This window comes from Lacipirellula parvula, from assembly GCF_009177095.1.
Taxonomy (GTDB): Bacteria; Planctomycetota; Planctomycetia; order Pirellulales; family Lacipirellulaceae; genus Lacipirellula; species Lacipirellula parvula.
Map to the genome: position 1 here is coordinate 1,613,965 of NZ_AP021861.1, position 57,671 is coordinate 1,671,635.

The 57,671-nt window shown below is 63.2% G+C and carries 43 protein-coding genes (2 of these 43 only partly in view); 19 read left to right on the forward strand and 24 right to left on the reverse strand.

The window, feature by feature from the left end; translation table 11 throughout:
- The 5 genes from pilM to PLANPX_RS06165 form a co-directional block, all read left to right on the forward strand.
- Positions 1–190, forward strand: partial view of a pilus assembly protein PilM gene (gene pilM, locus PLANPX_RS06145; protein ID WP_152097885.1) — the 3' portion only. 2,087 nt of this gene lie to the left of the window's left edge; only the last 190 of its 2,277 coding nucleotides appear in the window; the start codon falls outside the window, past its left edge; it ends in the stop codon at positions 188–190.
- A gap of 123 nt (positions 191–313) precedes the next feature.
- Complete coding sequence (locus PLANPX_RS06150; RefSeq protein ID WP_152097886.1) at positions 314–1,774, forward strand: hypothetical protein; 1,461 nt, start codon at positions 314–316, stop codon at positions 1,772–1,774.
- Between the two features lie 138 nt (positions 1,775–1,912).
- The gene (locus PLANPX_RS27650; RefSeq protein ID WP_194175117.1) at positions 1,913–4,000 is read left to right on the forward strand and encodes a hypothetical protein; all 2,088 of its coding nucleotides are present in this window, start codon (positions 1,913–1,915) and stop codon (positions 3,998–4,000) included.
- A 333-nt stretch (positions 4,001–4,333) separates the two neighbouring features.
- Entirely contained in the window at positions 4,334–7,960 is a 3,627-nt protein-coding gene (locus PLANPX_RS06160; RefSeq protein WP_172991899.1) for a general secretion pathway protein GspD, read from the forward strand.
- 187 nt (positions 7,961–8,147) lie between these two features.
- Positions 8,148–8,549: a DUF423 domain-containing protein gene (locus PLANPX_RS06165; protein WP_152097888.1), complete on the forward strand. Its 402-nt coding sequence runs from the start codon at positions 8,148–8,150 to the stop codon at positions 8,547–8,549.
- 141 nt (positions 8,550–8,690) lie between these two features.
- On the opposite strand, the gene PLANPX_RS06170 is transcribed toward PLANPX_RS06165, so the two are convergent.
- Positions 8,691–9,269 (reverse strand): RNA polymerase sigma factor, encoded by a 579-nt coding sequence (locus PLANPX_RS06170; RefSeq protein WP_152097889.1) that lies wholly within the window; start codon positions 9,267–9,269, stop codon positions 8,691–8,693.
- A gap of 1,076 nt (positions 9,270–10,345) precedes the next feature.
- Here PLANPX_RS06170 and PLANPX_RS06175 point away from each other — a divergent pair.
- Positions 10,346–11,254, forward strand: a complete 909-nt coding sequence (locus PLANPX_RS06175) for a glycerophosphodiester phosphodiesterase (RefSeq protein WP_152097890.1) — start codon at positions 10,346–10,348, stop codon at positions 11,252–11,254.
- Between the two features lie 72 nt (positions 11,255–11,326).
- On the opposite strand, the gene acs is transcribed toward PLANPX_RS06175, so the two are convergent.
- The 8 genes from acs to glmS form a co-directional block, all read right to left on the reverse strand.
- Positions 11,327–13,285, reverse strand: coding sequence for an acetate--CoA ligase (gene acs / locus PLANPX_RS06180; RefSeq protein WP_152101795.1), 1,959 nt, complete (start codon positions 13,283–13,285; stop codon positions 11,327–11,329).
- Positions 13,286–13,412: 127 nt separating this feature from the next.
- Positions 13,413–13,673 carry a Txe/YoeB family addiction module toxin gene (locus PLANPX_RS06185; RefSeq protein WP_152097891.1) on the reverse strand — a complete coding sequence of 87 codons (261 nt, stop codon included), beginning with the start codon at positions 13,671–13,673 and terminating at the stop codon, positions 13,413–13,415.
- Positions 13,670–13,936: a type II toxin-antitoxin system Phd/YefM family antitoxin gene (locus PLANPX_RS06190; RefSeq protein WP_152097892.1), complete on the reverse strand. Its 267-nt coding sequence runs from the start codon at positions 13,934–13,936 to the stop codon at positions 13,670–13,672. The genes PLANPX_RS06185 and PLANPX_RS06190 overlap by 4 nt, the downstream gene beginning before the upstream one ends.
- Positions 13,937–13,984: 48 nt before the next feature.
- Positions 13,985–15,160: a pyridoxal-phosphate-dependent aminotransferase family protein gene (locus tag PLANPX_RS06195; protein ID WP_152097893.1), complete on the reverse strand. Its 1,176-nt coding sequence runs from the start codon at positions 15,158–15,160 to the stop codon at positions 13,985–13,987.
- Between the two features lie 24 nt (positions 15,161–15,184).
- On the reverse strand, positions 15,185–16,174 hold the full coding sequence (locus tag PLANPX_RS06200) for a DUF6807 family protein (RefSeq protein ID WP_152097894.1): 990 nt from the start codon (positions 16,172–16,174) through the stop codon (positions 15,185–15,187).
- Between the two features lie 280 nt (positions 16,175–16,454).
- Positions 16,455–17,663 (reverse strand): 6-phosphofructokinase, encoded by a 1,209-nt coding sequence (locus PLANPX_RS06205; protein ID WP_172991901.1) that lies wholly within the window; start codon positions 17,661–17,663, stop codon positions 16,455–16,457.
- 236 nt (positions 17,664–17,899) lie between these two features.
- Entirely contained in the window at positions 17,900–18,610 is a 711-nt protein-coding gene (locus PLANPX_RS06210; protein ID WP_152097896.1) for a polyprenol monophosphomannose synthase, read from the reverse strand.
- A complete protein-coding gene (gene glmS, locus PLANPX_RS06215) occupies positions 18,607–20,472 on the reverse strand; it encodes a glutamine--fructose-6-phosphate transaminase (isomerizing) (protein WP_152097897.1) in 1,866 nt (621 codons plus the stop codon). Before glmS ends, PLANPX_RS06210 begins: the two co-directional genes overlap by 4 nt.
- A 217-nt stretch (positions 20,473–20,689) precedes the next feature.
- Between glmS and kdsB the strand changes: the two genes are divergently transcribed.
- The gene (gene kdsB, locus PLANPX_RS06220) at positions 20,690–21,457 is read left to right on the forward strand and encodes a 3-deoxy-manno-octulosonate cytidylyltransferase (protein ID WP_172991902.1); all 768 of its coding nucleotides are present in this window, start codon (positions 20,690–20,692) and stop codon (positions 21,455–21,457) included.
- A 77-nt stretch (positions 21,458–21,534) separates the two neighbouring features.
- Here the strand turns inward: kdsB and PLANPX_RS06225 are convergent, their stop codons facing one another.
- Positions 21,535–23,601 carry an alpha-galactosidase gene (locus PLANPX_RS06225; RefSeq protein WP_152097898.1) on the reverse strand — a complete coding sequence of 689 codons (2,067 nt, stop codon included), beginning with the start codon at positions 23,599–23,601 and terminating at the stop codon, positions 21,535–21,537.
- A gap of 306 nt (positions 23,602–23,907) precedes the next feature.
- On the opposite strand from PLANPX_RS06225, the gene PLANPX_RS06230 reads away from it, so the two are divergent.
- A complete protein-coding gene (locus PLANPX_RS06230; RefSeq protein ID WP_152097899.1) occupies positions 23,908–24,936 on the forward strand; it encodes an SDR family oxidoreductase in 1,029 nt (342 codons plus the stop codon).
- Between the two features lie 111 nt (positions 24,937–25,047).
- Here the strand turns inward: PLANPX_RS06230 and PLANPX_RS06235 are convergent, their stop codons facing one another.
- Positions 25,048–25,548, reverse strand: coding sequence for an NUDIX hydrolase (locus tag PLANPX_RS06235; protein ID WP_232536309.1), 501 nt, complete (start codon positions 25,546–25,548; stop codon positions 25,048–25,050).
- A 234-nt stretch (positions 25,549–25,782) separates the two neighbouring features.
- Between PLANPX_RS06235 and PLANPX_RS06240 the strand changes: the two genes are divergently transcribed.
- From PLANPX_RS06240 to PLANPX_RS06250, 3 genes are all read left to right on the forward strand, one after another.
- Complete coding sequence (locus tag PLANPX_RS06240; protein ID WP_152097901.1) at positions 25,783–26,871, forward strand: metalloprotease; 1,089 nt, start codon at positions 25,783–25,785, stop codon at positions 26,869–26,871.
- Positions 26,872–27,116: 245 nt separating this feature from the next.
- A complete protein-coding gene (locus PLANPX_RS06245) occupies positions 27,117–28,820 on the forward strand; it encodes an HD-GYP domain-containing protein (RefSeq protein ID WP_172991903.1) in 1,704 nt (567 codons plus the stop codon).
- Between the two features lie 61 nt (positions 28,821–28,881).
- The gene (locus tag PLANPX_RS06250) at positions 28,882–29,370 is read left to right on the forward strand and encodes a hypothetical protein (protein WP_152097903.1); all 489 of its coding nucleotides are present in this window, start codon (positions 28,882–28,884) and stop codon (positions 29,368–29,370) included.
- 150 nt (positions 29,371–29,520) lie between these two features.
- Here PLANPX_RS06250 and PLANPX_RS06255 read toward each other — a convergent pair whose 3' ends face one another.
- Positions 29,521–32,571: a VWA domain-containing protein gene (locus tag PLANPX_RS06255; RefSeq protein WP_172991904.1), complete on the reverse strand. Its 3,051-nt coding sequence runs from the start codon at positions 32,569–32,571 to the stop codon at positions 29,521–29,523.
- A gap of 530 nt (positions 32,572–33,101) precedes the next feature.
- Between PLANPX_RS06255 and PLANPX_RS06260 the strand changes: the two genes are divergently transcribed.
- Entirely contained in the window at positions 33,102–33,869 is a 768-nt protein-coding gene (locus PLANPX_RS06260; protein WP_152097905.1) for a class I SAM-dependent methyltransferase, read from the forward strand.
- A 481-nt stretch (positions 33,870–34,350) separates the two neighbouring features.
- Here PLANPX_RS06260 and PLANPX_RS06265 read toward each other — a convergent pair whose 3' ends face one another.
- The 3 genes from PLANPX_RS06265 to PLANPX_RS06275 all read right to left on the reverse strand — a co-directional run bounded on the left by PLANPX_RS06265 (position 34,351) and on the right by PLANPX_RS06275 (position 37,700).
- The gene (locus PLANPX_RS06265) at positions 34,351–35,493 is read right to left on the reverse strand and encodes a YbaY family lipoprotein (protein WP_152097906.1); all 1,143 of its coding nucleotides are present in this window, start codon (positions 35,491–35,493) and stop codon (positions 34,351–34,353) included.
- Between the two features lie 191 nt (positions 35,494–35,684).
- Complete coding sequence (locus PLANPX_RS06270) at positions 35,685–36,719, reverse strand: PstS family phosphate ABC transporter substrate-binding protein (protein ID WP_152097907.1); 1,035 nt, start codon at positions 36,717–36,719, stop codon at positions 35,685–35,687.
- A gap of 384 nt (positions 36,720–37,103) precedes the next feature.
- Entirely contained in the window at positions 37,104–37,700 is a 597-nt protein-coding gene (locus PLANPX_RS06275) for a hypothetical protein (protein WP_194175118.1), read from the reverse strand.
- A 475-nt stretch (positions 37,701–38,175) separates the two neighbouring features.
- Here PLANPX_RS06275 and PLANPX_RS06280 point away from each other — a divergent pair, with 475 nt between their 5' ends.
- The 3 genes from PLANPX_RS06280 to PLANPX_RS06290 all read left to right on the forward strand — a co-directional run bounded on the left by PLANPX_RS06280 (position 38,176) and on the right by PLANPX_RS06290 (position 42,663).
- Complete coding sequence (locus PLANPX_RS06280) at positions 38,176–40,059, forward strand: UbiD family decarboxylase (RefSeq protein WP_152097908.1); 1,884 nt, start codon at positions 38,176–38,178, stop codon at positions 40,057–40,059.
- A gap of 220 nt (positions 40,060–40,279) precedes the next feature.
- Complete coding sequence (locus PLANPX_RS06285) at positions 40,280–41,668, forward strand: MBL fold metallo-hydrolase RNA specificity domain-containing protein (protein ID WP_152097909.1); 1,389 nt, start codon at positions 40,280–40,282, stop codon at positions 41,666–41,668.
- Positions 41,669–41,796: 128 nt separating this feature from the next.
- The gene (locus PLANPX_RS06290; RefSeq protein ID WP_152097910.1) at positions 41,797–42,663 is read left to right on the forward strand and encodes a TIGR00730 family Rossman fold protein; all 867 of its coding nucleotides are present in this window, start codon (positions 41,797–41,799) and stop codon (positions 42,661–42,663) included.
- Between the two features lie 84 nt (positions 42,664–42,747).
- Here PLANPX_RS06290 and PLANPX_RS06295 read toward each other — a convergent pair whose 3' ends face one another.
- From PLANPX_RS06295 to PLANPX_RS06315, 5 genes are all read right to left on the reverse strand, one after another.
- Positions 42,748–43,785 (reverse strand): DUF1559 domain-containing protein, encoded by a 1,038-nt coding sequence (locus tag PLANPX_RS06295; RefSeq protein ID WP_152097911.1) that lies wholly within the window; start codon positions 43,783–43,785, stop codon positions 42,748–42,750.
- Positions 43,786–44,008: 223 nt separating this feature from the next.
- Entirely contained in the window at positions 44,009–44,299 is a 291-nt protein-coding gene (locus tag PLANPX_RS06300; RefSeq protein WP_152097912.1) for a type II toxin-antitoxin system RelE/ParE family toxin, read from the reverse strand.
- Positions 44,292–44,528: an addiction module protein gene (locus tag PLANPX_RS06305; RefSeq protein WP_152097913.1), complete on the reverse strand. Its 237-nt coding sequence runs from the start codon at positions 44,526–44,528 to the stop codon at positions 44,292–44,294. The genes PLANPX_RS06300 and PLANPX_RS06305 overlap by 8 nt, the downstream gene beginning before the upstream one ends.
- A gap of 188 nt (positions 44,529–44,716) precedes the next feature.
- Positions 44,717–46,102 (reverse strand): phosphoglycerate kinase, encoded by a 1,386-nt coding sequence (gene pgk, locus PLANPX_RS06310; protein ID WP_152097914.1) that lies wholly within the window; start codon positions 46,100–46,102, stop codon positions 44,717–44,719.
- A gap of 109 nt (positions 46,103–46,211) precedes the next feature.
- The gene (locus tag PLANPX_RS06315) at positions 46,212–48,725 is read right to left on the reverse strand and encodes a redoxin domain-containing protein (protein WP_152097915.1); all 2,514 of its coding nucleotides are present in this window, start codon (positions 48,723–48,725) and stop codon (positions 46,212–46,214) included.
- 314 nt (positions 48,726–49,039) lie between these two features.
- Here PLANPX_RS06315 and PLANPX_RS06320 point away from each other — a divergent pair, with 314 nt between their 5' ends.
- Both PLANPX_RS06320 and PLANPX_RS06325 read left to right on the forward strand, forming a co-directional pair.
- Positions 49,040–50,266 (forward strand): lactate racemase domain-containing protein, encoded by a 1,227-nt coding sequence (locus PLANPX_RS06320; protein WP_152097916.1) that lies wholly within the window; start codon positions 49,040–49,042, stop codon positions 50,264–50,266.
- 196 nt (positions 50,267–50,462) lie between these two features.
- Positions 50,463–51,434, forward strand: coding sequence for a YgfZ/GcvT domain-containing protein (locus tag PLANPX_RS06325; protein ID WP_152097917.1), 972 nt, complete (start codon positions 50,463–50,465; stop codon positions 51,432–51,434).
- Positions 51,435–52,007: 573 nt separating this feature from the next.
- Here PLANPX_RS06325 and PLANPX_RS06330 read toward each other — a convergent pair.
- Entirely contained in the window at positions 52,008–52,442 is a 435-nt protein-coding gene (locus PLANPX_RS06330) for a hypothetical protein (RefSeq protein ID WP_152097918.1), read from the reverse strand.
- A 110-nt stretch (positions 52,443–52,552) separates the two neighbouring features.
- Positions 52,553–52,987: a rhodanese-like domain-containing protein gene (locus PLANPX_RS06335; RefSeq protein ID WP_152097919.1), complete on the reverse strand. Its 435-nt coding sequence runs from the start codon at positions 52,985–52,987 to the stop codon at positions 52,553–52,555.
- Between the two features lie 184 nt (positions 52,988–53,171).
- Here PLANPX_RS06335 and PLANPX_RS06340 point away from each other — a divergent pair, with 184 nt between their 5' ends.
- On the forward strand, positions 53,172–54,887 hold the full coding sequence (locus PLANPX_RS06340) for a DUF1598 domain-containing protein (RefSeq protein WP_152097920.1): 1,716 nt from the start codon (positions 53,172–53,174) through the stop codon (positions 54,885–54,887).
- A gap of 231 nt (positions 54,888–55,118) precedes the next feature.
- Here the strand turns inward: PLANPX_RS06340 and PLANPX_RS06345 are convergent, their stop codons facing one another.
- Positions 55,119–55,868: a DedA family protein gene (locus PLANPX_RS06345; protein ID WP_152097921.1), complete on the reverse strand. Its 750-nt coding sequence runs from the start codon at positions 55,866–55,868 to the stop codon at positions 55,119–55,121.
- A 255-nt stretch (positions 55,869–56,123) separates the two neighbouring features.
- Positions 56,124–57,290 (reverse strand): FAD:protein FMN transferase, encoded by a 1,167-nt coding sequence (locus PLANPX_RS06350; protein ID WP_152097922.1) that lies wholly within the window; start codon positions 57,288–57,290, stop codon positions 56,124–56,126.
- A 161-nt stretch (positions 57,291–57,451) separates the two neighbouring features.
- On the opposite strand from PLANPX_RS06350, the gene PLANPX_RS06355 reads away from it, so the two are divergent.
- Positions 57,452–57,671, forward strand: partial view of a phosphoglucosamine mutase gene (locus PLANPX_RS06355; protein WP_152097923.1) — the start only. Its footprint extends 1,142 nt past the window's final position; only the first 220 of its 1,362 coding nucleotides appear in the window; the start codon lies at positions 57,452–57,454; the stop codon falls past the right edge of the window.

The window sequence follows — 57,671 nt, forward strand, 5'->3', positions numbered from 1 at the left end:
GTTTGAAGTCGATCGATACGACTTCGTCGTTCAGTTTTGCTGGCAGCCCCGTACGCGGGCGCTGCGGCGTGAAGCAACCGCTGCACGCCTCGCCGCTGAAGCCGAGGCGGCCGCCGCCGCCGCTCAGGCCGCCGCTGAAGGCGAGGCCGGCGTCGAGGGGGCTCCAGTCGAGGAAGCTCCTGCTCAATAACACATCAACGCGTCGTGTTTAGTTCCGCAGCTCTGCCGAATTTCGAAAACATTTATAGCCAGTTTCTCGCTACTTTCGAGCGACCGGTCAGCGATAACGAGCCAACGATAACGAGACTGTTCCATGGATAAAGTTCGTGCCTTCATGAAAGTCGCGTGGACCCAGCGATTCTGGATCCTCAGCGTCGTCGGCGTCCTCGCCGCCGTCATCTGCTGGAGTATGGCCTCGGGCAATCTGCAGCGGCAATTCACGGCGAACAAGACGCAGATCGACGGCAAGTTCGGCGAGATGACCGCCATCACCGGCAAGCAAATTCATGGCAACGAAGTCGTGAATGCCAAAGAACGAGAAGAAGCGAAGAAGATTGCCAATAGCGTGAAGGAACTCTGGCAGAGTCTCTTCGACGCTCAGCGCGAAGAAGTTCTCAAATGGCCGGACGTGCTGGGCGACGATTTCGTCGACTACGTCAAAAACGCCAAATTCGATTCCCAGATCAAACCCGACTTCCGCGATCGCTACCAGAATTACATCAAGAACCGCTTCGAAGGTCTGGTGAAGATCGTCGATGCGAAGAAGATGGCGGTCGACGGAACCGCCGGCTTCGGCGCCGCACCGGGCCGTGAGGGAGCCTTTCCCGGCGGGGCGGCTCCCGGCGCGGAAGTGGAGCTTGACGCCCAGGGCATGCCCATCGAGGAGAACTATCTCGTGCAATGGGGCGACCAAGGAACGCTGCGTCAGCAACTCGAATTTGTCGACGTTCCCACCGCTCGGCAAATCTGGGTGACGCAAGAAGATCTGTGGGTCTACGAAACGCTCTTGCGCGCCATTGCCAATACGAATAAGGAACGTGGCGCGACTCGGCCCGACAATACGGCGATTAGCGTCATTCAGTCGCTGCAAGTCGGCGCTCCGGCAGCGCTGGCGATGGCTCAGGAATCGACGATTCTGCTGCCGGTCGAGGCGATGGCCACCGGCGGAGAGATGATGTCTCCCGAAGGCACGCCGATGGGCCGCGAAGGCGAAATGGGGGCGGGAGGCGCGGAAAGCCTCGACGCGATGCTGCTGGCCAACCGCTACATCGACGCCGAAGGCAAGCCAATTCCCGACGCTTCGAGCGGCGCCGGCGTCGAGTTTCGCCGCCTGCCGATTCGCATGATGCTCTCGATGGACGAACGTTACCTCCCGAAGATTCTCGTCGAGTGCGCGAACGCTCCACTTCCCGTCGAAGTCCAACGACTCCGGATCAATGCGGAAAAATCGGGCACGGACAAGGACAACCAAGCGTTCACGGTCGGCGCCGCGGCAAGCGCCGGCGGCATGGGCGGCGGAATGCCGATGGGACGCGGTATGGAGGGAGGCATGGGGCGTTCGATGGGAATGCCAATGGGACGCGGCATGGAAGGGGGCATGGGAGGGGTGACCCTCACCCCGGTTGAAATCCCCAACATGGTCACTGTCGACATTCAGGGCGTCGTTTACATTTACAATCCGCCTGACGCCGCCGTTCTCACCGTCCCTGGAGACGACGCCGCAGCCTCTGGCAGCGAAACGCTCGCCGCCGGCGACGCTGGAGTCGTGCGTTGAGGAAGTGGCGAGTTGCGGGTTCCGAGTTGCGAGAGTCAAGCAACTTGGAAGCACGCAATTCGCTACGTCGCCGCGTTTAACTCGCAACTCGAATCTCGTAACTCGCAACTTTACCGGCTTCCGAGCAGGACCTGAGCCATGAAAGCAAAACTCAAAGGCGCCAACGGATTCGTGCGATTCTTGCTCAACCATGGCGAGAAGATCGGCATCGCCGCCATTCTCGTCGTTGCGGGAATGCTGGTGTACAGTTCCTTCGGCCGGCCGACCGTCGATGCAACGAAGCAGCCCGATCGACTCAACCAGGCGGCGAGCAGTGCGAATTCGCATGTGCAGCAAATGAGTTGGGAAGCCTTCCCGAAGGAAGATCGGACCGACTTTGCGAGCTTCGAATCTCAGCCGGGGGACAAGTATCTCACGCCCGTCGATCCTCAGCAGTATCCGCCAAAGCCACCGTGGGATGATGACGTCATCCCGCCGGTAAAGCTCCGCCAGGATCCAGTCCTGGTCGCCGCGACCGAGCTTGAGGTGCGCCCCGGTTCTGGTCTGTGGATGGCCGCTGATCCCGAGGTGATTCTCGAGAAAATGCGCGCCGCCGCGAAAGAAGCGGCGGACATGGAACGCGAGGCCGCGGAAGAAGCGGAACGCGCTGCTGCGGAGGGCGAAGGAGGCCGTGGTCGTGGTCGCGGACGTGAAGGGCGCGGCGGCATGGGCGAAGGCCGCGGCGGTATGGGCATGGGCGATATGAGCGGCATGAAGACGAAGGACGGCGCCCTCGTCGTTCCTCCGGCCGGCGGCGCCCAGATGCAAGGCTTCGAAGACATTCGCGAGATGTCTTGGGTGACGGTGCTCGCCAAAATACCAATCAAGCAGCAGTTTCAGATGTATGAGGACGCGCTTGCCTCGTCGCGCGGATTCAATATCACGACCGATCAACCGCAATATCTCGGCTACGTGATCGAGCGGGCGGAAGTCACCGAAGCAGGAACCGGCAAGTTCATGCCGCTCCAAACGATGACGGCCAAGAAGCTCACGGACAAAATGGCGACCTGGCCCCCCTCGCAATCAGTCGATCCAGGAAATCCCAAGTACAACCACCCGCTGCTCACCTACCCGTTACCGCCTATGGTGATGCGAGAATGGGGTAATGAGATTACTCACTCCGATTTTCCGATTCCCACGCCTGAAGATCTCATGCGCGAGGCCGAAGAGGCCGCCCAGCAGCCGCTCATTGAGGAGGATCCGGGAACGGAAGGCGACGACTTCGGCAATGCCGCCAAGAAGCGAACCATGCAACAAGGGGCAATGTACGGTCGTGGCGCGGAAGGTGGCATGGGCGGGCGGCCCCCGGGAATGCCGATGGGCCGCGGCATGGAAGGCGGTATGGGAATGGGGCGTCCCATGGGCCGGCCGATGGGCGGTATGGGACGGGAAGGCGGCATGGGGATGGGAGGCATGGGCGGCATGGGGATGGGCGGTCGCGGCGCCGATGGCGCCATCGAACTCCCCGAATACGTCTGGGACGGCGTCACCAAAACCGTCCTCTTCCGCTTCTTTGACGATACCGTCAAACCGGGCCATCGCTATCGCTACCGCGTTCAACTCGTACTGAAAGACGTCAACGCCGATCAGCAACCGAAGTTCCTCGATCCGACTGTCACCGCTCGTCAAACCAAAGATCCCAAACGCTTCCGGATGAGCGAGTGGAGCGAACCGAGCCCCGTCGCCGTCGTGCCGGAGCCCGGCTTAATCTTCGTCGCCCAAACCAAAGATGTCGCGTCGCTAGAGCCTGAGGCTCGCCTAGTGGTCAAATCCGTCGACAGCGTCAACGCTGCCGAGATTGCCACCAATAATTGGTACACGCGCGGCAGCGTGTTGAATTTTGCGAAGCAGGCTCAAGTCATCTGGTCTTCGCTCTACAAGGTGGATACCGAAGAGCCGCAGGACTCTCCGATGTTCCGCTTCCTCACCGGCTTGACGCTCGTCGACGTCGACGGCGGCGAGCAAATGACGAAGAATCGCAAGCTGACGGCGCCCGCGCGAATGCTCGTGATGGATTCGGCCGGCCGCTTGCGGATGCAGAACGAACTCGATGAAGCGAAGACGATTCGATCGTTCGATTACATCATGCAGCAGAGCGCGGAGGCCGATCGGCGCGCTCGCGAAGGGGCCGAAGAACGCGGCCCAGGCGGTCGCGGCGGGGGCGGGGGCCGGCGGGGCGGATTTTAGGCCGCGCACGGCGGAGCACGAACGCCGTCGCCGACAATCGATGCTAGCAACGCAGACGCCGCGGGATTTCCCGCGGCGTCTTTTTTTGCATCAATCTTGCGAGTGCTCTTGACCCGCTTCTCGCTGGCCGGTATTTAACCCGCCGCTTTTCATCACAACCCGACGCCTCGCTAGGAATCCGCCTCGCGCGGGCTCGACGTCTGTCGAGTATGCGCGATGCGTAGCCGCATCCAACACACACGAATCATGCCCAGTCGCCTGAGCAAACTAATTGGCGTCGCATCCGGGGGAGCCGACGGCGCTCTCGCGTCGTCTCTCGTAAGGAGAACTGAGTTGAGACGGACTACTACTGCCCGAGTCGCAGCGCTTGCACTCGCCACGTTTGTCTGGCAAACCGCCGCCCATGGCGTCGAGGGCCAGCCGAACGCCAACCGCTACTCTGCCGGCAACGACGCCGCTGCGACGGACAACCCGTTCCGCGCCACGGCCGACTCGCCGGCGCTGCCCGACGGCATGCTCGCCGTCCCGTCGACGAAGGCGCCGTCCGCGGCCCCGTCGAACGCGGCCGCTAAGGGGCAGTCGGATCAACTCCTCCTCGACGCCCGCCGGGCGCTGAGCGTCGGCGACTTGCCGCGGGCGCAGCAGTTCTTGGCGAAGGCTCAAGAGCTGAAGGTCGCCTACGACGGCCAAGGCGATTCGCCGCAGGCAGTGGTCGAATCGATCGGCGAATATCAGGAAGCCGCCGCCATGCGGAATCTCAATGGCGGAGCCAACTGGCGAATTGCCTACTCGAAGTTCCTCGTCAAGCAAGCCGACGCCCTGCTCTCTTGGAACGACTTCGACACCGCTACGCGGGCTGCGAACGAAGCCGCGCAGCTGAACCCCCAGTTCAGCGGCAACGGCATCACTCCTCAGGACGTATTGCGTCGCATTGAGCAACGTCGCAAGTCGCCGACGAGCCTCGCCGTGACGGAAGCCCCCGTCCCGACTGCCGACGCGAAGTTGCAGACGCAAATTCTGCTCGGCCAAGCACGGACCGCGCTCGCTGCAGGCAACTTGCCTGAGGCCCAACTGTTGGCAGGCAGGGCGAGTGCGCTCAACGTTCCTGACTCGCAGTTCGGCGTCGATGAAGACCGTCCCTCGCGTCTAGCGCTCGACATTCAGAAGGCGGCGTTGACTGGCGCGACGCCAGCCGGAGTTCAGTTGCCGGCGACGGCGACGCCTGGCGCCGGCGATTTGGTGCAAGCCGCGGCTTCGTCGGAAACCGGCGCTGCCATGAAGCTCGCCCAAGTTCCTGAATTCACTCCGACTCCTCTGCCGAATGCCAAGGAAGCGACTCCGCTCCCGGGCGATCCGGCCCAAATGCTGGAAGCCGGCGAACAGGCTCTCCGCGCCGGTGATCGGGAAGGCGCCTTGCAATCGTTTAAGGCGGCCTACCAGAACCACGCTCAACTCGACGTCCTCGCCCAACAGCGGTTGCAAGGACACTTGCAAATGCTGCAGGGCAATGCTCCGAACGAATCGCTGCCGGTTCCCGGCAACTTGCTCGACTCCGCCGCGGAAGGGCAGGCCGTTTTGGTCCGCCAGCTGTCCGCCGACGTGATCAAGCGGCAATCCGAAGCCGAGAAGCTCCGTTCGACCGATCCGAAGCAGGCCCTGAAGTTGCTTGAAGAATCGCGGGCTCAAGTCGAAGAGTCGCAGCTCTCGCAAGAGTTGAAGTCGCAGTTGCTGCGTCGTATCGAGCTCACGACTTCGGCGACCAACAAGTACATCGAAGACCACAAAGCCGAACTCGATCTCAAGGCGACCAACGACGAGATCCTCGGCGAGGTTCATCGTTCGCAGGCCGTCAAGCTTGAGGTCCAGCAGAAGATGGCCCAGATGGTCGACGAGTTCAACAAGCTTGTTGACGAACATCGTTACGCTGAAGCGGAGGTCGTCGCCAACCGTCTCTACGAGATGGCTCCGGACGAGCTCGTGGCTCAGCAGGTGAACAAGCAAGCGAAGCTCATCCGTCGCGAGCGCTGGAATCAGGACATCATCGCGAAGGCTGAAAACGGCGCCGCGAATATGTTCCTTGACGTCCGCGACACGTCGGCCAAGGCCCTGGCTCACGGCGACACGCCGTTCGCGTTCCCGACCGATTGGGACACGCTCAAGAATCGCAAATCGCTCGACCTCGGCGGCGGACGCAATGCGAAGGAACTTGAGATTGAGCAAAAGCTCAAGACGCCGGTGTTGCCGAAGTACACCGAAACGCCGCTGACGAAAGTGGTGGAAGGGCTCTCGCAGCTCGCGGGCGTCAATATCCATCTTGATCCCCGCGGTCTCAGCCAAGAAGGCGTTCGCAGCGACACGCCGATCACGCTGAACCTGCCGCAGGAAATCTCGCTGAAGAGTGCGTTGACGCTCATTCTTGAGCCGCTCCACCTCACCTACACGATTCAGGACGAAGTTCTGAAGATCACCAGCGAACAGATTCGCGACGGCGACCTGAAGATCGTCACCTATCCAGTCGGCGATCTCGTGATCCCGATTCCGAACTTTGTGCCGACGAACAACATCGGCCTGCAAGGGCTGATCAACGACGCCTACGCGGCGATGGGCGCCTACGGCCCAGGCGGCGTCGGCGGTCCTGTCTCGATGGTGGCGAACAGTCGTCCCGGCCAACCGCGCGTTGCCGGGGCCAACGGTCCCGTTCAAGCTAACTTCAACGCCCCGGCCAACGGGCCCACCTCGGCGCCGGTCGGCGGTCCGGGCGGATTGGGCGGCGCCGCAAGCGCCGACTTCGATTCGCTCATCGACCTGATCGTCTCCACCGTCGAGCACGAAAGCTGGATGGAAAATGGTACGGGCGAGGGTGAAATTCAACCCTTCCCCACCAACCTTTCGCTGGTCATCAGCCAGACGCAGCGGGTCCACGAGCAAATCGCCGATCTGCTCGAACAGCTCCGTCGTCTGCAAGATCTGCAGGTCACCATCGAAGTTCGCTTCATCCGTCTGACGGACAGCTTCTTCGAACGGATCGGCGTCGATTTCGACTTCGATATCACCGATCGGACCGGCCTCAATCCGGCAAGCTTCCAGCCGGGCCAACCGCCGCCAGCGATTGGCGCCAGTGCCTCGGTCGGTTTGAACCCGGCTCCGAGCGAAACGCTAAATCCGAACTACACCGTCGACCTTGATATGCCGTTCCGGCAGGGAAGCTTCTCACTCGCTACTCCGCAATTCGGCTCGCCGCAGGACGTTGGTTCGTTCGGGTTTGCGATCCTCAGCGACATCGAAGCGTTCTTCGTAATCAACGCCTCCCAAGGCGATCAGCGGGCGAACGTGTTGCAAGCTCCGAAGGTGACTCTGTTCAACGGTCAGCAAGCGAACGTCATCGACTCTTCGTTCCGGCCGTTCGTGATCAGCGTGATTCCGGTCGTCGGCGAATTCGCCGCCGCCCAGCAGCCGGTCATCGTCGTCCTCTCCGAAGGCACGATGATGACGGTGCAAGCGGTGGTTTCCGACGATCGACGCTACGTCCGCTTGACGCTAGTGCCGTTCTTCAGCCAGATCGGCGACGTGCAGACGTTCACCTTCGAAGGCTCGGAATCGATTTCGACCTCGAACTCGAACACCGACGACAACGACGGCGAAAGCACGTCGGAAGATGAAACCGAAACGACGAGCCGCAGCGGCACCACGGTGCAGTTGCCGACCTTCCAGGTCATCACCGTCAGTACGACGGTGAGCGTCCCCGACGGCGGTACAGTGCTCCTCGGCGGCATCAAGCGGTTGGTCGAAGGCCGCAACGAGTTCGGCGTCCCGCTCCTCAGCAAGGTGCCGTACATCGACCGCCTCTTCCGCAACGTCGGCATCGGCCGCGAAACGGACAGCCTGATGATGATGGTGACGCCACACATCATCATCCAGGAAGAAGAAGAAGATCGCCTCGGCATCGCCAGCGAACAATAATCGCCGGCCGCTGCTAGAAACTAATTGATCGAAAATTCGCCGCCTTGCCGGGCCATGGATGCAAAATGCCATGGTTCGGCGAGGCGGTTCTTTTTTGCGCGGTGCGACCCCTGATCGCCGCTCAAGCCAAAAGTTATGCTGAATGTTCCAGCACGGGGTTATTTCGAAACCAGCGGACCGACTCAGCATGTCACCTAAAACGATGGCCATCCTCGGAGCCTTACTCGCCGCCACGGGCGTCGGCCTCGGGGCCTATGGCGCCCACGGACTTGAAGCTGCTCTGCGCAGCGCCGGCTACGAAGCAGACCTAGTGAAGCGTCTTGCTTGGTTTGAAACGGGCGTGAAGTACCAACTCTACCACGCCCTCGCGTTGGTAACGCTCGCGGCCTTTGCGATAAGCGTTCAGAGCGGCGGATTGCGAACAGCTTCGATCGCGTTCGTCATCGGGATCGCGCTTTTCAGCGGCTCCCTCTACGGCATGACCTTCCTCGGCGAGGCCTGGCGGAAGCTAGGCATGGTCACTCCCCTCGGCGGTCTCGCCTTCATCGTCGGCTGGATCGCCGTCGCGATCGCCGCCTGGCGGCAGTGAAGCGTTGCCCGCTGTCGTGCCGGCGCATTTAGCCCCGGGCCTAAATAAACAAAGCCGGGACGCCGCCATTGCTGACGCCGTCCCGGCTTTTCAAGTGAAGCGGTCACGCAACCGCAGTTAGGAGTTAAACACAAACCGTCGCTACACCGCCTGCAAGCACTCCAGCTCCTTGGCGAGCCGCTTCCGAGCGACGTGCAACCGCCGCTTGATCGTGCCCACCGGCGCCGAGAACTCGTCGCTCATTTCCACGAGCGATTGTCCTTGGATGTAGAACGCCACGAGCGTGCTCCGGTCGAGCGTCGCCAACCGATCGAGCCCTTCGTTGAGCTGATCGATCCGCTCCCGGTTGAGGAGCGAAGTGATTGGCGCTTCGACCTCGCCGTCGAATCCTTCGAGCGAGTGCGGTTCCACCGCCGTCGCCGGCGGCCGACGAGCAGCCCGGTTAATCGATTGCCGCACGGCAATCGACCGCAACCAGCCCGGGAACGCCGCCGCTTCTTGAAGCTGTTCAAGCTTCTCGAAGGCCTTGATGAAGACCTCTTGCGAAGCTTCTTGCGCCTCGGCGTGGTTCCGCAATCGCTGCCAGCAAACGGCGAGCACCATCCGCTCGAACCGGTTCACGAGCGTTCCGAACGCCTCGTTGTCGCCGTGTTGAGCCGCAGTCACGAGCTCCGCGGTAGTCGCCTCAGTCAAATCAAAGATTGGAGTTTCAAGTTCCATGGTTCTCTCGAGCTTGGGGCCTCGAGCGCCGGACCAGTTGGGTTGGGTCCAAGCGCGAGACCAGTGGCAGCAAGGTCGGAAACCGGCGGCCAAAACGCGAACGTACGCGCTGGGCTCGCCGACGGCCGGCGCCAGATAGGGAGAGATTCTGTAGTTAAGAATCGCAGCCCAGTTATCTGGCGGCGAGGCAACACGTGGCGTGTTGCCCGGAGCGCTGCAGTGCTACGGCACACAGCGCCCCGCCGGTAACGTGCGTTGGTACGCCTGTTACCGTCGTGAGATGCTGTAGCTGTTCGCGCATTGATAGCCAGAAGCGCGACGCGTAGCCCATAAATGCGCACCATTTAGCTGCGGCGGGGCGGCGGTCCGAGTCGCGGCGAATCGTGGCCATGACGCTCGACGGAGCGCTTTGGATGCCAGAATTGCAATTGCGGCTTTGGATGGAACGCATGATGCCCTCGCTGCGCTTGGTGCGCGGCTCGAGAGAGAAAAACAGGAAGCTATCTGGCTGGGGCAGTCATCAGACCGCTAGACCGGCGCCGCCGGCCCACCAGACGCTCCTATGACTCTAGTTTCGGCGAGGAGGTTCGCCAAGGGAATTAAATTTCTCGGAAAAATCGGCGCGAGTGAAACGGCGGGCCGTAAGTGGCTAATTGCCAGGGGGTTACGAAAATCGCCGAGTTCTCGAGGCGACGCCCAGCCAAAGGGACAGTCCCCCGCGGCGGGAACTTTCCGCAGCTAGCGATGGGGGGTAAAGCAGCTAGGAGTCAGTCAGAAGCGGCGTCAGTTGGCCTTCGGCCACTGAGACCGAATTCGACCGCTTCACCAGCTAAGTCGCTGTTCGAATTCCTATTCGCGAATAAGAATTCCCTATGCGTTTGCACCGCTCGCGCATGCCTCTTCACAATCACCGCGAATATATTGCTTGGTAGCGCGCAACCTAGCCCCGGGCTCCGCCCGGGGGTGAGTCTCCACTCCGGTCGGCGGCGTCCTGCGTGAGGCAACCCCCGGGCGGAGCCCGGGGCTCGAAGCGACTTACACGCGGTGACTCAATCAAATCAACTAGGCGGAATCTCATGCAACCGCGGCAACTCGCGCTCGCCCTGGCACTCGTCTCCCTCACGGCAACCGCCGGCAATGCCGCAGAGCCGAGCGAAAAACTCGGCTTCCATATCCAGGCCCATCGCGGCGCCGGCATCAAGGCCCCGGAGAATACCCTCGAAGCGTTCGAGTCGATGTGGGAAGTCGGCGTCACGCCCGAGGCCGATCTTCGCACCACCAAAGACGGCGTCATTGTCTGCTTTCACGACGCCGACTTCCGCCGCGTCGTCGGCAACGTCGACAAAGCGAAGGCAGGGCAGGGGGTCGAGGATCTCACCGCCGACGAAGTGAAGGAGTTAGAAGTCGGCTCCTTCCGCGGAAAGCAGTACGCCGGGCAGCGCGTCCCGACGCTTGCCGACCTGTTCGCCGCGATGCAGGGCCATCCCGACCGGCTCGTCTACCTCGACATCAAGACGGAGAACGTCAACCTCGACCAACTTCAGAAGCAAGTCGTCGACGCCGGCCTCCAGAAGCAAATCATCTTCACGACGAAGCACCACGACCTCATTCGCAAGTGGAAGCAGCGCGTTCCCGAGTCGCTCACCCTCATCTGGAATGGCGGCACCGAAGCGGAACTCAAGAAGCGGCTCGACGACATTCGCGCGAAGGATTTCGAGGGACTCACCCACCTCCAGATTCACGTAAAGGTGATCGGCGATCCGGCCGACGCCGAGCCATTCGTCCCGTCGACCGCGTTCCTCGAATCAGTCCGCGACGAACTCAAAGCACGAGGCATCGTCTTCCAGGTTCTCCCCTGGGAGAACGCCGACCCCGCCGTCTACGCCCGCCTCCTCGAACTTGGCGCCGAGTCGTTCGCCACCGACTACCCGGACGTCACCGTAGACGCGGTGAGGAAATTCAAGAGTCGGCAAGTGGCCAAATGAACGAGAAATAACAGAGCCCGCGAATCACAAAGATTCGCGGGCTCGTTTCCGATCGCATGGGGCGAACGACGCCTATTCGTCTTCGGTCCGCAACTGCGCCAGCACGCTGTAGTCTTCCAGCGTCGTCGTGTCGCCGACCGTTTCCTTGCCGGCGGCAATGTCGCGGAGCAACCGCCGCATGATCTTGCCGCTGCGGGTCTTCGGCAACGTGCCGGTGAACCGCACGTCGTCGGGTTGCGCGAGGGCGCCGATCTGATTGCGAACGTGCTTGATGAGTTCCTTGCGCAGCTCCTCGCTCGGCTCGGCGCCGCGGAGGGTTACGAATACGGCGACCGCTTCGCCCTTGAGCGGATCAGGCCGACCGACTGCCGCGGCTTCGGCGACGCTCGGATGGCTGACGAGCGCACTTTCGATTTCGATCGTGCTGAGGCGATGGCCCGAGACGTTCAGCACGTCGTCGATGCGGCCCATGATCCAGTAGTAGCCGTCGGCGTCGCGACGAGCGTTGTCGCCCGCGAGATACTTGCCTGGGACTTTCTCCCAGTAGACTTCCTTATAGCGTTCCTCATCGCCCCAAATGCCGCGGAGCATGCCGGGCCAGGGATGAGCGATCGTCAGCCAGCCGCCGTGCGTTGCATCGACCTCGGCGCCGGTAGAATCGACGATTTGCGGAATGACGCCGGGGAGCGGCATCGTGCAGCTGCCTGGCTTCGTTGGCGTGGCGCCGGGAAGCGGGCTCATCATGATGCCGCCCGTTTCGGTCTGCCACCACGTGTCGACGATCGGGCAGCGCTCAGCGCCGATCTTCCGGTGGTACCACATCCACGCTTCGGGATTGATCCCTTCGCCGACCGTGCCAAGGACTCGCAGGCTTGAGAGATCGTACTTCTCGACGTGGTGATCGCCCCACTTCATGAACGCCCGGATGGCCGTCGGCGCCGTGTAGAAGAGGGTCACGTGGTACCGCTCGATCAGTTCCCAGAACCGCCCTTCGTGCGGGTAGTTCGGGGCGCCTTCGTACAGCAGCACCGTCGCGCCTGCGGAGAGCGGGCCGTAGGTGACGTATGTATGGCCGGTGACCCAACCGCAGTCGGCCGTGCACCAGTAGACGTCGTTCTCCTGCCAGTCGAAAACCCACTCAAACGTCTTCTTCGCGAACAGGTTGTAACCTGCCGTCGTGTGGCGAATGCCCTTCGGCTTGCCGGTCGAACCGCTCGTGTACAGGATGAACAGCGTCGCTTCGCTGTCGAGCGGCGTGGCGGGACAATCGTCGCTTGCCTCGGCCATCAGCTTGTGCCACCAGAAGTCGCGGCCTTCCTGCATGTGGACCGCTTCGTTTACGCGGGAGAACACAATGCACTTCTCAACCGTCGGCGACTTGGCGAGCGCCGCGTCGACCGTCTGCTTCAACGCGAGGACCGTGCCGCGGCGATAGCCGGCGTCGGCGGTGATTTGGATCTTCGCCTTCGCGTCGTTATTGCGATCGGCAATCGCCTCGGACGAAAAGCCGGCGAAGATCACCGAGTGAATCGCCCCGATCCGCGCGCACGCGAGCATCGCAATGACGAGCTCCGGCGTCAGCGGCATGTAGATTGAAACGACGTCTCCCTGCTGCGTGCCGAGCGACTTCAGCACATTCGCGAACTTGCTGACTTCACGGAGCAATTCGGCGTAGGTGTACTGCCGCTTCTCGCCCGGTTCGCCTTCCCAAATGAGCGCGACCCGATCGCCGCGGCCCTCGGCCACGTGTTTGTCGAGGCAGTTGTACGAGGCGTTCGTCTTGCCGTCGACGAACCACTCCGCGTGCGGTTCGTTCCACTTCAGCGCCTGGGTAAACGGCTCGAACCAGTGGAGTTCTTCCTTGGCGAGTTTCGCCCAAAAACCGGCCGGATCGGCGGCAGCTTCGTCCCATAGCTTCTGGTATTCGGCCATCGACTTGATCCGTGCACGAGCCGAGGCTTCCGCGGTAGGCGGAAACACGCGGGATTCCTGCATCACGGTGTCGAGTTGGCCGGTGGACTGCTGCCCCATGAGAATCTCCGCGAGCGTGAACAATAAGACGGCGCTGATGAGAGCCGACAAGACGGCGGCACAAGAATAGCCGCCGTCTGGCGATTGTAATCGACCGGCGGGAGGCCTTAAAGTGGCCCGGTGCGGTTCACCGCTCGTAGTGGTACCGGCAGGCAATGATGATCAATTGATCATTACTGACGGTGTAGACGAGGCGATGTTCGTCGTCGATGCGGCGAGACCAGTAGCCGGTGAGATCCGCCCGCAGTCGTTCAGGCTTGCCGGTCCCTTCGAACGGAGTTCTCAAACACTCTTTGATCAGCGAGTTGATCCGTTTGAGTAGACGCCGGTCGTGCTCCTGAAACCAGACGTAATCGGCCCACGCAGATTCCGTGAACGCGACTCTCATTTTTCGTCGAGTTCGTGGTCGACGAAAGCGCCTTGCGAGGCCTCGGTAATTGACTGGCGGAGATGAGCCGCGTTGGCGGGCGACTTGAGCAGGTACGCCGTTTCTTGCCAAGCTTCGTATTCTTCGAGCGGCATCACAACGACTTGTTCGCCGGCCGACGTGCTCAGCGCCACCGGCTCGGCGGTGGCGAGCACCCGCGCGACGAAGCCATCAAAATCTTGGCGGGCGCTATCGACTGGAATGACGTTCATCGGATGTTGCATCGCAATTTCGAGGGCTGGCAGGATCGCTCCCCAAATTATAGCTCGAACTCAACCGCGATACACTTCGGACGCTGCCGCGACGCTTGCTCCAGCCTCAAACTTGCAGCCTTGCTCGGCCAGTAGTTGTTCGAGTGCCGAGAGGACAAGGTAAACGTTCGCCGGCCGTGCGCCGTAGCCCATCAGGCCGATCCGCCAGACCTTGCCTTTGAACGCCCCGAGGCCGGCGCCGATTTCGATGCCGAAGCGGTTGAGCAAATCACTGCGAACTTTCGCTTCGTCGACGCCTGCCGGCACGTGCACGGCATTGAGCATCGGCAATTGATACCCTTCTTGCGCGGCGTACTTAATGCCGATCGCGGCGAGGCCGGCCTTGAGTGCGCGGTGATTGAGGGCATGCCGCGCGAAGCAGGCGTCGAGGCCCTCTTCGAGGATGATCGATACGGCTTCGTACAGGCCGTAGCTCATGTTGATCGGCGCCGTATGGTGATAGACGCGATCCGAGCCCCAGTAGTTGGCGAGCATCGTCACGTCGAGGTACCAGCTTTGCACCTTCGTCTTGCGACCGAGAATGACGTCCATCGCCCGCTGGTTGAACGAGACCGGCGCGAGGCCGGGCGGGCAGCTGAGGCACTTTTGCGTGCCGGAGTAGATGGCGTCGATCCCCCACTTGTCGACTTCGACGGGGACGCCGCCGAGCGACGTCACCGCGTCGACCAGCAATAGGGCCCCGGCGTCGTGGACGATCTTGGCGATCTCTTCGATAGGCTGGTAGGCTCCGGTCGACGTCTCGGCCATCACGATGCCGACTACCTTCGGCTTCACCGCGTCGACTGCCTTCTGCACTTCCTCGGGCGTAAAAACCTCGCCCCAGGGGCGTTCGATCTTGGTCACCTTGGCGCCTGCCCGCTCGGCGACGTCGGTCATGCGGCCGCCGAAGACGCCGTTGACACCGACGATCATCGCATCGCCGGGCTCAATGAGATTGACGACCGTCGCTTCCATCCCCGCCGAGCCGGTGCCGCTGACGGCGAACGTCATGCGGTTCGTGGTGCGGAAGAGCTCGCGCAGCCCTCCCTGCACCTTATCCATCACTTGCAGATAGTAGGGATCGAGGTGCCCGACCGTTGGCCGCGCCATCGCGGCGAGGACGCGCGGGTGGATATCGCTGGGGCCGGGGCCGAGGAGCGTGCGGATCGGCGGGTTGAGCGGCGGGAGTGCGGGCATCGTGCGTCCTGTGCTGCGATGGGGTTACTTGGCTGCAGTAAACTCTTGGGCAAGCGCCGAGCATTGCTGGACGGTCATCTCGCCCGGTTGAATCCAGACGCGGTACTTCACGTCGAGCGGCTTCTCCTTCGTCACGTCCGCGACGAAGTACGAACCGAAGCGACCGTAGTCGCGTTCGCTGTAGCGAGACGGCTTAGGGTTCGAAGGATGATCGAGATAAACGACCGTGTAACGCTGGCCGTCGACGACGAAACTGAGAGCGTTCCAGGGGCGGTTTTCGTTCTCGCTATTGCCGGGAGAGTTCGGCTTGTTGTGATCCCAGTTGCGGTAGTCGCCCGGCTTGCCGACGCCGTCGGTCCGCACGTAGTAGGTTTCCTTAGCAGTTTCGTCCGGCACCTTTTGCGTGGCGCGGAACTGAAAGCCCGCGTGCTGCGGATCGCCGTCGAGGTGGACCGTCTGGCCGTCGGAAGATTCGAGGTGCGACGAGAAGTCGATTTGCCAACCCTCGACGCCGTTGTGCTTCTGGCGTTCGATGTCCATCTCGCGGGTCTCGTTGGCAAAGACTTCGCCATCCTTGCCGTGCCAGTCGATCTTCACGATCTGCTTGGCGCCGTCGGCGTCGGCTTCTTCCTCAACGATCTCTTCGTGCGATTGGAACGTCTTGCCGGTGCAGTGCCAGGTATCGCACTCCTTGCCGTTGCCGTAGGTGATTTTGTTAAAGCCGTAGAAGAGGCCGCGATGATGCGGGAAGAGCCCGCCCGGGCCTTTGGTCAGCAGCGTCTTGCCGTCGGGGCTGAAGACGTGATGATACGGTTTGAACGTCTCGCTCCGCTTCTCTTCGCTCGATTCGTCGAGCGTCGGCATCATATAGCGAAACGCCGGCTCGCCGTCGAATAGCAGGTCAACGTGATCGCCCTCGGGCGTTTGCCATTCGAAACCCTCGGCTCCGAAGCACGACGCAGCGACGCTCGCCGCCAGCAAGAAGAACCACACGCCCGCTACTCGAAGACCCATGAACCCATCTCCCCAAGTCGATCGCTAGACGCCGCCCCGCCGCCGGAGCGGCACGGGGGTCTATCGTAACCGACTGGGGGAGCCGGGAGCAAATGTCTGCGCGGGCGAACGATGCGGTCGCAGGCCTTGGTTTGAGAAGGAGAATTGGATCGCTGCACGCAACATAGTTGCGTTGTCACTAGCCCCGGGCTCCGCCCAGGGGTGACTACCCATTCCGTTGGACTACGTCGCGTGGAATAGATACCGACCCCCCGGGCGGAGCCCGGGGCTGAGAATGCAGCTACGGCAGCAGCGCTTCTTCCGTTGCGGCATCCGCCAAATCAAGCGTGAACTCAGCATCCATTTCGACGTCCTCGGCGGTCTGAACGTCGTCGGAGTCCACGCTACAGACGAAAGGGCTCGTCCCCGCCTCGCAATCTCCGAAGCTGATGCCGAGCGCCCGGGCCGCTTGGACGGCGGCGCCTTCGCTGTCGACGAGTCGAATCTGGTGGACCGCCTCGATGATCGGCACGCTGCCCATATCCGGCGGGTTGTAGCAAATCATTTGGCCGAACTTTTTCTCGACGATCAGGCGTACGGCATGGGCGCCGTATTGGGTGGCGAGCACGCGGTCGAAAGTCGTCGGCGCTCCGCCGCGTTGCAAGTGGCCGAGGACCACGGTGCGGGCTTCGCGATGGAGCCGCTCTTCAAGTTCGCGGGCAATCAGCGGGCCGATGCCGCCCAGCTTCTTCTGCGCGCCGCGGCGCTCTTCGCCGACCATTTCGCCGGTCGGGAGGTGAGCCCCTTCGGCGACGACGACCAGCGTAAAATGCTTGCCGTTGACTTCGCGGTCGAGAATTTTGTGGCAGACGTTTTCAAACGTCCACGGAATTTCGGGAATAAGGATCACGTCGCCGCCGCCGGCGATCCCGGCATGCAATGCGATCCACCCAGCGTGGCGGCCCATCACTTCGAGGACCATGATCCGCTCGTGCGCGGCGGCCGTCGTGTGGAGCCGATCGAGCGCGTCGGTCGCACAGGCGACGGCACTCGAGAAGCCAAACGTGTAGGCGGTAGCGGAAAGATCGTTGTCGATCGTCTTCGGAACGCCTACGACCGGGATGCCGTATTCGTGGAACTGCTGAGCGACGGCCAGCGAACCGTCGCCGCCGATGCAGACGAGGCCCTCGATGCCGAGTTGCTTCACTGTACCAGCAACGCCCTCGAGCAGTTCGGGATCAAGATCGACGCGATCTTGCACGCCGACCGTTGCAGCAAAGCGGCCTTTATTCGTCGAGCCGAGAATCGTGCCGCCCTGCGTGAGGATGCCGGCAGTGTTTTTCGGCGTGAGCGTTATGTAACGAACGGGATCGTAGAGTCCCTCATATCCCTTGAGAAAGCCGAGGCACTCGTAACCGAGCTGCCACGAGGCTTTGACGACGCCGCGAATGACCGCGTTGAGGCCCGGGCAGTCGCCGCCGCTGGTGAGAATACCGATCCGTTTGCTCATGGCGTAAATCCTGTGCGAAAGTCGAACGAACAGGAAAGGATAGGTTGCGACGCAGCCCGCGTGGAAAACTTGAGAGAAACCGTTTCAGCCCTCACGGTCGCGGCAATCGTTAGCGATTGACTGCGAATTGTTTGAGCGGAACTGCCCGCTTCCGAAGCAACGGCGAGCGTGAGATTCTGGCGGGAATGATTCAAGTTTCGCGGCCGAGTTGCGGCAAGGCGGAAACTGCGTCGAACTCAATCGCCTCGCAGGCGTCGACCCGCGAGGCGTGCGAGCACTTTCACTTTGCCGACCGCTTCGTTGACGCCGACTTTCGAGGCGCCCGCGCGACGATCGGTAAAGGCGATCGGTACTTCAGCAAACCGTGCGCCGCGACGATGGAGCTGCCAGAGGATCTCTTCGAGATAGGCGTAGCCCGTCGCCTTGAGGTCGCCGAAGTCGAGTTCCGCGAGCTTCTCGACGCGATAGAGTCGGCAGGCGCCGCTGGCGTCGCGCACCGGCGTGCCGAGAGCGGCACGCGTGGCGACGTTCATCACTCGGCTGACAACGCGACGGCCCAGTGGCCAACCGTGGATCTCGCCGCCGTGACAGTAACGCGAGCCGATCACCAAGTCGACGTTGGACGATGCCGCGATCATTCGCGGTAACGCTTCAGGCGGATGGCTCCAATCGGCGTCGAGCGTCGCAAGCCAGTCGTAGCCGCGTTCGATCGACGTCTGCATCGCTGTCCACGACGCCGAACCAAGGCCGAGCTTGCCCGCACGGTGAATCACCGAGAACCAGGGCGAGCGGGCGGCTTCTTCATCGCACCACTGGCCGGTGCCGTCGGGTGAGTTATCGTCGACCACGAGCACGTCGGCGTTGGGGAGCTGCGCGCGGATCGCCGGCACGAGAGTCGGCAGATTCTCGATCTCGTTGTAAGTGGCGATGGCAACGAGCAGCTTCATTCGACGGTCACGCTCTTCGCCAAGTTCCGCGGCTTGTCGACGTCGCAGCCGCGGAGCACGGCGATGTGGTACGCCAGCAACTGCAGCGGGATCGCCGCGACGATCGGCTGCAGGAAGTCGGCCGTCGCGGGGATTTCTAGCACGTCGTCGGCGATCTGAGCGACTTCGTGGTCGCCCTCTTCGACAATCGCGATCACCGGCCCGCCGCGGGCTTTGATCTCCTCGACGTTGGCCACCACTTTGTCGTAGACGCCGCAGCGCGGGACGATGAAGACGCTCGGCGTGTGTTCGTCGACGAGCGCGATCGGGCCGTGCTTCATCTCCGCCGCCGGGTAGCCTTCGGCGTGGATGTAGCTGATTTCTTTCAGCTTCAGCGCTCCTTCGAGCGCCGTGGGGAAGTTGTAGAGCCGACCGAGGTAGAGGAAGTTCTCACAGCCAGCGTACTTCGCGGCGATGCGGCGGCACTCGGCGTTCGTTTCGAGCGCCTTCTCGACTTGCTCCGGCAGCCGTTCGAGGTCGTCGATGATCCGCAAACCCGCTTCGTAGCTGAGGTGATGCAGCCGCCCGAAGTGCAGAGCGAGCAGCGCCATCACGACGCACTGCGAAGTGTAGGCTTTCGTCGAGGCGACGCCGATTTCCGGCCCGGCGTGCAGGTAAATGCCGCCGTCGGCCTCGCGGGCGATCGTACTGCCGACGACGTTGCAAATCGCCATCGTTGGGTGGCCCTTACGCTTCATCTCGCGCAGGGCGGCGAGCGTGTCGATCGTCTCGCCGCTTTGCGTCAGCGCGAACAGCAGCGTCGTCGGCGTCAGCGGCGGGTTGCGGTAACGCAGTTCGCTGGCATATTCAACTTCCACCGGCACGCGGGCGAGCGTCTCGATCATGTACTCGCCGACGAGTGCTGAATGCCAGCTCGTACCGCACGCGGTCAGCACGAAGCGGTCGATCGCTCGCAGTTGTTGCGGCGTAAGATTCAGTCCGCCGAACTTTGCCGTCGCCGCATCGCGATCGAGTCGGCCGCGCATCGCGTTGCGGACAGTTTCTGGCTGCTCAAAGATCTCTTTGAGCATGAAGTGGGGAAAGCCGCCGAGTTCGACGTCGCTCGCGTCGATGGTGAGTTGCTTGACGTCGTGTTCGACGTCCCCCTGGTCGCGATGGACGACGCGGATCGAGTCGGCCGTGATGACGGCCAGCTCATGGTCGGCAAGGTAAACGATCTGATCGGTGTGCCCAGCGAGCGGCGAGCCGTCGCTCGCAATGTATTTTTCGTGATCGCCGACGCCGATGACCAGCGGGCTGCCGAGCCGCGCGGCGACGATTACGTCGGGCCAATCGCGGAAGACAATCGCCAAGCCGTAGGTGCCGCGGAGCTGCGCGAGCGCCGCTTGCACAGCAGCGATCAGCGGCGCGTACGGATCGAGCGCGTCGTCGAGCGACGTCGGCAGCATCGCCAGTTCGTCGGCGATGAGGTGGGCGACCGCTTCGCTATCAGTCTGACTGTGGAAGACGTAGCCCTTCTGCTGCAGTCGCTCTTTGATCGGGCGGAAGTTTTCGATGACGCCGTTGTGCACCAGCGCCAGCACGCCGTTGCCGCCGACGTGGGGGTGAGCGTTTTCGTCGGTCGCTGGGCCGTGCGTCGCCCAGCGGGTGTGCCCGACGCCCAGTGACCCGCGGGCAGGAACGCGCTTCAGCAGCGAGGCGAGTTCGTCGACGCGGCCGGCGCTTTTGACGATCGACAGTGTGCCGCGCTCGGCGCAGACAATGCCGGCGCTGTCGTAGCCGCGGTACTCGAGACGCCGCAAACCTGCGACCAAAAAGTCAGCCGCTTGTTCCGGGCCGATGTAGCCAACAATGCCGCACATACGATCCCTTCGAATTGCGTCGTTGCGAACAGAGGGACGCTAGCATGCCGCGACGCTAGCAATTGCCAGCGTGCGGGTCCGATGCCAGCAGATTAGCACGGCTTGCAGCCACACGGTATGCGAATGCGCCTCCTCCCGCGATTCGCTCTTGGGATGCAGCGACAAACCGGTTACTTTTTCGGCCGCTAAGCCACCTCAACGCGAGTTTGATGCCGCTATGCCGACGCCAATTACCCCGCTTCGCCGGATTCTCGTCATTCCCGCCCGCCGCCGGTCGACGCGGCTGCCGGACAAGATGCTACTGCGGGCTGCTGGCAAGTCGGTCATTCAACATACGTACGAAGCGGCCCAGTCGGTTCGCCACGCCCAGTTGGTGCTGATCGCCACAGACGACGAGGAGATCGCCGCCGAGTGCCGCCGCTTTGGCGCCCCGGTGGTAATGACGAGCCCCGACTGCCCGAGCGGCACCGACCGAGTCGCCGAGGCGGTTGCCGGGTACCCCGCCGCTGAGATCATCGTGAACCTCCAAGGCGACGAACCCGACGCCGACGCGAAGGCAATCGACCGGCTGTTCGAACTCCTCGAATCGACCCCCTCGGCCGCAATGGCGACCCTGGCGACGCCGATCCGCGACCGCCACAAGCTGGACGACCCGTCGTGCGTGAAGGTGGTGTTCGCCGCCGACGGCCGGGCCCTCTACTTCTCGCGCAGCCCCGTCCCCCACGCCCGGGAATGGGACGACCGCCTGCTCGCCGCCGAGCCGGCGACCTTCCACCAGCACATCGGCATCTACGGCTACCGCCGCTCGCTGCTGATGCAGATGCCCAAGTGGCCGGTCAGCCCGCTCGAGCAAATCGAAAAGCTCGAACAGCTCCGCGTTCTTGAAAACGGCGAGTCGATCCTGGTCGCCGTCACGCAACGGGCGACCCGTGGGATCGACACGCCGGAAGACTTTGCCGACTTCGTTGCCAGGCGCGCAGCGTAGGTCAGGCTTTCGTCTGACGGGCAGTACGCTGCGGCCTGGACGATCGCTTGGCAGAAGTAGTTCGGCTAAACCCCGAACTACTTGGCGGCCTGTTTCGTCAGGAACAGCACGTCGGCAGTGCGCGGCTTAAGCTTCACTTCAAGCCCTTGGTCCATCAGCACGGCGCCTGATTCGGTCCAGCTCTTGTCGGAGCCTTGCGATTCAATCTCATACTGCGCTGCTGGATCGAGTCCGCGCAAGCGGAACGTTTGCGTCGGCTGCGTGTTCTCCTCGCGGCGGAACGCCTGTACGACGCCCTTGCCGGTTTCGGGGTTGTTGAACTCCCACGCGATCCAATCCTTCGACGAGATCGAGTGCCGCGTCAGCGGGTAGTAGTCGCCCATGTAGAGCTCGCCAATGCGGGCATGCTCGGCGGAGAGTTCCCGCAGCTTGTCGTAATCGAGCGTTTTGTCCCGCATGTCCCAGGCAGCGGTGAGCGAATTCGCCACGTGGCTGCGGAAGTCGTACTCGTTGATCCCCTCGGTCGTGTTCTGGCCGATGGCGCTCTTGCCGACGAGTGTGCCGTTGCCGTAGTAGGGCAACCAAGAGGAAATCCCGTGCGTGTGCCCCTGTTGGCCGATCGGCTCGAACAGGTAGTCGCTGCGAATCAGCGGCACGCTGCGGCGCAGGGTTTCCAGATCGAGCCGCCGCCCGCCGCTGGAGCAGGTGTCGATGCGCAAGTGCGGGTGATTGGCCAGCAAGCCGTCCCAGTAGGCGAGGTAGCCTTCGACGTAGTGGTTCTCGGTGATGCCTTGCCGATCTTCGGCTTCGCCATTCCGCCAGTACATGAGCGGGTCCATGTTGAAGTCTTGGCGGTAAAGATCGATCCCTTCGCTTTCGATCAAGCCGCTAATGTGCTTGATCGCCCAATCGAGCGCCTCGGGATTGCCGAGGTTGAGGAGTTTCCAACCGTCGAGGTAGCTTTGGTCGCCCGGGTTCGGCAGCGGGCTGAGCAGCCACTGCGGCCGTTCTTTGTCGAGCCAAGTTCCCGCGGCGACTCGTTCCGGCTCGAACCAGACGATCGCCTTCACTCCCTTCGAGTGGGCGTGGTCGGTAATGGCGCGGAGGCCGTTGGGGAATCGCTTTTTATCGACTTCCCACGTGCCGGTGGTCACCCAATTGCCGTCGTTCACGTACCAGCCGGCGTCCATCCACCAGTAGGCCAGCGGCAGCTTCTCTTCGAGATAGCGATCGATCATCTGCTTTTGATTTTCTTCATTCGCGTTGATCATTTCCGCAAACTGATGAGAGCTGTTGGCCAGCAATTGCTGCCCCGGCAGTTTGCCGTCGACCCGCGGCACGTTGTGGGCCACCATCCAGCGGCGCCATGCGTTCTGCCCGTCGACCCAATCGCCCGCGTACCACTGGAGGACCATCAGCGGAGTGCGTGCCGTCTCGCCCGGCGTCAGCTTGAAGTTGGCGTTTTCCTGGCCAGCGCGAATCGCGAGTCCAGTCGTGCCGTCGCGGTCGAACGACGCATTCCACTGCCCCGGCCAGCCAATCGCCACGATGAGTCCCGTGTTGCCCCAGTTCACATTGAAGTACGGCCAGCAGCCATTCGTGCCGCGGCCGCCGAACGAACGGAAGGTCGCCGACGTCCGTTGCGTCAGGCCCATTTCGTAAGGTTCGAAGTCGTTCTGCGCGACGTAGGAACCCTTCATATGGTGCAGAATCGTTTGCGCGTTGGTCGGCACGGTTTGATGGATGTCGAGCCCCTCGATGGCCGACAGCACCGGCGTATCTTTGTCACCCTTGTTGGTGAACCGAACCGTCCATTCGATGTTGGGGTAGTCGGAGTACTTAACGACGACAACCCTCGTCTCGAGTCCGGTCGTCTCGTCGGCCCACACGATCGTGCGCTCCGTGCGACCGCCCTCGAGCTGTTTGTCTTCGCTCGAACGCTTCGCGCGACCCAGCACCGTGGCAGACGACTCTTCGCCCAGCTTGAAGCTGAACGGGAGCTTCGAGACGTCCTCGCCGAAGCCGGCGTCGAACCACTGCTGAGCGATGTTTAGCTCGTTTTCGTAACCGGCTTCAACCCGCGTTGCGTCTGCCAACAATCCCAGCGCGAGGCTTAGTCCAAGGAGAAATCTCACCATTGCCATGTGATGTACCTGGGCGGATCTGAGGAGAAATAGTCCGAGCGAACCAGCGGCGAACGCGAGAGGCGTTCGGCCTGAGGTGTTCGTTCACGTTTTCAAGAAAGGAGATTCGGCGTGGGCCGTGAAGAGAGTGGTCGCTGCGTTAATTGTAATACAGTTAATTGTAATACAATTGTGTCGTTCAGCAAAGTAGCTGCGAGGAATCGAGATCGCAGGACCTAGCCGCACCGACGCTAACCTGCTGCACCGTAGTGAGTTCCCGCCCGCTGTGCAGTGACAGGTCGGTCTCGCGTGCGGTACAGTAGGTTGATGTTCCCTGCAGGCGATCCAGTCCCCGAAATCCCGCTCCCGCTGCTCATCACCGGCGTCGCCGGCGTGGCCGGATACAACGCGTTCGACTACTTCTCGCAGCGGTATCCTGGCCGGGTGATTGGGATTCGGCAGGCCGACAATTGGAAGCTCTCGGCGCCCGGCATCGTCGCGTGCGACGCAGAGGATCGCGAGGAACTGAACCGGTTGTTCGATCGCTGGCAGTTCGGTTCGGTGCTCGATTGCGCCGGCAACTGTGCACTGCGGGCGTGCGAACTCGACACGCGGCTTGCCTGGCGGACGAACGTCGAAGGGCTCGTCAATCTCGCGTCGATCATCGTCGAACGCAACGTGCGGCTCGTGCATGCGTCGATTGATCTCGTCTTCGCCGGTCGCGACGGCGGCAGCTACGTCGAGGGCGATCCGACCGACCCGGTGACCGTCTACGGCAAGACGATGGTCGCCGCCGAGCAGGTGCTGTTCGATTGGTTGCCGCAGGCGTGCACGGTGCGGATCTCGCTGCCGATGGGCGTCAGCTTCAACGGGCACGCGGGGGCGATCGATTGGATTCAGTCGCGGTTCAAGAAAGGTCGGCCCGCAACGCTGTACTTCGACGAGGTGCGTACGCCGACATACACCGACTGCCTCAACCGCTTGTTCGAGCGACTGCTGGCAAGCGATCTCGCCGGTCTCTATCACGCCGGCGGACCAACCCGGCTGTCACTGTACGAGATCGCCCAAGTCGTCAATCGCGTCGGTGGCTACGATCCGAAGACGCTGATGGGCTGCCTGCGGCATGCCGCCGGGCCAATCCCGCCGCGAGCCGGCAACGTGGCGATGGACTCGACGAAGCTGTCGGTCGCGCTCGGCATCGAACCGTTCACCCCATGGCCGTATGACGAATCGCTTGTGCCCACCGGGCCGGAGTGGCACTACGAGCGTGGCCCAGAGCGCGGCTCACCAGAGCTGATCGCGGAGGTGCTCTACCGCAATCCGTACTACGCCACAGTGAACCAGCGATTCGCTTAGGGCTTAGATATCGTCTTCCTTTGCGCCTTCGCGCCTTTGCGTGAGACAATTCTTTGCTGATCTCACGCAAAGGCGCGAAGGCGCAAAGAATACGGAGCGAGTCGATAGCGACTAGCGTGCTCGGAGCCGGTCCCACATCAGTAGCGCGCAGATCGTCTTCGCATCTTCAATCTCGCCGCTCTCGACCATCGCGATCGCCTCGCTCCACGGAACTACTAGATTGTCGATGTTCTCCCCCGCCTCGCGGGCGTGCTCGCCGGCGGTGAGGCCCTCGGCGACGAACGAATGCATCTGCTCCCGCAGGATGCCGGGCGACATGTAGAACGCCGGCATCTCCCGCCAACGCTCGGCCGTGTAGCCGGTCTCTTCCTTCAACTCGCGGACGGCCATCTGCAGCGGCGTTGCCGGCGGCTCCATCGTGCCGGCGGGAAGTTCGACCAGCGTCTTGCCGACGGCCACTCGTTCATTACGAATGAGACAGACATGATCGTCGTCGACCATCGGCAAAATGACGACGGCGCCAGGGTGAATGATCACTTGCCGAGGGCGGTTGCCTCCCTGCCGCGTCGCCTGCATCACCTCAATCACGTCGAACCGAGAGGTTGATAGCAAGAGACGACCATCTGCGGACGACGAATCCATTTGGCTGACTCACGAAACCAGGCAGTTTGGGTAATGACGCCGACGCCCCGCCGGCTCGCTCTCACGGGCTCCCGCAGGGGCCTTTCCCTCGGCAAAACCCGAACATTGTTTGCCACTCTGAGGGGCGACTGATAGGATAGCGAAATCGGGCCGCCGCTGTCGAACCGCTCGGATTTCGACGCGCCGGAGGAGGCGAGAGGCAAGATGAATCGCAGCGCCGCAGGTAGTTGGAGCTTCAGCTTAGGCCGTTGGCGCGGCGTCGAAGTTCGTTTGCACGTCCACTTCCCGATCCTCGTATTGCTGACGCTCTGGCTCGCCAGTTTGCCGACCGTTGGTCGCGTCGGCGACAACGAAGTCTTCACCATTCCGAACGCCAGCCTGGGCCTGGTGATTCTGTTGGCGAGCGTCCTGCTGCACGAAGGGATGCGGGCGCTCGCCGCGCGCCGCGTCGGCGGGCGGACGAACCTGATCGTCATCGGCCCGACCGGGGGTTGGTCACAGCCTCACTTGCCGTCCGATCCGCCGGCCCACCTCGTCACGGCGATGGCAGGTCCGCTGACTTACTTGGTGATCATCATCTCCGCGGCATGCGGCTTGGCGATCGCCGGCGAAGACAATTTGCTCCATATCTTCTCGCCATTTGCACCGCGATTCACCCATCAAGATTCGCTCGGCATGATGGCCCTGCAGATCACGGTTTGGGTGAATACCTGGCTGCTGCTGGTGAACTTGCTACCCGTGCAGCCGTTCGACGGCGCCGAGGTGCTGCGGAGCATCCTCTGGCCGCTGGTCGGCCGAGCATCGGCGTCGGCTTCATCGGCTCACATCGCGTATGGCGCCGCTCTCGTCTCGGCGGTGTTGGCGATCACGTTCCAAGATCAGCAGCTAAACGAATTCGTTCCGCAGTGGCTGCCGCTGGCGCTCCTTTCCGTGCTGCTCCTCTACGGCGGCAACCGTGCCGCTCGCCAACGGCAGTACGATGTAGGTCTCGACATCGACCAGTGGGAGTCGGACGACGAGCAGTGGCTCAATGCCGAATGGATCGACGACGATCGCACCGCCGTCTTGGTCGAGCATCTGCAGCAGAAGCAACAGGAAGTCCTCGACCGTAAGCGGCGGGAACGCGAAGATCGCGAGGATGCGCGGGTCGATGATATTCTCGCCCGGATGCATGAGGTTGGATTCGACCAACTGAGCGAAGAAGAGCAGGCGGTGCTCAAGCGGGCGAGCCGTCGCTACCGGCAACGGCAGCAGCGCGTGGAAGACGTTCCCGGGCGTCCTGGCGCAATCTAAGCCCTCTTCCTGCTCTCCCCAATCTGGGGGATTGCGCGGCGGGCAGTGGTTCCGCCGATGAGGCCGGCGGCCTCATAACCGATACAGTCGCACCAAACGCGGCTATGCACCTCAGGTTCAGCGGCGACCCACACCGCTGCCAGCAACAGCCTGTCCTATGTTTGCAGTGCAGCGATCTCGGTGCGCGCTGGAGTTTCCAGGTCGGCGCCGGCTGCTTACAACCACCACGCTACCTGTCACCTCCGTTGAACCTCACGCTCCCAGAACTCGAAGCACGCCCAGACGGCGCCGATTCACCGGCCGCGGCGGCGTTGCGCGGTCGTACGGAGCCAGCGCTACCTCGCGCCGCATTGCGAGCGCTTGAGGCGGCGTTCAATCAGCCGTTCCTGCTGATCGACGTCGAGAGCGGCGAGTTGAACTACGCGGCCCCGCATGGGTTGATCTGCGATTTTTACCAGCGGTTGCCGCTCATTCAAGAGGTGGTCAACCGCGGCTCGGCGGAGATCGTCGACGAAGAGTCGCCGCTGACGATGATTGCCGTGCCGTTGCGGCAGATGGAACAGGGGCCGCAGCTCGCCGCCATTGGCTTGATCCTGACCTCGCCCGTCGCCGACGAAGCGGAAATCCTCTCTGCGGCTCGCGTCTTCGGGATCGACTCGCGGCGGGCGTTCGCCTGGGCTCAGCAGAACGAGGCGTGGAACCCCCGCGTCGCGCTGCAGCTGGCTGAATCGACAATCGATAACATTCATCAACGAACCAAACTCGCCCACCTAGAGCGCGAGATCAGCGAGGCGGTCGGGCATGCCCGCGATTCCTGCGTGGAGCTCGGCCTGCTCCACCGGTTGGCCCGCGGGCTCGATGTTTCACAGGGGCCGGACGATTTGTGGCGGAGCGCCGTGTCGTGGCTCGCGGAAGCCGTGCCGGCGCAGTGCATCGTCGCGGTGGCTCGCTGCAACGGCGAAGGGGTGCAGATTCCGCTGTTCGGCGAGAACGGCCCGGCCGAACGTTACTTCGGCGAGTATCCGGTGGAACCGCGGGCGCTGAGCGACATGATGGAACGGCTCGGCGGCGTCGCGCGACGGTCGCTGGTGCTGAACCGTGCTCACACCTCGGCGCCGACTTGGGAATACGCCACAATCCGCGAGCTGGCGAGCGTGCCGATCTTGCAAGGGACGCGGCTGGCAGGTTGGCTGCTGGCGATCAACCACGCCGGCGTCGATGGCGACGAGTTCTGCGAGTTCGGCACGGCCGAGATTCGGCTGCTCGAAAGCGTCAGCACGATCCTCGGCGTTCACCGCCACAACACCCACCTGTTCGCGCGGCAGGGCGACCTGTTCGCGGCGTCGGTGCGGGCGCTCACCTCGGCGATCGATGCGAAGGATCCGTACACGCACGGTCACAGCGAACGCGTTGCCCGCGTGGCGGTCTGCATCGCTCAGGAGCTGGGGCTCGACAAGGAACTGCTCGATACGATCTACCTCGGCGGGTTGCTGCACGATATCGGCAAGATCGGCATCGATGACAACATCTTGAAGAAGGCGGGCCCGCTGACGCCGGACGAGCACGACCACATCAAACGCCACCCGCAGCTGGGGTACGACATCCTCAGCGGCGTGACGCAACTGCAGAAGATCTTGCCGATCGTGCTGCATCACCACGAGTCGTGGGACGGCAGCGGCTATCCTCACGGACTGACGGGCGAAGCGACGCCGCTGATTGCCCGCATTGCCGCGGTAGCCGATGCGTTCGACGCGATGTCGAGCGATCGTCCCTATCGTCGCGGCATGGCCGACGAGCAGCTGGATGAAGTGATCCGCGGCGGCGCAGGCCGGCAGTGGGATCCGAACGTCGTCGATGCGTTCTTTGCGTGCCGCGATCAGATTCGGCGGGCGGCGCACGATCAGTTGATCGGGGCGGTTCCGCTGGACCCGTTGCGGTGGATAGACTAGGCGTTCTCCGCGTAGAGCGGGACGCGAGAGTCATCTAACGCACTTCTAAGCGGGAGCTTCTGTGGCACGTGATGCCCGTGATCGAGAGGATCTGTTGCGCGATGCGCGGGGGCTATCGCCGCGCGTGGAGCTCGTGGTCGGGCAGGGGAGCGAGGCCTTCACGTTCTTCGCTGGCTTTCGCGGCGAGTCGTTGAGTCTCTACTTTGGCCATGACCGCGTTTATCACTTCAACGATCGCGGCGAGTTGCGGCGTGCTTATCTGGATGACGTGCTGCTCAAGGCGGAGCAGGGGAGGCTCGTGGCGATGAGTCGTGAGCGGTCGGCTAGCGAGGTGTCGCTTGTTAGTCGGGAGTTGTCGGTGGTTGAGGCTCGCATGTTGCTACATGAGCTGAAGGATTGGTTGCGGGCGCTTAGTGAAGCGTTGGCGGCGGGGGCGTATGAACTGGTCGGCGAGGAGCCGCTGGGTAGCGGGGTGATTGAGCGGTTAGTTGGATGGTTGCGCGCGGGGGGCGATGAAATTCAGATCGCGACATCTCCTCGAGTTAGTTAAAGCCCTGAGAATGTTTGTCTTTGTGGTCCCCTCCCCTTGAGGGGGAGGGTTAGGGAGGGGTGAAAGAAGCGGGTACCAGCGTTCCACCCCCTCCCCAGCCCTCCCCTCAAGGGGGAGGGAGCCACACATTTCATTGTGGGGCTAGACTCGCTACTTGCCGTTTTGCGGGTCGTTCCAGACTTGCTTCTTCGCTTTGAGCAGCCGCTCGGTGTACGACTCGGGTTGAGCGTCGTTCTCTGGTTTGAGCGAAGGCTTCGCTTGCTCTTTGCGCGGCGTGGCGGCGCCGGCGAGCGGTTCGGCGCCAACGGTGGGGGCAGCGCCAGCAGTGGGGGCCGATTCATCCCACTCGAAACGGGTCGCGGCGCGGCGTTCGTCGAGTTGGCCGCTGATTTGCGCCTTGCGGCTTTGCAGGCGGGACATCGTCTCGGGAGCTTCGGGGGCCTTGCTCCGCCGCAGCACCTTGTCGCGCACGGCGGCGAGCGGGACGAGAATCCACGCCGGATCAAACTGCACGCGGCGGATGAAGACGTCGCCCCAGAAGAGGCAGGCGCCGGTCACCACGAGCCACGGCCAGATCGGTTGGTTTGACGAGGCTCGCTCTTGGTCGCGACGGAACGGGTTTTGTTCCGGCGTGAACGGCGAGCTTGCCGCGGCGAGGCCATCCTCGATCAGCACGCCGCTTTTGCCGTTCTTCGGCGCGAGGACGGCGAGCGAGCGGAGGAGCGACAGGTTGGTTTCTTGATCGCGATACTCGGACGAGTAGCCGACGTTTACGCCGGTGCGGATCGGGGCCACGCCGCCGCCGGGGTTCACGACGACCAAGTAGCTGCCGGCTTGGGCTGAATCGAACTCGCCGACGTAGCGGCCGGGCGCCACTTGCTCGACCTGCACGGGGATCGTCGACATGTCGGGAGCGATCGCCGCGGCGGTGATCGACTGCTGATTGGCGAAGTTGTCTTCGGCGTCGAGGGCGGTGACGACGAGTTCGGTCTTGCCGTCGCGGAGGTTCGCGGCGACGGTGTAGTTGCCGGTGTCACCTGTGGGACGCATCGCCCAGCGGACGATCTGGGCGAAGAACTTGTCGTAGCCTTCCCAGGTGGTCCACGCGGTGGCCCAGCGGGCGCCGGCGTCGGTGGTGAGCGCGACCGCCTTGCCGGAGCCGTAGGTCCAAGTGGCGAGCACCGTGGCGTTGTCGGGCGTCGCGGGAAGCGGGCTCCGCAGTTGCACTTCGACGAGCGGGTTTTGCTTGACGCTCGTGAGAACGAAGCCTTTGATCGGCGGGACGCCGCCGTCGAGGCCGCGGAGGAGTTCGCTGTCGGGCGTGAGAATCTGCGGCGTCACCGGTTGCGGCGGCTCGTAGACGAGCGGCCGGGCGACGCGGCGAACTTCGCGGAGAAAGATTCGCGGCAAGGCCCGCGGGTTTTGCACGAAGTAAAATTTGCCGCCGCCGCGGTTGGCGATGTTGGTGAGGAGCGGCACGTTGGCGTCGGCGCCGACGGCGACCGCGGTGACCGAAATCTTCGCTTGCCGCATGCGGCGGACGAGTTCGTCGAACTTTGCGTCGGGCGTTTGGCCGTCGGTGAGCACGATCATGTGCTTCACGGCGGCATTGGCTTTTTGCAGATCGTTGAAACCCTGCACCATGCCGGGGTACATGTCGGTGCCGCCGGCGGAGGCGATCGCGTCGATGCGCTTGGCCACGGTGCGATAGTCCCCGACGACGCGGAGGGGAACCGACTTGTACGGGGTGTCGTCGAACGCGGTAACGGAAATGTAGTCGCGGCGGCCCATCGTCTTCACGGCGGCGATCGCGGCGGCCTTGCTCATGGCGAGCTTCTCGCCATCCATCGAGCCGGAGCGGTCGATCACGATCGCCAGCGCCCCGACCGGCACCACCTCGGCGTTCTTGATTTGGAAGTCGACCGGCATCGCCTCTTCGAGCTCGGTATTGGCCCAGCCGCCGGCGCCGTAGCTGTCGGGGCCGCCGATCATGATCAGGCCGCAGCCGAGTTCGCGGGTGTTGCGGACGAGCATCTTGATTTGCTCGTCGCTGAAGCTGGTGCCGCTGTCGGCGTCTTCGATCGAGCTGCGGGAGACGTTGGCGAGGATCACCGCGTCGTACCGCTGCAGTTCGGCCAGCGAGTTGAAGAGGTTGTCGGTCGCGGTGACTTCGACTTCGAGGTCTTGCGTCCGCAGGCGGTCGACGAGGAAGTCGAACTGCCCCTTGGCGTCGGCGTTCTCGATCAGCAGGACGTTGCCCTTGCCGCGAATGTGGGTGAACGCCGAGGCGACGTTGTTTTGGGCCATGCCGTCGGCCGCGGGATCGGCAGGGACGAAGCGGGCTTCGTAGGTGTAGAAGTCGGACTGATCGATTTCTTGCTGGATCGTGAAGACTTGCTTGCCGGGCGGAATCGTCACTTCTTCCTCGGCGACGACCTCCTCACGCTGGCCGGCTTTGCGAATGACGACTAAGCGACCGGCGATCGCTTCGTCGGAACCTTCCGGCGCGTCGTTGCGGAGGACGACCCGCATATCGAACGGTTGGCTGCGGCGGATGTTCGCGGGGAGATCGACCTTTTCGATCGAGATTTCGTTGCGAGGTTCGAGGTAGACGGGAACGACATCGATGCTGACGCCCCCCTCGGCGGCGGCGCGGGCTTCGCGGTGGGCGTTGCCGAGGTTCTCGTTGCCGTCGGAGAGGAGGACGATCCGCTTGGCGGCGTTGGGGGGGAAGAGGGCTTTGGCTCGCTGGATGGCGGAGGCGAGGTCGGTGTACTCGGGATTGGGGAGCGACTCGAGCCGGCCGGGGACGCCGCGGTCGGCGGAGATGATGGGGACTTCTACCGCCGCGTCGCGGCCGAATGCGATCACGGCGAAACGATCGTCGCGGAGCGTGCTTCGTTCGCCTTCGAGCGAGGCGTCGACGTACTTGAGCATCGCCTGGCGATCGTTCGCGGGGATGCTGAGCGACTGGTCGAGCAGGTAGACGACCGTGAGCTCGTCGCTTTCGCGACGGTACTGGGCGTCGGCGAGTGCAAGGATGATCGCCAGGGCGACGAGCGAGCGAAGCGTTAGGGCGATCCATCGACGCCACGAGCCAAGGCTGGAAAGGCTGCGGTGGCCGAGCCAGAAAAGCACCGGGATCAACGCCAGCAAGGCGAGGTAGCCAGGGCGGTCGAAGACGATCGAGTGCTGAAACATGTTGGAATGATAGAGCGGACGGTGGATTCGGCGAAGCGGCCCGGTTGGTAGGGGCGTGTTAATGTCGTGTCGCGTCTGATGTCGCCTCATGTCGCGAGGTGTATTTTAGGCGACACTAGCTGTTAAGCTGGGTTGTTTTGTGTTGTAACCTGCTGGTGTGAATTGGTTTGTGGCGGCGGCTTAATGTCGCATCTGTCGTGTCGCTTGATATGTCGCTTGTGGGAGGCGTCTCCGACGCCGATTCCACTCTCTACTACACACAGCTCCGGTTGTGCCGCGTTGCTTCGGGGTCGGAGACCCCTCCCACAAATTTTCCTGGCGCGTCATCTTGAGGGGAGTGAAGTGATCAGCGGACGATTCGAACTGCTCGAACCGCTCGAACCGCTCGATTCTTCACTGCGTTCAAGATGACGACGCGCTCAATGGAGACTCGCACAGGCCGCGCGGAGCACCGCCTGGGGCATCTTCGAGCTTAGCGATCTTAGTGGCCGTTTTCATCACAAAAACGGCGAGATTTGGAAGGGGGAGCGATGGCGGGACAGTTGTCGACCGAGCGGTTTTCGAATCGGGTGGAGGATTACGTTCGCTACCGGCCGCAGTACCCAGCGGCGGTGCTGGACGTGCTGCGTGAAGAGACCGATTGGCAGCCGACTTGGACGATCGCCGACATTGGCGCCGGGACGGGGATCTCGGCGGAGATGTTCCTCAAGCATGGGAACGAAGTGATTGCCGTCGAGCCGAACGCTCCGATGCGCGAGGCGGCGGATAGGTTGCTCGCGGGGTACCCCAAATTCCGCAGCGTGGCGGGAACGGCGGAGGCGACGACGCTGGCCGACAGTTCAGTCGACGCGGTGACGGCGGCGCAGGCGTTTCATTGGTTCGATCCGCCGCGAGCGGGCGCGGAGTGCCGGCGGATTCTCCGGCCGGGCGGGTGGGGCGTGCTGTTGTGGAACACGCGGAGAGTCGACGCGACGCCGTTTGCCCGCGAATACGAGTCGCTGCAGAACAAGTTTGACATCGACCCGCAGCGAGCGCGGCACGAACGCGTCGACCCGGCGCGACTCGATCAGTTTTTCGGCGCCGGGAATTGGCGGAAGCGAGCGGTCGACAATGAACAGCGGCTGACGCTCGCCGGGCTGCAGGGGAGGGCGAAGTCTTCGTCGTATCTGCCGGCCGACGGCGATCCGAAGCAGCCGGCGATGTTGGCGGAGCTGGAGGCGTTGTTCAATCAACACCAGCGGGAAGGGGTGGTGGTGATTGAGTATGACACGGAGGTTTATGTGGGACGGATGCGGTAGGCGGTTACGAGCGCGCGGTGCAAAAAATTGAATGTTGAGGTTCCCTCCCCTTGAGGGGGAGGGTTAGGGAGGGGTGACGGAAGCGGGTACCAGCGGTCTACCCCCTCCCCAGCCCTCCCCTCAAGGGGGAGGGAGCCAGAGGTTTCATCCAATTGGGGCGTCCAGTCTTACGGCTGCAGACGCATCACGTCGCGAGCGAACCGGAAAGAACGCCAGCGGCGTTCAAGCATTCAGCCCAGGGTTGATCGCGCGAGCGATCTACCCTGGGGGCAATGCGACCAATCGAATTCCAACCCTGTAGGGGTTGCGACTGTCCGCAAGCATCGCAGCACGATTCAACCCTTACAGGGTTGCCTAACGGATCGTCCATGGAAACCCAGGGTAGATTGCTGCGCAATCAACCCTGGGCTGGATGATTGAATCCCGTTGGGATTCCAGGATGAAGGTTACGAATCGCGAGCGTGGCGACGAGGCCTAGCCGCTACGGCTGCAAACGCATCACGTCGCGGACGAAGTCGGTTCTGGCGCCGCCGTATTGTTGGTACTGGGAGACGAACTGCTGCATTTCCGCCGCCGTCGGTTGGCGGCCGAGCAGCGTTTGGTAGAGGGCGGCGAGGTAGGGATCGCGCTGGTTGCCCATGCGGTCGAAATACTCGGGGCTGCCGAGGATGTAGGCCTGGATGTCTTGCGGCGATTTGCCGGCTTGCAGGTAGTTCTGCCAGGCGTTGAGTTCCGTCGGCAACGCGTCGCGGCGGAGGTACTGCTTGTACCACTGGTTGATCTGATCGAGTTGCCCGACCGCGTAGGTGTTGCTCGGCGGGACGTTGGCGCCGACCTTCACGAGGTTTATTTGAATCGGGGCGGTGTTGCTCAGCAGATTCACCGGAATGGCCGCTGAGCTTTGCAGCAAGATCTTGCCGTTGTCGACGAGGTAGGCGTCGACGGCGTACTTGTGGTCCGGGTAGATCTGCGTGCGGTCGACGGCAATCGCGAACGGAATCGGCGGGTGCTTCGGATTGGTGATCACTTGCTTGCCGACTTCGACGTTTTGCCAATTGGGGTAGGTGACGTCGCGAAGGCGGACGGTGAGCACGGCTTGCTGCGTGAGCGTGACGCGTTCCTTGCAGGTAATTTCGCCGCGGACGCTGGCGGCGTTTTGCTGCGCGAGCGTGACGGGCAAGTTCTGCAGGCGGCGGTTGCGGTTATCGAAGACTAGGAAGTCGACTTTGCCGTTTTGGTCGACGCGGCGGCGGATTTCATCGCCGAGGTCGAACAGGGCGCCTTCGACGTAGCCGACTTGGAAGCCGTCGACGTTGACGATGATGTCGCCGTTCTCCAGCCCCGCCTGCTGGGCTGGCATGCCGGCTTCGACGTCGGTGAGGACGACGCCGGTGTCGACGTTTTGGATGGCGACGCCGAGCCGCCAGGAGTTGGGCTGGGCGTTCCACGAGGGGATGGCGGCCGTCGACGGCAGGAGACTGGGGGCGGCGCTCCAGGCCTCGCTGAGGTCGCGGCTGCGGGCCGAAGCTTGGGTTGCGGTTTGAGCGACGGTGTGTTGGGCGGCGGCACTCACGGTGAACGCGGTGGCGAGCGTGAGTACGTTGAGACGCAAAGTCGGCGTCATGGATGTGGCTCCTGAAGAGGCGGGCAGCTTAGATTTTTAGGAGTCGTTGGTATTGAATCGTTGTGTTTCTGGTCCCCTCCCCTTGAGGGGGAGGGTTAGGGAGGGGTGACTGAAGCTGGTACCAGCGTTCCACCCCCTCCCCAGCCCTCCCCTCAAGGGGGAGGGAGCCAGAAAGCTTTTTGTTGGAAACGCTAGTGAGCCCCGGTCCAGCCTAAGGCGTCGCGCGAGGCGAGGACTTCGTCGCGGCGGAGCGGTAGCAGGCCCGCCTTCACCGCGTCTTCCTGGCCTGAGCGACTCAGCACGTAGCGGAGCAGTTCTTCGGTCATCGGCGGCATCGGCTTGCCGGCTTCCCATTTCACGACGACGTACAGCTGGCGGACGAGCGGGTAACGGGGATCGACTGCTTCGCCCATCTTCGGGGCGGGAACGACTTCGCCGGTGTTCAGCACGAGCGGCAGGACCTTGCCTTTCGTGGCCGGGGCGAGCGAGAGGCTGAGGTAGCCGACGCCGCCGGGGTCTTTGGTGACGGCTTCGCAAATTTGGGCGTAGCCGTTGCAATCTTTGCCTGCGCGGCTCTTGGCGCCTTCGCCGAGGAAGCGATTCACCAGGTAGCCCCAGGCGCCGGTGCCGGTGCTGCGGCCGTAGAGGTTGATCGGCGTCTTGGCGAGCGAGCCAGTGACGCCGACGTCGCCCCACGTCTTGGCGCCAGGGTTCTCGGCAGCCTCGGGATCTTGCAGGATTTTTACCCCCTGCTCCATCGTCAGCTGCTCGAGCGGGTTGTCGGGATGGACGACGACGCCGAGGACGTCTTTCGCCGTGGCGATGGCGACGATGCCGCCTTGCTTGAGCTCAGTTTCGGTGAGAGGGCGGCTGATGAGGCCGATTTCCATCTCGCCGGCGCCGAGCTTCGGCAGGACTTGGCCCGATTCGAACATTGCGACGTCGAGTTTGGCGTCCGGGTGGATGTGCTTCAGGCCGTCGGCCCAGAGGAGGGCGAGCTGGTTCATCGCCGACGAACCGGCGACCGAAAGCTTGCCGCTGATGGGCGCCTTCGGCAGATACGGCGGCAGGCCGCCGAGGAGGTCGGCCTCTTGCGCCGGAACCGCGGCGACGGCGTTGGCGAGATGGGGCTCGACCGCATGCAGCGGCGCGGCGGTGAACGCCATCAGCGTGGCGATGGCCAAGAATGTCGCGAGACGACGCGACACGTGCGTGCGAATTCCCATTTCGCTTCCTCCCAGATGAATCGGCTAGCTCCGTCCGACGAGCACGGATGGCTCGTCGGGGCCGATCATAACGCAAAACTGGGGGGGCTGGGGAGAGGAATCCGGAGTGGGGGAGTGAAGAGTTTGTGGGCGAGGGTGCTAGCAGTGCGAGTGTGCGTTGTGCACGCGGCTGGTCCCGGGCTATCGAGCTCACTTAGCAATACGCTGTTGAAACCTCAAAGGAAATAGAACCTTGAGGTCCCCTCCCCTTGAGGGGGAGGGGTGAAAGAAGCGGGTACCAGGGCGCCTCCCCCCTCCCCAGCCCTCCCCTCAAGGGGGAGGGAGCCAGAACTTTTACTGGTGACTCATAAGCGGTGGTGGACGACCCCCGGGCGCAGCCCGGGGCTAGACGCGGGCTTTCGCTTTCGAGCCGCTGTGCGCTTTGCCGTTGCTCGACGGGGCGAGCAGGTAGCTCATGTCGCCGAGGCGGTCGAAGGTGATCAACTCGGCGAGGCCGGCGGCGGCGAGTTCGGGCCCGCCGACGTAGCGACCGGGGTTGATCCACTTGTCCATGAGTTCGACGGTTGAACCGAACAGCCCGGCAAGAAGGATGTCCATGTCTTTTTCGAGCTGGCCGAAGTGGCGGGCCCACTCGGCAGCTTCGGCGAGGCCGACGTTTTCTTCGCTCTGCCACCGCATCGGGTGGAACAGCAAGACGCTGCAGGGGGTGACGAGCCGCTTTTGGCAGGCTGCGAACGGCCACAGCGCGGCGGACGAGCATTCGCCGGTGACGATGCCGGTGGCCCGCAGGCCGCGGATCTTGATGAGCGTCATCAACGACATCGCGCAGTAGGGGCTGCCGCCGGGCGAGTCGAAGTAGATGAGGCACTCGCCGCCCGGTTCGATGTCGAGCAAGCGATCGGTCAGCTCCGACTCATGTTCGGTGAGGTCGCCAACGAGGGCAATTTCCGGAATGCGATCGTCTTGTTCTTCCTGGCTCATGCGTGTTTCGCTTGCCTCGTCGATGTCGTGTGGGGCTAGATCGGCATCTTAATGTCGGAGCGGCGAATTCCCCAGGGGGACGCTCCGGCACTAGAAAATTGTAGGTCTATTGTGCGAGAACCGCCACGATTTGGGCGGTTCTGTGCGCTCGGGCGAGGGCGTCGCTAGCGGAACGGTTGTTGCCGCTATCCGCTGCGGGCCTTGCGTCTTAGCATAAACAGTCGCGGCGGCGGCCGGCTGGGCGACCCCCTCTGCGGAGTTGCGAAAAAGTGGCGGCGGCTGCCGGTGGTAGCGGTTTTGGGGGTGAGAGTGGGGTGCGGGCGGTTGTGCGCTGCGAGTTGGTTAATGGTCGAAGAAATGGGACGCGGGTGAGTGCGGTTGCGGCGAGGGATGGGCGGACTTGGTTTTGGTTCGCTCCGGCGGCTCGTTGAGCCGCGGCTACTGGCGTTTTTTCACTGTTTGAGATTGATACGGCATGTCTTACGCCAGTCTTCGTGAATGCGTCGATGATCTTGAGCGGCGCCGGCAGTTGGTGCGGATTGAGTCGCCGGTCGACGCCCATTTGGAGGCGGCGGCGATTCATCGTCGCGTCCATGCGGCCGGCGGGCCGGCGCTCTACTTCGCGAACGTGACCGGCTGCCGGTTCCCGATGGTGAGCAACCTGTACGGGACGATGGAGCGGACGCGGTTGATGTTCCGCGATGCGCTGCATGGGGTCGAGCGGCTCGTGCAGTTGCGGGCGAATCCACAGGCGGCGGCGAAGGAGTTTTGGAAGTATTGGCAGGCGCCGCTCGATGCGCGGTTCATGCTGCCGAAGTCGGTGACCAGCGGGCCGATTTTCGCGGGGCAGACGACGCTCAGCCAGTTGCCGCAGATGCAAAGCTGGCCGCGCGACGGCGGGCCGTTCGTGACGCTGCCGATTGTGTACAGCGAAGACGTCCGCGAGCCAGGACTGCGGCGTTCGAACCTTGGCATGTACCGCGTGCAGCTGGCGGGGAACCAGTACCAACGCGACGCAGAAATCGGTCTCCATTATCAAATTCACCGCAGCATTGGCGTGCACCACGAAGCAGCACGGCGGGCGGGCGAGCCGTTTCGCGTGAACGTCTTCGTCGGTGGGCCTCCCTCACTGGCGGTCGCGGCGGTGATGCCGCTGCCAGAAGGAATGAGCGAACTCGGCTTTGCGGGGGCGCTCGGCCGCCGGCGGGTGCGGATGATTCGCCGGCCGGGGGCGCTGCCGATCATGGCTGATGCCGATTTTTGCATCGTGGGGACGATCGACCCCGACCGCTTGCTGCCGGAGGGGCCGTTCGGCGATCACCTCGGTTATTACAGCCTCGCGCACGACTTCCCCGTGCTGAAGGTTGAAGCGGTGTACCATCGCCGCGATGCGATTTGGCCGTTCACCGTCGTCGGTCGGCCGCCGCAGGAAGACACGATGTTCGGGGAGTTGATTCACGAACTCACGGGGCCGATGATTCCCGTCGTGCTCCCCGGCGTGAAGGGCGTCAATGCGGTCGACGCGGCGGGCGTCCACCCGCTGCTGCTGGCGATCGGCAGCGAGCGGTACATGCCGTTCTTGGGGACGCCACAGCCGCAAGAGTTGCTAACGCAGGCGTGTGCGATTCTCGGGCAGGGGCAACTCTCGCTGGCGAAGTATCTCATGATCGTCGCCCAGCAGGACGATCCGAATTTGCGAGTCGACAACATTCCGGCGTTCCTGACGCATGCGCTGCAGCGGGCCGATTGGCGCCGCGATTTGCACTTCCACACGCAGACGACGATCGACACGCTCGACTACTCGGGCGCCGGGTTCAACGCTGGTTCGAAGCTCGTGATCGCCGCCACAGGGCCGAAGCGGTTTGAGTTGGCGACAGAATTGCCGCCGATGATGCCCGTACCGAACGGGTTCCGCCATCCGCGGCTGGTGATGCCGGGCGTGTTGGCGGTCGAGGGGCCGCGTTGCCCGGCGCCGTCGTTCGACTACGACGAGTCGGTTCGCGCGCGGACCGAGGCTCGCGACGCAACGGCAGGGGCGATGCGGCAATTCGTGCGCGATCTCGACGTTGCCCACCCGATGAACCAGTTCCGGTTGATCGTCGTCGTCGACGACACGCAGTTCGTGAGCGAGTCGCTCAACAACTTCTTGTGGGCCGTGTTCACGCGTTCGAACCCGGCGGACGACGTGTATGGCATCGACGAGTTCACGAGCGAAAAGCACTGGGGTTGCCGAGGGGCTCTGATCATCGACGCGCGGGTGAAGGCGCACCATGCGCCGGTGCTGGAGGAAGATCCGGAGATCTCGCGACGAGTCGACGCCCTCGGAGCGCTGGGCGGGCCGTTGCATGGGATTATCTAAGAGAACGATTGAACCACGACGGCACAACGTGCACGACGAAAGATTACATTCTTTAATTCATTTGCGCCTTTGCGTGAGACATCGTTCTGATTGATCTCACGCAAAGGCGCTAAGACGCAAAGAGAAAACGAAGATTACGTATGAGTCGTCGTGCCCGCCGTGTCGTCGTGGTTAGTCTTCCGCAGCTAGTCGCCGCCGTAAAACAGGGTATTCTGACTGCATGGCAACACTGACTTTTCACGGCGCCGCGCGCACTGTTACCGGGTCGAAGTATCTGCTCGAGGCTGATGGGGCCCAGGTGCTCGTCGATTGTGGGTTGTTCCAGGGGCTCAAAGAACTGCGGGAGCTCAATTGGAAGCCGACGCCGTTTGATGTGCGGGCGGTTGATGCGGTCGTGCTGACGCATGCCCACCTTGATCACGTCGGCTACCTGCCGCGGATTGTGAAGCAAGGTTTTAATCGTCGCATTTACGCGACCGATGCGACGCGCGATTTGGCGGAGATTATTTTGCTCGACTCGGCGAAGTGCCAGGAGCAGGATGCGGCGTACGCGAACCGCAAGGGATTTTCGAAGCATCAGCCGGCGCTGCCGTTGTACGATGACCGCGACGTCGAGCGGACGCTGAAGCTGTTTCAGCCGGTGCCGCGCGGCGAGTGGTTTACGCCAGCGGCGCCGATCGCGATGCGGTTTCACGATGCGGGGCATTTGCTCGGCTCGAACATGATCGAGGCGGAGATTCGCAACCGGCCCGATCCGCTGCGGATTTTGTTCTCGGGCGATGTGGGCCGCTATGACGGGCCGCTCTATCACGACCCGGCCCCGCCGCCGGAGTGCGACTATCTCGTTTGCGAAAGCACCTACGGCGATCGCGAGCATCCGGAGACGTCGATTCTCGACGCGCTCGAAGAAGTCGTGCGGCGGAGCGTGAAACGGGGCGGCGTCATGCTGATCGCGGCGTTTGCCGTGGGGCGGGCGCAGCAGCTGCTCTACTTGTTTCAGTTGCTGAAGTCGGCGGACCGCATGCCCGACATTCCGATTTTCATCGACAGCCCGATGGCTTGTGACGCGACGGCCGTCTATCGCGAGCATAGCGAAGACCACGATCTGAGCGACGGCGTCCTCGATCCCGACCACCCCGCGCTCGGCGGCCGGAAGGTGATCCTCGCGCGGACGGCGGCCGAGTCGAAGAAGATTAACCAAACGGCCGGGCCGGCGGTGATTATTGCCTCTAGCGGCATGATGACGGGCGGACGGATCGTGCATCACCTGAAGCAGCGGATGCCCGATCCCCGGAACACGATCATCATCGGCGGTTACCAGGCGGTCGGCACGCGTGGGCGATTGATCGAAGATCACGCTCCGTTCGTGCGGATGTTCGGGCAAGATGTGCCGCTGCGGGCGGCGGTGGAGAAGATTCCGGGGCTGAGCGGACATGCCGATCGGAGCGACTTGCTGCGATGGCTGGGGCAATTGTCGCACGCGCCGAAGCAGACGTTCCTCACTCATGGCGAACCGCACGCGGCCGATGCGCTGGCGGAAGAACTGCGAACGACGCGCGGCTGGAACGTGGCGACGCCTGCATTGGGTGAAAAGGTTCAGCTAGATTAGTCAATCGTGTGAATACAGATCTCACGCAAAGGCGCGAAGGCGCAAAGAAATGCGAGAGAATCGTTTCTAGGACCCGTTTTACTTGTGTTCCTTTGCGCCTTCGCGCCTTTGCGTGAGATAATTCTTCAATGAACAACGAAAATGAGGTGACGCAAAGAGAGAACGTCGAGCGAAATCGCCAAGCGATTCTCGCGTCCCCTAGCTATCGGCTCGCCGAGCTTGATCTCGATTTCATCGGCCGGCCCGAGCAGCGGCCGGTGCGGATGCAGTTGGAACTCGACAAGGCCGAGACGGTGCTGCGGGAGCATGGCATTCGCTCGACCGTGGTGGTGTTCGGCGGGACGCAGATCGTGCCGCTAGAGGAAGCCGAAGCTCGGCTTGCCGCGGCGGAGGCGTACTCACTGGAGAATCCCGATCTGCCGCAGGCGAAGCGGGATGTGCAGCGGGCGAAAAGCCGGTTGGCGAAGAGCCACTACTACGACGAAGCCCGGCAGTTTTCGCGGCTCGTTTCGGAGTTCTGCCAACAAGGCGCCAAGTGCGATCTCGTGGTGATGACCGGCGGCGGGCCGGGGATTATGGAGGCGGCGAATCGCGGCGCCTTCGACATCGGCGCCAAGTCGATTGGCCTCAACATCGTGCTGCCGCATGAGCAGGAGCCGAACTCGTACATCACGCCGGAACTTTGCCTGCAGTTCCATTACTTCGCGATGCGGAAGTTCCACTTCATCTTGCGGGCGGCGGCGCTGGTGATTTTTCCCGGCGGCTTCGGCACGCTCGACGAACTGTTCGAAGTCCTCACGCTGCGACAGACGGGCCGGATGCAAGAAATTCCGATCATTATGTACGGGACAGACTACTGGAACCGCGTGATCAACTTCCAGGCGCTGGCGGACGAGGGCGTCGTGGCGGACGATCATTTGAAGCTGATCCACTTCGTTGACTCGCCGGAAGAGGCTTGGCGGCTGGTGGTGGAGTTTCATCGCCTGGGGCCGTGACCGAATGCGTTGGGCGCACGAAAAAGGCTCGGCGGGTTGAACCGCCGAGCCTGCTGACAATCGTTTGCTGCGGGCAGCAAGTGCTTAGAGCGAGCTCGAGTCGGTCATGTCGCCTTCACCGCGGGTGATCAGGGTTCGCATCACTTGCGGGGCGATCGACTCGTTCAGATAGTGGGCGCTGCCGTCGGCGTACACCGCGTCGGCGCCGCCGGGGTGGAACGAGAAGATCTCGTCGTTCGGGCCGCAGTTGTTCGTCGACCAGCGGCACTCCTCCGGGCCGTTGACGGGCGTGGCGTAGTTGTTGATCACTGGCTTCAAGTTCGCGGCCGTCGAGGTCGGCGGGCCGGAGACGCCGTTGCCGGTGTCGGGTTCAGCCCACCGATTGATCGCGCGGTAGCCGCTGGGAGTTTTGTCGGCGGCATTCGGGATTTCATCGTATTTCGATTTCGTGAACGGCTCCATCTCTTCCCAATTGCGGCCGGCGTCCTCGGCGAGGGCGATCGTGTTGCTCGTGCCATCGCTGATGAGGGCCATCTTGGCGGGGACAAGCGCGAGGGCGCCGTCGGCACGCGAGGCGATGTTATCGCGGACGCCGGTGGTGGGATGGATGTCGGTGTAAACGGTCGGCATGAAGTCGGTGCCGCCGTAGCCGGCCGGATCGGGCTGGCGGATGGAATTCGAAGGGCAGAGGAATGCTTCGATTTGCGTTTTGGCGGCGATCTGGTTCTGCGGGGCGGCGAGGTCGTTGTAGCCGTACTTCAAGTTGAACTGAGCGGCGACGGCCGTTTGTTCGAGGTAGGGCAAGATCTGCGTGAAGGTCGAATGGCGATCGAAGCCGGTTTTGGGCGCCGCCGGGTCAGACCAATCGGTCCCTTCGCCGCCGGAGGGGAGCAGCTTTTTGGCCGACTCGAAGTTGAGAATGCCGAGGCCGATTTGACGGGAGTTGTTGAGGCATTGCGAGCGGCGGGCGGCCTCGCGGGCGGCTTGCACTGCCGGCAGCAGCAGAGCCACGAGCACGCCGATGATGGCGATGACGACCAGCAGTTCAACCAGGGTGAAGGCGCGGCGGGGAGAGATGGAGACGCAGCGGCGGAGTGAGGCGGTCGAGGGGCTCGACGACATAGATCAACTGCCTTTTGGGAGGGCCGATCGAGGCGTGGCTGCGGTGAAATGGCTGGCCACGAGAGAACCGCGATCGAAGTGCTGGCAGATTGTGGGGCGCCTGCATGAAGAGTGAGTGAAGGGGGCATGAATTCGGTGCGCGGGGGGGAGGTTGTGGTGCGCAAATGGCGGTAAGTGCGTTTCTGAAGGGTGGGAGGACGCAATCGAGCGCGTCGATTGCCGGCTACCGTCCCTGCCAATACTCGGGTTCGCGGCTCGTATGAGCAACGGCGACAACGGTGAGATAGGTCGCGTCGTTGCGATAGATGATCTGATACGGGAAATGGCGCATCAGAAAGAAGCGATGGCGGGCGTCGCACTTGGCGAATCGTTCAGGAGTCGCCGCGATCAATCGCAGCGATTGATCGAAGTCGTCGTCAAATCGTTGAGCAACTCGCGGGCTGCGTTGAGCGTACCATGTGAGCGCCTCGGCGTATTCCTGCTCAGCCGGCGAGGAGACGACGATCTCAACCATCGAGTCCCGCCTGGCGGCGAACTCGAGCGCGGACTTCGTCCCAAGGAGCTACCGCGATCTCGCCGGCGTCGATGGCGTCGCTACGTCGATTGGCTTCGGCCATCCAGGCTTCCGATGGCAACGGCCAAGCCTCAGGGGGGGTAGCGTCCCAGAGGGCGTGGATAAGTTGCAGGCGCTCCGTTGACGGGAGGAGTTGGGCGGCGGCGAGGATGTCTTGGAGCGTGGACATCGTGGTTGGACGAAAGGCGGTTGGCGTGCGACGTTCTTGAAATTGTACAAGTTGCGAACGAATGGTGCAAAAAACACTTGGTTCTGCGGAATGCCAATAAAAACAGGGCTCCGACGGTATGCGTCGGAGCCCTGGGGATGGGACGGTTGTTGCTGGTTCGCTCCGGCGGGGCGTTGACCCGCGGCTACCTATTTCTTCGCGGCTTCGCGGAGGGTGACCAGGTACGGCACCGGTTCGCGGCCTAAGGCGTTCAGCACGGTGCCGCCGGCGGTGAAGGTGTGGGTCACCCAGTCGGGCTTGCCGTAGCGCTCGAGCGACGTGCCCCCTTCGCCGCCGCCGATGTAAACCTCGACGCCCGCGTCCTTCATCCGCTTCAGTTGCGGGATGAAGTTCTTCGTGCCGGCTTCAAAACGGGCGTCCTCGAACATGCCGAAGACGCCGTTGTGGAAGGCGACGGCGCCCTTGGGGGCCGAGGCGACGAATTCGCCGATCTTTTCTTCGAATAGCTTGCTGCTCTTCGGGCCGATGTCGAACTGCTGCATGCCGGGCTTCAGGGCGTCGACGGTCGAGCCGTCTTCGATCACCGAGTCGCACGGGACGATGAACTCGATCCCCTTCGCACGGCCGTCGGTGACCATCTTCTTGGCTTGCTCGACGCGATCGCGGGGGATGTAGTAGGGCTTGTCGGAATGCGAGGCTTCTTCGGCGGCGCCGATGCAAACTTCCTTGCCGTCGATTTCGCCGATCGCCTTCCGCAGCGCCATCGCCAGCGAACCGGCGGCGAAGACCTTGCGGATCGTGCCGCGGCCGATCATCGCTTCGAGGTCGTCGAGCTTGTCGATCTTCAAACCGCTGAAGACAACCAGCTGCGTTTGCAGGCACTTGCGCATCGGGCCGTCGAACTCGCCGGCGACGTACTTGCCGAGGGCGACCTGGTCCATCGCGGCGGGGACGATCGTCGAGCTAGCGTCGAGGCTGCCGGCCGAGAGGGCTTCGTTGACGTAAACCTTGGCGACCTTCGCGGCGAGTTCGTTGGAGAACTTGGCAAGCGGCTCGGCCAGCTTCGCGGCGTCGGCAGGCTTCGCCTTCCAGAGAACGCGCTCGATGTCGTAGCGGCGGGTGTTTTCGAGCATCAACACGCTGCCCGGCTTGGCGGCGTCGATCTTCGCCTTCACGGCGTCGGGGATCGTGTTCGTGGTGGCGTCGAACCAGTCGGTGACGAGTTCCACCGGCTGGCCGAGAATTTCGCCCAGGCGGGCGGCGACCTTGTTGAGCGACTTCTCCGGCTCGCGGCCGATGTGGCCGAAGATGATTTGCTTCCAGCCGCGCTCGATGCCGTACTTCAGGGTGTCGACCATCGAACGGAGGCGGACGTCGCCCTCGCCGATCGTGGCGCCTGGCTTGGCGTCGACGTCGCCGCGGATGAGGACCGGCGTGCCGCTGGGGACGCTGGCGAGTGAATCCAACCGCGGAATGGCATTGAGGTAGTCGACCAACTCGAGCGAGGGATTCGCTTCGCGGCCGGCGAGCAGGGTGGTGATGAGCTGTTGGGTCTTTTCGGTGGTGGTGGGCATTGGTGTAGTCCTGTGAATATGCAAACGCCTGGGCGTTTATGAATGACGAATGACGAAACCCGAATGACGAATGGAAGACGCAAGCGAATGGCATTCGTCATTCGTCATGTCATTTGGGAGTTTCCGCCTTGGCGGCTCCCTCTCCCAGCTTCCAGGCCTTCAGGGATTCCGGCGTGGAGACCAACAGTATTGCAGCCTCGGGCGTGTTTGTCAGGGAGAGGCCGGTGAGGGGCTGGGCGTGGCGGAATTGGTCGATCAATTGGCCCTGCGGGTCGAGCCAGACGATCGTGCCGTCGGGGGCGGCGACCATCCAGGCGGGGCGGTTGCCGGGGAGGGTGACGCTTTGGATTCGCTCGACCTGGTGGGTGTATTCGCCGATCGGCAGCTTGTACTGCCAGCGAACTTCGCCGTCGGGGTCGAAGCCGACGACGTTGTACACGCCGGGGGCCTCGACGCTCAGGCCGCAGCAACGGGCGGCGTCGCCTTCGGCTTGCGGGCTGATGGCAAGGTGCATGATCTCGCGAAGGCCGACGACGATTTCTGGCAGCGGTTTGCCATCGGGGCCGAGGACGAAAACGAGGCCGCGGTCGCTGGTGCCCCAGAGGTTGCGCGTCTGGGGGGCTGCGTCCTGCTCTTCCTCTTCGATGACGGGCGGGTTGCTCAGGTCCACGGGAGCGACGGCCAGCTGCACGACTTCGTTGAATGAACGAATCGCCCATTTACGTTTGCCGTCGAGGCCGACGCCTTGCACGCCGACGCCGCCCCGGTAGCCGACGTAGAGCGTTGGCTCGGCATCGGGAGTCAGGGCGGCTAGCTGGACGTCGGCGATGCCTGGATTCTTGTCGTTGGGGAAAGCTAGCGTCTGTTTCCATTCCTTATCGAACAGGTACAGCTTCTGCCAGCCAACGCCGCTGGCGGCGATGAGGCGGTTGCCCGCTTGATCGACGGTGGTGCGGAGGAAGCCATTGCCCGTCGCCTCGTTGCCGGCGATGTCGTGCCGCGCGACGAGCTTGCCGGCGGGGTCGAGTTCCACGATCGCCTGCCCACCGTCGACCGCCAGGATGCGCGGCGCGGCGGCGTTGTTATCGTTGAGAATGAGGAAGTTGCCTGGCTTGGCAACGTCGGTCGCGGCGGCTTTCCACAGCTCGGTCGCGTTAAGTTGCTGGGGTAGCTCTTGCTTGCCGAACTCGGGGCGGGCGACCTCGACGCTGATCACGTCGCCGCTCGCCGCGGCGGCTCGGATGTCGGCCTCGTACTTGGCGGTCAGCTGTTGGTGCTCGTCGCGGGCTTCGGCGGCGAGATCGGCGCCATCGACGACCTTCGAGATCACGTTAGCGAGCTGCTGTGGATCACGGTGTTGCCCGATGTGGAAGTATTGCAGCTTGCCGGTTCCATCGAGAAGCATGAGCGTCGGGGTGCCGGCGACCTGCAGCGCTTCGGAAGTCACCTCTGGATCGCGGAGGATTGGCATAGAGCCCCCCCAATTCTTGAGCGTCCGTTCGGCGGTGTCGTTGGTCACGCGCTCGGGGGCGTCCATGCTTACGGCGTAAAAGGCAAACTTGTCGTTGTCCTTCAACTGCTGATAGACCTTCTCGAGCTCGGGCGTGTGGGCCTTGCAGGGCGCACAATCGGCTTGCCAGAAGTCCAGCAGCACCGTCTTCCCTTTGAGGGAATCGCGCGACACCTTCTCGCCGTCAAGCGTTTCGAAGCTGAACTCCGCCAAGTCTTCGCCGAGGCGCTCCGGCGGCGCTTGCGGCGGGGAGGGAATCAGTCGCTTCACCAAGAACTCGCCTTCGGCCGGCTCTTTCAAGAACGTGCTGCGGTCGATGTCTGGATCGAAGGTCGGGTCTTTGAAATCAATCCAGACCGAAAGATTCGAATAGCGGTCGTCCGGATCGAAGTCGCGACGGGCGTCGCCGAGCGGCAATTCCATGCGGCGCAGGGCGTAGGTTTTGGCGTCGATCCAGAAGATCCGCTTGCCGTTTGCGCTCGTGCTGACGATGCGATGGCAGTTGTTACCTTCGAGCGGCTTGTCGTCGAGATAGCGCGGGGCTTCGTCGTTCGGGAAGACGAGCGCTTCGTCGTCGACGTTCAGCAGCATCGCGAGTTGCGGAAAGACGTCGCTGATCGAGCGATTGTTGAAGATCTCGCGGATCATCGGATCTGGCAGGAAGTTTTCCGTGCTCAGCTTCGTGGGGGTCTTCGTTTCCAGAATCTGCCGCGGCAACTCGGCGGCCGAGGCGCGGGTCACGCTGCGGCTGGAGGCGATGTCGAAACCGCGGGCTGGACCTTCGCCGGGGATCGCTTCATTGAAGCGTAGGCGTACGAAATTCGGCCGGCGGAAGGCGAGCGACATTTCGAAGAAGGGGAGCTCGCGCTCGACCCCTTCGCCGCGGTAGGCATACGACTGCACGTAGGTGGCGTGGTCGGTGTAGCTGCTCGCCTTCTGGTAGGCGGCAAGCATTTTTTCGGCGATCTCGGCGCCGCGGGCCTCGGCGGCGGCCGATTCTTCGCTCACGGCGGGGTCCGAGGAACTGTTGCAGCCGGCGGTCAGCGTGGCGGCAAGGGCCAATAGCAGCAGAAAGCCGCGAAGCGGCAGGGGGGAGAAGCCGGGAGCATCCATGACTCGGTCTCGATGATTTGGACCCGAGGCCCTTGGGCGACGGGGGAGATTGGCAGATACTTGTGTGTTGCTCCTCTCCCCTGAGGGGAGAGGTTGGGTGAGGGAGCCGCAGCGACGGCGTCGTTCGCGTCAGCGTAGGGGCTCCCGCCACTGACAAGACTACCGCCTTGCGCTCGATCGCCACCGGCGATCGTGCTCAGTTGGTCCCTCCCTTCAAGGGAGGGGGATATCTAACGCAACCTACCAGAACGCCGTAGCGGCAGAAACCCCGCGGGGGGAACCGCATTCGGCACGTATTTCAATTCGGGCAATTGATGGTGACCTTTCGGTTTGGGTTGGCGGCGCAATGTGAGTTGCCGCTGGAAGATTACACGTTGTTGTCGGCGACGAGCGACGAGCATCCACTGCTCGCCGATCCGGCGGCGGCGGTCTGTAATGCGCTCGCGGCGCCACGCGGGTTTCCGCCGCTGGCTGCCGCCACAGCGCCAGGCGATGTGACGGCGATCGCTTTTGCGGCGGGGATTCCGCAAGCTAATACGATCCTCCGCGGCGTCGTCGAAGCGATGCTCGAAGCGGGCGTCTCGCCGGCGATGATCACGATCGTGCTCGCGGAGCGACTTGAGGATCAAGCGGCCTTCGAGCAAGAGCTGGCCGCGATGAAGGCCGAGGCGGTAACGATCCAGCTTCACGATCCCGACGACGAGCAGGGGATCGCGATGGTCGGCGTGAACTCAGCGAAGGAGCCGCTGCGGCTCAACCGGACGCTTGCTGAGGCTGATTTCGTGCTGCCGGTGTCGGCGCAGCGGCTGCCTGGGGGAACCCGCCGCGATGAGAGCAAGTTCGCTGGGCTCTTCCCGCAGTTCTCCAATCGCGAGACGGCAGCCCGCGTGCGGACGGAAGCGGGCAGCGAATCGCCCAAGGTGCAAAAGCGGAACCGCACCGAAGTCGACGAAGCGGGCTGGCTGCTCGGCGTGCAGATGACCGTGAGCGTAGTGCCGGGCGCCGACGGCGGAGTTGCCGCGGTGATTGCCGGCGATCCCGATGAAGTTGTGCGCACGGGAAGCGAACTAACGCACGAGATTTGGGAGAAGACCGCCGGCGAACCGGGCGACCTCGTGATCGCCGCGATCACCGGCGACGAGCGCGAGCAGACGTGGGACAACCTGGCTCGCGCTGTGAGCGCCGCGAGTGCCGTGGTGACGCCGGGCGGAGCGATTGCCGTTTGCTGCGAGCTGAATGAACAGCCTAGGGGGCCGCTCAATCGATTGAAGGATGCATTCGACTTCGGCGAGGTGCAGCGCGAGCTTGCGCGGGACGAATCGACCGAAGCCCATCCGGCGATGGTGCTTGCCAAGGCGCTCGAAGAGGGGCCCGTGTACCTGCGGAGCAACTTGCCGAGCGAGGTGGTCGAGTCGCTGGGGATGACGCCGATCGAGAGCGATGGCGAGCTGGCTCGGCTCGCGGCGGGGCGGAATCATTGCATTGTGATTGAAGAGGCGCAGCGGCTGGTGCCGCTGCCGATTGTGCGGGATGAGTGGTGAGCGGGGCACGCTGATAAATCCAAACTTTGTGGTCCCCTCCCCTTGAGGGGGAGGGTTAGGGAGGGGTGACTGTAGCGGGTACCAGGGTTCTTCCCCCCCTCCCCAGCCCTCCCCTCCAGGGGGAGGGAGCCAGAAGGTGTTTGATGGTGGTAAGCGACCCCCGGGCGGAGCCCGGGGCTAGAAAGCGGAATCGAGAATGAACGAAACGCTACAGCACGAATACGCAGCCGCCATTGCCGGCGCGGGCTTAGTGCGCCTGCGCGACTGGTCGACCGTGTGGGCCAGCGGTGGCGATCGGGCGTCGTTTCTCCACAATATGTGCACGAACGACGTGAAGCGGCTCACGCCCGGCGACGGGTGCGAGGCGTTCTTCACCGATGTGAAGGGAAAGATCCACTCCCACGGCTTTCTGTTGGCGGGCGACAACGCGATTCAGATCGTCGCGGTGCCGGGCACGGCGGAGCGGCTCATGCCGCAGCTTGATCGGTACATCATTCGTGAAGATGTGACGCTTGCCGACGAGTCGGCGGAGCTGACGTGGCTGTTGGCGTTTGGCGAGCGGGCGGGGGAAATCGCGGCCGTGGCGCTCGGCGCGGGCGCTGCCGCGGGGCTAGATGCGGCTTGGTCGCATCGGTCGGTCGACGTGGCGGGCGCTGCTGTGACCGTCGTGCGGTGTGAGTTGCTGTGGACTGGCGGATTCTTGCTGGGGTGTTCACCCGCAGCGATTGCCGCGTTGGAAGGGCGGTGGACCGCAGCGGGCGGGACGCTTGGCGGCGAAGAGCTGTGGCAAACCGTGCGCATCGAATCGGCTTGGCCGATGTGGGGCGTCGACTTCGACGCCACGAATTTGCCGCAGGAGGTTTCCCGCGACGCTCAGGCGATCAGCTTTCGCAAAGGATGTTACCTGGGGCAGGAGACGGTCGCGCGGCTCGATGCGCTTGGGCATGTGAACAAGCAACTCGTGGCGGTCGCCTTTGCGGAAGGTGACGTGCCGCCGGCGGGGACGGAACTCTCGCACAACGACCAACCGGCGGGGCGGGTGACGAGCAGCTGCTGGTCGTTGCGGGTCGCAAAGCCGCAAGCGATTGCTATGGTCAAACGGGGGGCCGCCGCAGCGGGCTCTACGCTTCAATGGAGCGGCGGCGCTGGAAGCGTGGCGGGTAGCTGAAGGTCTGGGATAACCGCCAACCTTGTGGGATGGCCCCAAGCTTGTGGGAGGCGTCTCCGGCGCCGATGACGGTCACCACCTCAAGCTATTTCGTTGCTCAACGCCGCTTCGGGGTCAGAGACCCCTCCCACAGATTCTCTTCTTCTCCCCCTGCAGAGCCAGGTCGGCTGTGCAATCGTTTCGACCCGCGGCAGCGTCAGGACGCGCGCGTTCGTTGTGGGTAGAAAATCCGGACTAGGTTGGGTTTTTCGCTCAAGCAGTTTGGTGAAACAGGTGAAGGGTTGCCGCTAGCACCGACGATATCACGAGTAACTCACGTGAGTCTTTGTCGCGTGACACGGCCTGCAACGCGTTTGAATCGCATTCGGCGCCATTCCTCCGAGACGGGGCGCGAGCGAGACGCAACTGACAGAGCCGACGCGCGACTGTATCTCCCCCACCAGTATTCAGGAGCCTCCCGATGAAACGTTACCTGTTGTCGACGCTGGGCGTCGCTATGGCGTTGGCTTTCGCTTCCAACGCTCATGCCTGGGGCATGGGCGGCTGCGGTTGCGCTGCCGAGCCGAGCTGCTGCTACGCCGAGCCGACCTGCGGCTGCGAGCCGTCGTGTTGCGACCCATGTTGTGCGCCGAAGAAGTGCTGCATCTTCTCCCGCCTGAAGGCCAAACTGGCCGCCAAGCACTGCTGTGCTCCGGTCTGCGGTTGCGAAGCCAGCTGCGGCTGTGCGGTTGAGCCGAGCTGCGGTTGCGCCGCCGAACCGTCGTGCGGTTGCGCTGCTCCCTCGTGCGGCTGCGAAGCCAGCTGCGGTTGCGAAGCCTCGTGCTGCGACGACTGCTGCTCGCCCTGCAAGAAGCACTGCATCTTCGCTCGCATTAAGGCTCGTTGGGCTGCCAAGCACGCTTGCTGCGCCCCGGTCTGCGGTTGCGAAGCCAGCTGCGGCTGCGAAGCCTCGTGCGGTTGCGAAGCTGCCCCCAGCTGCGGCTGCAACTGAGCTAAACACGCCATCATTGGGCGTTCTAGCTTAGTGCTGTGACAAGGTGAAAATCGAAAACGGCTCCCTGCGATGTAGGCAGGGGGCCGTTTTTTTGTTGGGGGCGTCAGTTGTCCGTGGTCAGTGGTCAGTTGCTGGGGGCGGGCGTTGGGGGCGTCTTGGCGGGCTTCTCTTCCGCTTTCCTAAAGCCGGCTTCGATGAGTTGCTGGTAGCCCGGTTTGAGGACTTTGACTTCGTAGCCTCGCTCTTCGAGGTACTCGGCGGCGCGGGTGGCGCGGATGCCGACGGCGCAGTGGATGTAGTAGCTGCCCTTCTTGGGGAGCGCTTTGGCGAGTTGCTTCTCGTCCAACTCGTCGGTGAGCGACGTGACGGGCAGGAAGATCGCGCCGGCGACGTGGCCCTTGTCCCATTCTTTCTTGGTGCGGACGTCGACGAGTTTCGCTTTCTTCTCGTCGATCGCCTGTTTGACTTCTTTGAGGGAGTCTTCGGTGAACTCGATCGCGCGGGCCGCGGGCACGACGAGGGCGAGCAGCAAGGCGGCGAGCGTCAGGCGGGGGAGCATGTCGGTTGTTCCGGTGGATATGCTGGCACAGGTTGGCGGCAACTCATTCTAACCGGCGCCTTGGCGGGGCCAATTGGTCGGCGAATGCCGCGATTGCTGGACGCGGGCGTCGTCGTCGGGGAGAATCAGTTGCGGAACGGGCTCGATACTTCACTTCGAAGAACTGTCACGAGCGAGGCATATCATGCGAACGATCTGGCGATCGGCGGGAACCTGTGCGCTGCTGGCGGCTGCTTGGCTGACTGCCTGCGGCGAACGTGGCGCTCTGGCCCAGCAGGCGGCGCCGCTGCCGGGGGGGAATCTTCCCGGGGCGAACCAAGGCGCCAACCGGGCGGGCGGCAATCAAGGGCAGGCGGTCAACGGTTTCGTTGGCGCCGGCAATATCTTCGCTCCGGGCAACGGCGCCAACGGCGGGGCCGCATCGGCCGACTTCGATTCGCTCATCGATCTCATCACCTCCACCGTCGACGTTGAGAGTTGGCAAGAGAATGGAACGGGGCAGGGGGAGATCCAGCCGTTTCCGAATGGCGTGTACGCCGACGCCGATGGAGCACTGTTAGTTCGTGCCGGAGGGGAACGCGCGGCGCTCGCTGCGGTTCGCGCGCATGGAGTTCCGCGCTCCCAGCCCGCAGCGAAGACGCTCGGAATTGAGGCGGTCGTCGAGGCGAAAGCGATCGCAGAGCGTCACTTCACGGAGACTGCTGAGGCTGCACGGCAATCGAGCCCGCTGCGTTACGTTTCGCTCTCGAAGCTCGAGGCGGCGATCGCCCAGCGGCAGGAGCGGCATCAACCACTCGAACCGGCGATGCTCTCGCTGGCCGGCCTGCAGCGCGTGAGTTTTGTGCTTGTGTACCCGGAGACGGGGGATCTGGTCCTCGCAGGCCCGGCGGGCAATTGGGCTGGCGCTTCAACGGGCGGGCTCGTTTCGGTCGAGACCGGTCGGCCGATTGTGCGGCTCGACGATTTGCTCACGCTCTGGCGGCGGCAGCGGACGGAAAAGTCGGCGGCGTTCGGCTGTTCGATCGTGCCGCGGCAAGAGGCGCTGGCGAACACGCAGGCGTTCCTAGACGCCTCCGCTGCGAAGCCGCTGGAGCCGAGCGGTCGGCGGAAGTGGCTTGAAGAGCTGCGCAGCACGCTCGGTATTCAAGACGTCGAATACTATAACATCGACGAAGGTTCGCGGATCGCGACGCTGCTGCTGGCGGCCGACTATCACATGAAGCTGATCGGCATGGGCCTCGCCGACGGCGTGCCGGGGGTGAAGAGCTATCTCGCCACGGTGCGAAATGGCGCCGATGGTTCGCCGCCGCCGATGGCGGTGCTACGGTGGTGGTTCTCGATGCCCGCGTCGACCGTCGAGGCGAGCGACGCGCATGATGCATTCGCGCTACCGGAGCGGTGTCTGTGCGTGCTCAGCGAAAACGAGATGCTGGCCGCTCGCGGACAGCGGGTGCATACGGGGCAGTCGGACGATCTCAATCGGAAGTTTGCTGAGTCGTTCACGCAGGAATTCGCGGCGTTGTCCGCGAAGTACTCCGTGTATGGCGAACTGGAGCGGGTATTTGAACTAGCGCTCGCGCTCGCGGTCATCCAACGCGAGGGGCTGACGGAGAAGGTTGGTTGGACGCCGACGCTGTTGCTTGACGAGCAACGGCTGCGGTTGCCGAGTTCGCCCGCGCCGGCGGCGGTGGAGACGGTGATCAATCACCGCATCATCGGCGGCCGGCAAATCATCGCCGGCGTCAGCGGTGGCGTGTGGGGCGACGGCGGCAAGACGTTGCAAGTATCCGTCGCGACAAGCGACCGCGCCACCGCACTGGCATCAGTCAAAAAACCGATTCAAAAAGCCGCCGCCGGTGGCGGCGCTCAGCCCGAGCAGATCGCATGGTGGTGGGATTGAGTGTGCGATCCAGTGTGCGGGTATTCAGCCCCGATAGGGGCGACATGATGTAGCCGGGGGCGTGAGCCCCCGGACCGCATCGCATCATGCGTCCGGAGCCCCGGAGGGGCGGCACCATTCCCGATTCTAAGAACTCTGCCGCCCCTCGCGGGGCTTCGAGCATTTCACCGGCGAACACCAGGGGCTTACGCCCCTGGCTACAATATTTCGCCCCTTCGGGGCTGGATAGCTCTACGAAGCTTCACGCTTCTGCTCGCCCGGCTCCTCTGTTCCCGCTGCCTCTTCGATCGCCACTTCCGCCGCCGTGGGCGCTTCGCCGGCGGAGACGATCACCTTCTCCAGCAACCGCCGGCGATGTCGACGCAATGCTACGAAGGCAACGACCGCGGCCACTGTCAGCACCACGAGCGTGAAGCCAAGTTCGGCGTCGGTGATGAAGTCGACGATCTCTTCGCCGAAGAAAAACGCGAGCCCGAAGAACAGCCCGACGACCAGCGTCGCGCAGACAAGGTCCCACAGCAGGAACTTGAAAAACGGCATCCGCACGGCGCCGGCGGCGAGATAGACCGGTCCGCGAACGCCGACCATGAAGCGGGCCATCAACAGCACTTTGAAGCCGTGCCGCTCGACCGCGCGTTCGAAGGTGGCTTCGCGGTCGGCGCCAAAGAGTTTCGACAGCTTCGGATAGCGATGGAGCAGGCTGCCAAATCGATAGCCGATGCCGTACATCACTGCGTCGCCGACGAGGGCGCCGAGCAGCGTGGCGGCGAACGCGAATTCAGGCCGTAGTTCGCCCTGAGCGCTCAGCACGCCGGCCCCAACAATAAACACCTCTTCCGGGACGGGCATTCCGCACCCGGTGAGCACCATCAATAGGAAGATGCCCAGGTAGCTGCCGGGATGGAGGAGCGTCGCAAGCACTGTGCCTCGCGGAGTTTCGACGGCATGGCGGCTGAAGACGGTGAGGTAGTATACCCGCACGGCGCAGCAACGGCGCGGGATATTACTCTCGTCGGTCGCTTGAGGGGCGATTCTGAAGCGTAGATTGGTTGCGGGGCGGATTGAAAGACTGGACAGGATAACTGGATTTCGCAGATTGACTGGATTGGCGGTGGTCCGTTGTCAGTCGTCAGTTGCGAAAGACAAGAAATCGCTTTGTGGCTGGTAGCGCTGGCCTGTCTTTGATCCTGTCGATCCGCACCATCCTGTCATCCTGTCCAGTCTTCGAACGCGCAGCTACGCCGTGCCAGCAGGCAGCCAGCGGCCGTGGTGGAGGTTGAACGTGTGCACGTCGAATTCCAAGCTCGCGGGATCGTCGTCGCGCGGGCAGACGAGCACGGCGCCAACCTCGGGATGCGAGGCGCAATACTCCGACGCGCCGGCGGGGCCGAGGATGTAGAACGCGGTCGCTAGGGCGTCGGCCTCAGCGGCCGTGGCGGCGAGCGCGGTGGCCGTGTAGACGCCGTTGGCTGGCCAGCCGGTGCGAGGGTCGATGAGGTGGCCGAAGCGGCGGCCTTCGAGTTCAAAAAACTGCGTGCCGGCGCCCGAGGTGCCGAGGGCTTCGTTCCGCAGCACGATTTCGCCGAGCGATTGTTCGCGCTCGTGCGGGTGGGGAACGGCGACGGTCCAACCCGCCGTATCGCCGCTGCGATCGCGGCCGCGGGCGAGGACGCTGCTACGGCCGCCGTGCGTAAGGTAGTCGTCGAGGCCCCGCTCCGACATCAACTCCGCGACGCGATCGAGCGCGTACCCTTTGCCGATCGAGTTGAAGTTAATTTCGACGCCTGGGCGGCGGAAGAGAATCGAGTGGTTGATATTGTCGAATTGCAAGTTGTCGAAGCCGACGGCCAGCATCGCGGCGTCGATTTCATCTTGCTCCGGCAAGCGGCCTTCGCGTTTGTGGAAGCCCCAGATTTTCGAGAGCGGGCCGGTCGTGATGTCGAACGCCCCGTGCGTGCTGGCGTGGATCCACTCGCAAAGCTCAAGCAGCGCGAAGAGCCGCTGTTCGACCTCGACCGCGCGATCGGCGGCCATGCGATTGATCTCGGCGACCTCAGTGTGGTCGCGGTAAACCGAGAGTTGGTCTTCGAGCCGTTCGACGAGGTCGAGCCCTTCGAGAGCGGCGGCTGCGGCGTCGGCGCCATCGGCGGCGTGGTACTCGATGGCAAACTCGCACGCCATCGCGTGACGGCTCGTCTGGATGCGGGCGTTGTCGGAGGACGAGCGGTGGCGGACTTGCGTCGGATTGCCGGGCGCCGCGGGGCCGCCCGCTTGCGCCAATTTCTTTTGATCGAGCGAGTCGACCGCCTTGTCGGCGAAGCCCCGCGCAGCGTTGAGGAGCGAGCGGCCGAGGCTGTTGCCGCGGAGGAAGTCGCGTCGGGAGGTCGGTTTCTCGTTGGGCATCGATCTATTATAACGTGGGCCGCGTACTTTTAGCCCCTGGCTCCGCCAGGGGGTCGGCGTGAAGCAAGGGTAACGTTCCACGACGTGGTGCGCGACCCCCGGTCGGAGCCCGGGGCTAGAAGAATATCGTCGGGCGGAAATCCCAACCTACGGGAGCTTGTATGTCGGCTGAGTTGATCATTAGCGTTTCGGGATTGCGTGGGATCGTCGACGAGACGCTGACCGATGACGTGGCTCGGCGCTATGCGGCCGCGTTCGCCGCAGAGTTGCCGGCTGGGCCGGTTGTCATCGGCCGCGATGGCCGGGCGTCGGGGGCGCGGTTCGCGCGGGTGATTGGCGAAACGCTCGCCTCGCTCGGCGAAGGTCGCGAGGTGATCGACG

Coding starts and splice junctions, on each gene's coding strand:
- PLANPX_RS06195 (WP_152097893.1), bottom strand. CDS start 15,160: ATGCCCGCACTCCCGCCGCTCAACCCGCCGATCCGCACGCTCCTCGGC.
- PLANPX_RS06255 (WP_172991904.1), bottom strand. CDS start 32,571: ATGTTTCAGCACTCGATCGTCTTCGACCGCCCTGGCTACCTCGCCTTG.
- PLANPX_RS06340 (WP_152097920.1), top strand. CDS start 53,172: ATGCGAACGATCTGGCGATCGGCGGGAACCTGTGCGCTGCTGGCGGCT.
- PLANPX_RS06185 (WP_152097891.1), bottom strand. CDS start 13,673: ATGAGAGTCGCGTTCACGGAATCTGCGTGGGCCGATTACGTCTGGTTT.
- PLANPX_RS06225 (WP_152097898.1), bottom strand. CDS start 23,601: ATGGCAATGGTGAGATTTCTCCTTGGACTAAGCCTCGCGCTGGGATTG.
- PLANPX_RS06190 (WP_152097892.1), bottom strand. CDS start 13,936: ATGCAACATCCGATGAACGTCATTCCAGTCGATAGCGCCCGCCAAGAT.
- PLANPX_RS06265 (WP_152097906.1), bottom strand. CDS start 35,493: ATGACGCCGACTTTGCGTCTCAACGTACTCACGCTCGCCACCGCGTTC.
- PLANPX_RS06295 (WP_152097911.1), bottom strand. CDS start 43,785: ATGTCGTCGAGCCCCTCGACCGCCTCACTCCGCCGCTGCGTCTCCATC.
- PLANPX_RS06350 (WP_152097922.1), bottom strand. CDS start 57,290: ATGCCCAACGAGAAACCGACCTCCCGACGCGACTTCCTCCGCGGCAAC.
- PLANPX_RS06285 (WP_152097909.1), top strand. CDS start 40,280: ATGGCAACACTGACTTTTCACGGCGCCGCGCGCACTGTTACCGGGTCG.
- glmS (WP_152097897.1), bottom strand. CDS start 20,472: ATGTGCGGCATTGTTGGCTACATCGGCCCGGAACAAGCGGCTGACTTT.
- kdsB (WP_172991902.1), top strand. CDS start 20,690: ATGCCGACGCCAATTACCCCGCTTCGCCGGATTCTCGTCATTCCCGCC.
- PLANPX_RS06200 (WP_152097894.1), bottom strand. CDS start 16,174: ATGGGTCTTCGAGTAGCGGGCGTGTGGTTCTTCTTGCTGGCGGCGAGC.
- PLANPX_RS06210 (WP_152097896.1), bottom strand. CDS start 18,610: ATGAAGCTGCTCGTTGCCATCGCCACTTACAACGAGATCGAGAATCTG.
- PLANPX_RS06175 (WP_152097890.1), top strand. CDS start 10,346: ATGCAACCGCGGCAACTCGCGCTCGCCCTGGCACTCGTCTCCCTCACG.
- acs (WP_152101795.1), bottom strand. CDS start 13,285: ATGGGGCAGCAGTCCACCGGCCAACTCGACACCGTGATGCAGGAATCC.
- PLANPX_RS06170 (WP_152097889.1), bottom strand. CDS start 9,269: ATGGAACTTGAAACTCCAATCTTTGATTTGACTGAGGCGACTACCGCG.
- PLANPX_RS06240 (WP_152097901.1), top strand. CDS start 25,783: ATGAATCGCAGCGCCGCAGGTAGTTGGAGCTTCAGCTTAGGCCGTTGG.
- PLANPX_RS06270 (WP_152097907.1), bottom strand. CDS start 36,719: ATGGGAATTCGCACGCACGTGTCGCGTCGTCTCGCGACATTCTTGGCC.
- PLANPX_RS06315 (WP_152097915.1), bottom strand. CDS start 48,725: ATGGATGCTCCCGGCTTCTCCCCCCTGCCGCTTCGCGGCTTTCTGCTG.
- PLANPX_RS06165 (WP_152097888.1), top strand. CDS start 8,148: ATGTCACCTAAAACGATGGCCATCCTCGGAGCCTTACTCGCCGCCACG.
- PLANPX_RS06280 (WP_152097908.1), top strand. CDS start 38,176: ATGTCTTACGCCAGTCTTCGTGAATGCGTCGATGATCTTGAGCGGCGC.
- PLANPX_RS06320 (WP_152097916.1), top strand. CDS start 49,040: ATGGTGACCTTTCGGTTTGGGTTGGCGGCGCAATGTGAGTTGCCGCTG.
- PLANPX_RS06260 (WP_152097905.1), top strand. CDS start 33,102: ATGGCGGGACAGTTGTCGACCGAGCGGTTTTCGAATCGGGTGGAGGAT.
- PLANPX_RS06335 (WP_152097919.1), bottom strand. CDS start 52,987: ATGCTCCCCCGCCTGACGCTCGCCGCCTTGCTGCTCGCCCTCGTCGTG.
- PLANPX_RS06290 (WP_152097910.1), top strand. CDS start 41,797: ATGAACAACGAAAATGAGGTGACGCAAAGAGAGAACGTCGAGCGAAAT.
- PLANPX_RS06330 (WP_152097918.1), bottom strand. CDS start 52,442: ATGATGGCGTGTTTAGCTCAGTTGCAGCCGCAGCTGGGGGCAGCTTCG.
- PLANPX_RS06150 (WP_152097886.1), top strand. CDS start 314: ATGGATAAAGTTCGTGCCTTCATGAAAGTCGCGTGGACCCAGCGATTC.
- PLANPX_RS06305 (WP_152097913.1), bottom strand. CDS start 44,528: ATGTCCACGCTCCAAGACATCCTCGCCGCCGCCCAACTCCTCCCGTCA.
- PLANPX_RS06275 (WP_194175118.1), bottom strand. CDS start 37,700: ATGAGCCAGGAAGAACAAGACGATCGCATTCCGGAAATTGCCCTCGTT.
- PLANPX_RS06230 (WP_152097899.1), top strand. CDS start 23,908: ATGTTCCCTGCAGGCGATCCAGTCCCCGAAATCCCGCTCCCGCTGCTC.
- PLANPX_RS06205 (WP_172991901.1), bottom strand. CDS start 17,663: ATGAGCAAACGGATCGGTATTCTCACCAGCGGCGGCGACTGCCCGGGC.
- PLANPX_RS06325 (WP_152097917.1), top strand. CDS start 50,463: ATGAACGAAACGCTACAGCACGAATACGCAGCCGCCATTGCCGGCGCG.
- PLANPX_RS27650 (WP_194175117.1), top strand. CDS start 1,913: ATGAAAGCAAAACTCAAAGGCGCCAACGGATTCGTGCGATTCTTGCTC.
- pgk (WP_152097914.1), bottom strand. CDS start 46,102: ATGCCCACCACCACCGAAAAGACCCAACAGCTCATCACCACCCTGCTC.
- PLANPX_RS06300 (WP_152097912.1), bottom strand. CDS start 44,299: ATGGTTGAGATCGTCGTCTCCTCGCCGGCTGAGCAGGAATACGCCGAG.